Origin of the sequence: Leptospira wolffii serovar Khorat str. Khorat-H2 (assembly GCF_000306115.2) — a bacterium.
In the GTDB taxonomy this organism is placed as follows: Bacteria; Spirochaetota; Leptospiria; order Leptospirales; family Leptospiraceae; genus Leptospira_B; species Leptospira_B wolffii.
Map to the genome: position 1 here is coordinate 518,586 of NZ_AKWX02000020.1, position 56,926 is coordinate 575,511.

At 45.0% G+C, this 56,926-nt stretch carries 54 protein-coding genes and 1 tRNA gene (2 of these 55 only partly in view); 28 read left to right on the plus strand and 27 right to left on the minus strand.

Translation table 11 applies throughout. The features are described from left to right. From LEP1GSC061_RS15665 to LEP1GSC061_RS15675, 3 genes are all read right to left on the minus strand, one after another. Positions 1-230 carry the 5' portion of an SIMPL domain-containing protein gene (locus LEP1GSC061_RS15665; protein ID WP_016546329.1) on the minus strand. It extends 448 nt beyond the left edge of the window, so 230 of the gene's 678 nt are visible here — the first part of the coding sequence; it begins with the start codon at positions 228-230; its stop codon lies beyond the left edge, outside the window. A gap of 105 nt (positions 231-335) precedes the next feature. After that, entirely contained in the window at positions 336-1,220 is an 885-nt protein-coding gene (locus LEP1GSC061_RS15670) for a M48 family metallopeptidase (protein ID WP_016546072.1), read from the minus strand. Continuing rightward, positions 1,210-4,182: a DUF2339 domain-containing protein gene (locus LEP1GSC061_RS15675; protein WP_016546088.1), complete on the minus strand. Its 2,973-nt coding sequence runs from the start codon at positions 4,180-4,182 to the stop codon at positions 1,210-1,212. The genes LEP1GSC061_RS15670 and LEP1GSC061_RS15675 overlap by 11 nt, the downstream gene beginning before the upstream one ends. 283 nt (positions 4,183-4,465) lie before the next feature. Between LEP1GSC061_RS15675 and LEP1GSC061_RS15680 the strand changes: the two genes are divergently transcribed. Further along, the gene (locus LEP1GSC061_RS15680) at positions 4,466-8,386 is read left to right on the plus strand and encodes a PAS domain S-box protein (RefSeq protein WP_040508980.1); all 3,921 of its coding nucleotides are present in this window, start codon (positions 4,466-4,468) and stop codon (positions 8,384-8,386) included. Here LEP1GSC061_RS15680 and LEP1GSC061_RS15685 read toward each other — a convergent pair. Beyond that, a complete protein-coding gene (locus LEP1GSC061_RS15685) occupies positions 8,383-10,185 on the minus strand; it encodes a methyl-accepting chemotaxis protein (RefSeq protein WP_016546820.1) in 1,803 nt (600 codons plus the stop codon). The two genes, LEP1GSC061_RS15680 and LEP1GSC061_RS15685, sit on opposite strands and share 4 nt — an antisense overlap. Positions 10,186-10,244: 59 nt before the next feature. Here LEP1GSC061_RS15685 and LEP1GSC061_RS15690 point away from each other — a divergent pair, with 59 nt between their 5' ends. Both LEP1GSC061_RS15690 and LEP1GSC061_RS15695 read left to right on the plus strand, forming a co-directional pair. After that, positions 10,245-11,606: an alkaline phosphatase D family protein gene (locus LEP1GSC061_RS15690; protein WP_040508982.1), complete on the plus strand. Its 1,362-nt coding sequence runs from the start codon at positions 10,245-10,247 to the stop codon at positions 11,604-11,606. Next, complete coding sequence (locus LEP1GSC061_RS15695) at positions 11,603-12,463, plus strand: alpha/beta hydrolase (protein ID WP_016546617.1); 861 nt, start codon at positions 11,603-11,605, stop codon at positions 12,461-12,463. Before LEP1GSC061_RS15690 ends, LEP1GSC061_RS15695 begins: the two co-directional genes overlap by 4 nt. Here the strand turns inward: LEP1GSC061_RS15695 and mtnP are convergent. The 4 genes from mtnP to acs all read right to left on the minus strand — a co-directional run bounded on the left by mtnP (position 12,454) and on the right by acs (position 18,409). Next, a complete protein-coding gene (gene mtnP / locus LEP1GSC061_RS15700) occupies positions 12,454-13,317 on the minus strand; it encodes an S-methyl-5'-thioadenosine phosphorylase (RefSeq protein ID WP_016546573.1) in 864 nt (287 codons plus the stop codon). The genes LEP1GSC061_RS15695 and mtnP overlap by 10 nt on opposite strands. Before the next feature lie 77 nt (positions 13,318-13,394). After that, a complete protein-coding gene (locus LEP1GSC061_RS15705) occupies positions 13,395-14,996 on the minus strand; it encodes a methyl-accepting chemotaxis protein (RefSeq protein WP_016546284.1) in 1,602 nt (533 codons plus the stop codon). A gap of 648 nt (positions 14,997-15,644) precedes the next feature. Beyond that, a complete protein-coding gene (locus LEP1GSC061_RS15710; protein ID WP_016545984.1) occupies positions 15,645-16,445 on the minus strand; it encodes a cobalamin-binding protein in 801 nt (266 codons plus the stop codon). Continuing rightward, positions 16,442-18,409 carry an acetate--CoA ligase gene (gene acs, locus LEP1GSC061_RS15715; RefSeq protein WP_016546336.1) on the minus strand — a complete coding sequence of 656 codons (1,968 nt, stop codon included), beginning with the start codon at positions 18,407-18,409 and terminating at the stop codon, positions 16,442-16,444. Before acs ends, LEP1GSC061_RS15710 begins: the two co-directional genes overlap by 4 nt. Before the next feature lie 237 nt (positions 18,410-18,646). Here acs and LEP1GSC061_RS15720 point away from each other — a divergent pair, with 237 nt between their 5' ends. Beyond that, on the plus strand, positions 18,647-19,348 hold the full coding sequence (locus LEP1GSC061_RS15720; protein ID WP_016546659.1) for a lysophospholipid acyltransferase family protein: 702 nt from the start codon (positions 18,647-18,649) through the stop codon (positions 19,346-19,348). 3 nt (positions 19,349-19,351) lie between these two features. Here the strand turns inward: LEP1GSC061_RS15720 and folE are convergent, their stop codons facing one another. Next, complete coding sequence (folE, locus tag LEP1GSC061_RS15725) at positions 19,352-19,903, minus strand: GTP cyclohydrolase I FolE (protein ID WP_016546129.1); 552 nt, start codon at positions 19,901-19,903, stop codon at positions 19,352-19,354. A gap of 149 nt (positions 19,904-20,052) precedes the next feature. On the opposite strand from folE, the gene LEP1GSC061_RS15730 reads away from it, so the two are divergent. Next, positions 20,053-21,174: a glycosyltransferase family 4 protein gene (locus tag LEP1GSC061_RS15730; protein WP_040509279.1), complete on the plus strand. Its 1,122-nt coding sequence runs from the start codon at positions 20,053-20,055 to the stop codon at positions 21,172-21,174. Positions 21,175-21,181: 7 nt separating this feature from the next. Here LEP1GSC061_RS15730 and LEP1GSC061_RS15735 read toward each other — a convergent pair whose 3' ends face one another. The 4 genes from LEP1GSC061_RS15735 to rocD all read right to left on the minus strand — a co-directional run bounded on the left by LEP1GSC061_RS15735 (position 21,182) and on the right by rocD (position 24,943). Continuing rightward, positions 21,182-21,370, minus strand: a complete 189-nt coding sequence (locus LEP1GSC061_RS15735; protein WP_040508985.1) for a DUF1289 domain-containing protein — start codon at positions 21,368-21,370, stop codon at positions 21,182-21,184. Positions 21,371-21,379: 9 nt separating this feature from the next. Further along, positions 21,380-23,155, minus strand: coding sequence for a cation:proton antiporter (locus LEP1GSC061_RS15740; RefSeq protein WP_040509282.1), 1,776 nt, complete (start codon positions 23,153-23,155; stop codon positions 21,380-21,382). 192 nt (positions 23,156-23,347) lie between these two features. Next, a complete protein-coding gene (locus LEP1GSC061_RS15745; protein ID WP_016546272.1) occupies positions 23,348-23,677 on the minus strand; it encodes a hypothetical protein in 330 nt (109 codons plus the stop codon). A 21-nt stretch (positions 23,678-23,698) separates the two neighbouring features. Continuing rightward, on the minus strand, positions 23,699-24,943 hold the full coding sequence (rocD, locus tag LEP1GSC061_RS15750; RefSeq protein WP_016546592.1) for an ornithine--oxo-acid transaminase: 1,245 nt from the start codon (positions 24,941-24,943) through the stop codon (positions 23,699-23,701). Positions 24,944-25,088: 145 nt separating this feature from the next. On the opposite strand from rocD, the gene LEP1GSC061_RS15755 reads away from it, so the two are divergent. The 4 genes from LEP1GSC061_RS15755 (at position 25,089) to LEP1GSC061_RS15770 (ending at position 27,317) form a co-directional block, all read left to right on the plus strand. Beyond that, positions 25,089-25,415: a TRL domain-containing protein gene (locus LEP1GSC061_RS15755; RefSeq protein ID WP_100758273.1), complete on the plus strand. Its 327-nt coding sequence runs from the start codon at positions 25,089-25,091 to the stop codon at positions 25,413-25,415. Then, positions 25,415-26,008: a hypothetical protein gene (locus LEP1GSC061_RS15760; RefSeq protein WP_016546488.1), complete on the plus strand. Its 594-nt coding sequence runs from the start codon at positions 25,415-25,417 to the stop codon at positions 26,006-26,008. The genes LEP1GSC061_RS15755 and LEP1GSC061_RS15760 overlap by 1 nt, the downstream gene beginning before the upstream one ends. After that, positions 25,989-26,378, plus strand: a complete 390-nt coding sequence (locus LEP1GSC061_RS15765) for a DUF423 domain-containing protein (RefSeq protein WP_016546407.1) — start codon at positions 25,989-25,991, stop codon at positions 26,376-26,378. The genes LEP1GSC061_RS15760 and LEP1GSC061_RS15765 overlap by 20 nt, the downstream gene beginning before the upstream one ends. Before the next feature lie 123 nt (positions 26,379-26,501). Further along, a complete protein-coding gene (locus LEP1GSC061_RS15770) occupies positions 26,502-27,317 on the plus strand; it encodes a PhzF family phenazine biosynthesis protein (protein WP_016546294.1) in 816 nt (271 codons plus the stop codon). A 3-nt stretch (positions 27,318-27,320) separates the two neighbouring features. Here LEP1GSC061_RS15770 and LEP1GSC061_RS15775 read toward each other — a convergent pair whose 3' ends face one another. Beyond that, on the minus strand, positions 27,321-27,971 hold the full coding sequence (locus LEP1GSC061_RS15775) for a TetR/AcrR family transcriptional regulator (protein WP_016546402.1): 651 nt from the start codon (positions 27,969-27,971) through the stop codon (positions 27,321-27,323). 117 nt (positions 27,972-28,088) lie between these two features. Here LEP1GSC061_RS15775 and LEP1GSC061_RS15780 point away from each other — a divergent pair, with 117 nt between their 5' ends. The 4 genes from LEP1GSC061_RS15780 (at position 28,089) to LEP1GSC061_RS15795 (ending at position 30,244) form a co-directional block, all read left to right on the plus strand. Then, positions 28,089-28,514 (plus strand): ABA4-like family protein, encoded by a 426-nt coding sequence (locus LEP1GSC061_RS15780; RefSeq protein ID WP_040509284.1) that lies wholly within the window; start codon positions 28,089-28,091, stop codon positions 28,512-28,514. Continuing rightward, a complete protein-coding gene (locus LEP1GSC061_RS15785; protein ID WP_016546450.1) occupies positions 28,501-29,310 on the plus strand; it encodes a hypothetical protein in 810 nt (269 codons plus the stop codon). Before LEP1GSC061_RS15780 ends, LEP1GSC061_RS15785 begins: the two co-directional genes overlap by 14 nt. 122 nt (positions 29,311-29,432) lie before the next feature. Next, positions 29,433-29,918 carry a DUF1801 domain-containing protein gene (locus LEP1GSC061_RS15790; protein WP_016546799.1) on the plus strand — a complete coding sequence of 162 codons (486 nt, stop codon included), beginning with the start codon at positions 29,433-29,435 and terminating at the stop codon, positions 29,916-29,918. Further along, complete coding sequence (locus tag LEP1GSC061_RS15795) at positions 29,918-30,244, plus strand: YnfA family protein (protein ID WP_016546653.1); 327 nt, start codon at positions 29,918-29,920, stop codon at positions 30,242-30,244. Before LEP1GSC061_RS15790 ends, LEP1GSC061_RS15795 begins: the two co-directional genes overlap by 1 nt. 4 nt (positions 30,245-30,248) lie before the next feature. On the opposite strand, the gene LEP1GSC061_RS15800 is transcribed toward LEP1GSC061_RS15795, so the two are convergent. Together LEP1GSC061_RS15800 and LEP1GSC061_RS15805 are read right to left on the minus strand one after the other, a co-directional pair. Then, complete coding sequence (locus tag LEP1GSC061_RS15800; protein ID WP_016546366.1) at positions 30,249-30,587, minus strand: hypothetical protein; 339 nt, start codon at positions 30,585-30,587, stop codon at positions 30,249-30,251. Then, the gene (locus tag LEP1GSC061_RS15805) at positions 30,584-32,113 is read right to left on the minus strand and encodes a carboxypeptidase M32 (protein ID WP_016546351.1); all 1,530 of its coding nucleotides are present in this window, start codon (positions 32,111-32,113) and stop codon (positions 30,584-30,586) included. The genes LEP1GSC061_RS15800 and LEP1GSC061_RS15805 overlap by 4 nt, the downstream gene beginning before the upstream one ends. A 62-nt stretch (positions 32,114-32,175) precedes the next feature. Here LEP1GSC061_RS15805 and LEP1GSC061_RS15810 point away from each other — a divergent pair. Next, a tRNA-Gly gene (locus LEP1GSC061_RS15810) sits at positions 32,176-32,247 on the plus strand. Between the two features lie 110 nt (positions 32,248-32,357). Here LEP1GSC061_RS15810 and LEP1GSC061_RS15815 read toward each other — a convergent pair. From LEP1GSC061_RS15815 to LEP1GSC061_RS21950, 4 genes are all read right to left on the minus strand, one after another. Continuing rightward, on the minus strand, positions 32,358-32,627 hold the full coding sequence (locus tag LEP1GSC061_RS15815; protein WP_040508991.1) for a hypothetical protein: 270 nt from the start codon (positions 32,625-32,627) through the stop codon (positions 32,358-32,360). A 123-nt stretch (positions 32,628-32,750) separates the two neighbouring features. Next, entirely contained in the window at positions 32,751-33,395 is a 645-nt protein-coding gene (locus LEP1GSC061_RS15820) for a hypothetical protein (protein ID WP_016546582.1), read from the minus strand. A gap of 714 nt (positions 33,396-34,109) precedes the next feature. Next, positions 34,110-34,868 (minus strand): SH3 domain-containing protein, encoded by a 759-nt coding sequence (locus LEP1GSC061_RS15830; RefSeq protein WP_016546074.1) that lies wholly within the window; start codon positions 34,866-34,868, stop codon positions 34,110-34,112. A gap of 23 nt (positions 34,869-34,891) precedes the next feature. Then, a complete protein-coding gene (locus tag LEP1GSC061_RS21950; RefSeq protein ID WP_040509286.1) occupies positions 34,892-35,671 on the minus strand; it encodes a ZIP family metal transporter in 780 nt (259 codons plus the stop codon). A 268-nt stretch (positions 35,672-35,939) separates the two neighbouring features. On the opposite strand from LEP1GSC061_RS21950, the gene LEP1GSC061_RS15840 reads away from it, so the two are divergent. Further along, positions 35,940-36,560 (plus strand): DUF6935 domain-containing protein, encoded by a 621-nt coding sequence (locus LEP1GSC061_RS15840; protein WP_016546208.1) that lies wholly within the window; start codon positions 35,940-35,942, stop codon positions 36,558-36,560. 45 nt (positions 36,561-36,605) lie between these two features. Here the strand turns inward: LEP1GSC061_RS15840 and LEP1GSC061_RS15845 are convergent, their stop codons facing one another. Continuing rightward, positions 36,606-38,399 (minus strand): monovalent cation:proton antiporter-2 (CPA2) family protein, encoded by a 1,794-nt coding sequence (locus tag LEP1GSC061_RS15845; protein ID WP_016546577.1) that lies wholly within the window; start codon positions 38,397-38,399, stop codon positions 36,606-36,608. A gap of 233 nt (positions 38,400-38,632) precedes the next feature. Between LEP1GSC061_RS15845 and LEP1GSC061_RS15855 the strand changes: the two genes are divergently transcribed. Next, positions 38,633-39,910 carry a porin gene (locus tag LEP1GSC061_RS15855; RefSeq protein WP_016546712.1) on the plus strand — a complete coding sequence of 426 codons (1,278 nt, stop codon included), beginning with the start codon at positions 38,633-38,635 and terminating at the stop codon, positions 39,908-39,910. Here LEP1GSC061_RS15855 and LEP1GSC061_RS15860 read toward each other — a convergent pair. Further along, on the minus strand, positions 39,893-40,246 hold the full coding sequence (locus LEP1GSC061_RS15860; protein ID WP_016546811.1) for a hypothetical protein: 354 nt from the start codon (positions 40,244-40,246) through the stop codon (positions 39,893-39,895). The two genes, LEP1GSC061_RS15855 and LEP1GSC061_RS15860, sit on opposite strands and share 18 nt — an antisense overlap. A 188-nt stretch (positions 40,247-40,434) precedes the next feature. On the opposite strand from LEP1GSC061_RS15860, the gene LEP1GSC061_RS15865 reads away from it, so the two are divergent. The 3 genes from LEP1GSC061_RS15865 to LEP1GSC061_RS15875 all read left to right on the plus strand — a co-directional run bounded on the left by LEP1GSC061_RS15865 (position 40,435) and on the right by LEP1GSC061_RS15875 (position 41,795). Further along, on the plus strand, positions 40,435-40,920 hold the full coding sequence (locus tag LEP1GSC061_RS15865; RefSeq protein WP_016546007.1) for a glutathione peroxidase: 486 nt from the start codon (positions 40,435-40,437) through the stop codon (positions 40,918-40,920). Next, complete coding sequence (locus tag LEP1GSC061_RS15870; RefSeq protein ID WP_016546259.1) at positions 40,917-41,366, plus strand: MarR family winged helix-turn-helix transcriptional regulator; 450 nt, start codon at positions 40,917-40,919, stop codon at positions 41,364-41,366. The genes LEP1GSC061_RS15865 and LEP1GSC061_RS15870 overlap by 4 nt, the downstream gene beginning before the upstream one ends. Before the next feature lie 66 nt (positions 41,367-41,432). Next, entirely contained in the window at positions 41,433-41,795 is a 363-nt protein-coding gene (locus tag LEP1GSC061_RS15875) for an LIC13410 family lipoprotein (protein WP_016546346.1), read from the plus strand. A 59-nt stretch (positions 41,796-41,854) separates the two neighbouring features. On the opposite strand, the gene LEP1GSC061_RS15880 is transcribed toward LEP1GSC061_RS15875, so the two are convergent. Then, positions 41,855-42,649 carry an LIC13411 family adhesin gene (locus tag LEP1GSC061_RS15880; RefSeq protein WP_415751837.1) on the minus strand — a complete coding sequence of 265 codons (795 nt, stop codon included), beginning with the start codon at positions 42,647-42,649 and terminating at the stop codon, positions 41,855-41,857. Positions 42,650-42,901: 252 nt separating this feature from the next. Here LEP1GSC061_RS15880 and LEP1GSC061_RS15885 point away from each other — a divergent pair, with 252 nt between their 5' ends. Further along, positions 42,902-45,322 carry a 1-acyl-sn-glycerol-3-phosphate acyltransferase gene (locus LEP1GSC061_RS15885; protein ID WP_016546302.1) on the plus strand — a complete coding sequence of 807 codons (2,421 nt, stop codon included), beginning with the start codon at positions 42,902-42,904 and terminating at the stop codon, positions 45,320-45,322. 23 nt (positions 45,323-45,345) lie between these two features. Here the strand turns inward: LEP1GSC061_RS15885 and purT are convergent, their stop codons facing one another. Together purT and LEP1GSC061_RS15895 are read right to left on the minus strand one after the other, a co-directional pair. Then, the gene (gene purT, locus LEP1GSC061_RS15890) at positions 45,346-46,509 is read right to left on the minus strand and encodes a formate-dependent phosphoribosylglycinamide formyltransferase (RefSeq protein ID WP_040509288.1); all 1,164 of its coding nucleotides are present in this window, start codon (positions 46,507-46,509) and stop codon (positions 45,346-45,348) included. 103 nt (positions 46,510-46,612) lie between these two features. Beyond that, entirely contained in the window at positions 46,613-47,596 is a 984-nt protein-coding gene (locus LEP1GSC061_RS15895; protein WP_016545974.1) for a glycosyl hydrolase family 18 protein, read from the minus strand. Between the two features lie 67 nt (positions 47,597-47,663). Between LEP1GSC061_RS15895 and LEP1GSC061_RS15900 the strand changes: the two genes are divergently transcribed. The 6 genes from LEP1GSC061_RS15900 to LEP1GSC061_RS15925 all read left to right on the plus strand — a co-directional run bounded on the left by LEP1GSC061_RS15900 (position 47,664) and on the right by LEP1GSC061_RS15925 (position 53,028). After that, positions 47,664-48,560, plus strand: coding sequence for a fructosamine kinase family protein (locus LEP1GSC061_RS15900; protein ID WP_016546092.1), 897 nt, complete (start codon positions 47,664-47,666; stop codon positions 48,558-48,560). A 67-nt stretch (positions 48,561-48,627) separates the two neighbouring features. After that, the gene (locus LEP1GSC061_RS15905) at positions 48,628-49,317 is read left to right on the plus strand and encodes a TetR/AcrR family transcriptional regulator (protein ID WP_016546413.1); all 690 of its coding nucleotides are present in this window, start codon (positions 48,628-48,630) and stop codon (positions 49,315-49,317) included. Next, positions 49,314-49,976 carry a rhomboid family intramembrane serine protease gene (locus LEP1GSC061_RS15910; protein WP_016546371.1) on the plus strand — a complete coding sequence of 221 codons (663 nt, stop codon included), beginning with the start codon at positions 49,314-49,316 and terminating at the stop codon, positions 49,974-49,976. Before LEP1GSC061_RS15905 ends, LEP1GSC061_RS15910 begins: the two co-directional genes overlap by 4 nt. Before the next feature lie 6 nt (positions 49,977-49,982). Further along, positions 49,983-51,503: an MDR/zinc-dependent alcohol dehydrogenase-like family protein gene (locus LEP1GSC061_RS15915; RefSeq protein ID WP_016546042.1), complete on the plus strand. Its 1,521-nt coding sequence runs from the start codon at positions 49,983-49,985 to the stop codon at positions 51,501-51,503. Between the two features lie 32 nt (positions 51,504-51,535). Beyond that, complete coding sequence (locus LEP1GSC061_RS15920) at positions 51,536-52,003, plus strand: NUDIX domain-containing protein (RefSeq protein WP_016546156.1); 468 nt, start codon at positions 51,536-51,538, stop codon at positions 52,001-52,003. After that, the gene (locus tag LEP1GSC061_RS15925; RefSeq protein WP_016546194.1) at positions 52,000-53,028 is read left to right on the plus strand and encodes a carbon-nitrogen hydrolase family protein; all 1,029 of its coding nucleotides are present in this window, start codon (positions 52,000-52,002) and stop codon (positions 53,026-53,028) included. The genes LEP1GSC061_RS15920 and LEP1GSC061_RS15925 overlap by 4 nt, the downstream gene beginning before the upstream one ends. Before the next feature lie 6 nt (positions 53,029-53,034). Here the strand turns inward: LEP1GSC061_RS15925 and LEP1GSC061_RS15930 are convergent, their stop codons facing one another. Beyond that, positions 53,035-54,180, minus strand: coding sequence for a hypothetical protein (locus LEP1GSC061_RS15930; protein WP_016546081.1), 1,146 nt, complete (start codon positions 54,178-54,180; stop codon positions 53,035-53,037). Then, the gene (locus LEP1GSC061_RS15935; protein WP_016546784.1) at positions 54,159-54,782 is read right to left on the minus strand and encodes a hypothetical protein; all 624 of its coding nucleotides are present in this window, start codon (positions 54,780-54,782) and stop codon (positions 54,159-54,161) included. The genes LEP1GSC061_RS15930 and LEP1GSC061_RS15935 overlap by 22 nt, the downstream gene beginning before the upstream one ends. Positions 54,783-54,822: 40 nt before the next feature. On the opposite strand from LEP1GSC061_RS15935, the gene prfA reads away from it, so the two are divergent. Continuing rightward, complete coding sequence (prfA, locus tag LEP1GSC061_RS15940) at positions 54,823-55,887, plus strand: peptide chain release factor 1 (protein ID WP_016546770.1); 1,065 nt, start codon at positions 54,823-54,825, stop codon at positions 55,885-55,887. Between the two features lie 60 nt (positions 55,888-55,947). Next, positions 55,948-56,926, plus strand: the 5' portion of a protein-coding gene (locus tag LEP1GSC061_RS15945) for a PLP-dependent transferase (RefSeq protein ID WP_016546184.1). The gene runs 530 nt beyond the window's last position; the window shows 979 of its 1,509 coding nt (coding positions 1-979); its start codon is at positions 55,948-55,950; its stop codon lies off the right edge, out of view.

Genomic DNA, 56,926 nt, shown 5'->3' on the forward strand with positions numbered 1-56,926 from the left:
AGATTCTGGGTTTTTAGAAATTTCACTAAGCTTGCGGTTTTCTTAGCTGTCTTTTCATAAGCTTCGGAAGCGGTATTCGCTTCGGTATCCACTCTTAACTTAAGTTCCACCAATTCGGCCGGAATCTCCACTCTGGAACTACCGCTTACGATTAAAGTTTTTTCGTTCTCGGGAAATAGAGGAGAAATTGTTAAGAGAAGTGTTAAACAAAAGAGCAGTATCTTATTCATATTCTTTCCAACAATTTGGACCCTTTTGTTTCGCGGAAAATTCCGACAGGAGGAGGAAATATGAGGATTCTATTTCGCCCTCCTAGAGCCTTCAAGAGTTTGCGATTATTTTAGAACGAATTCGTCGTCGTATTCCGTGTCGTAACGCGAAGAATATTCCTTCAAATTCTTCACACCTACGTAATAATACCCCGATTCGATTTTCTTAGCCTTCTCCGCGAATTTTTCGGAGCGATGGCTCAAATAAGGATGAGTCATGAAATATTCTTCGATCGGAGAACCTGCGGTTTCTTTTCCCCCGATGGATTCTTTCAGTCTGGAAAATGTCAGGCTCATCGCCAGAGGATCGTAGCCTTCTCGGATCATCAATTCGTAACCGTATTGGTCCGCCTCATCCTCCTGGTTCTTGCTGAAAGAAGGACGGATCAAAAGACCTACGGCGAGATCGGCCAATTCTCCCAAAGTTGCCGAACCGAATTTGCGGGCTAATAATTCTCCTCTTACTCCGTCCATACAATGGGATAATTCCACATGGCCGATCTCATGTCCTAGTATCGCTACGAGCTCCGCCTCGGAATGGACGGTGTCCAAAAGCCCCTGGGTCACGAATAAGACTCCTCCGGGCATAGCGAATGCATTGGGAGAAGAAGTGGGCATGACTAGGATTCTATATTCGAAATTCTTGGAATTGTATTTCGTTAACTTAGAGATCAGGCTTTTTAGATAAGAATGTACTTTGCCTCCCTTCTCCCCGTAGGATTCATATCTGAGAGCGATGGAATCGCCTAGACGTTTCTCGTCCAGATCGTTAATGGGCAAAAGCTTCGTAAGAGAGCGATCCACTGTTTTAATCGGCTTACCCAAAAGTTGAAAAGCGGGAGAGAGGGTAGCGGGTAACTGCACAGTGACCTTGCTCTTAAGAGCGAAATAGGAAAGTGCGAAACCCGATATTACGATGGCGATTAAGAATAGGGTTCGCTTACTGAACATTCTCTTTCTCCTTACTTCTATATTTTCCGTAAATAGTATTCATCAAAATCAGAATTCCACCCACTCCTAAAAATACGAGTGCTCTCGTAATCGTGGAAGATTGCGCGAGATCCCAAAAAATCAGACGACCCAGACAAATTACCATCGCCCCCAAGGAAACGTAACGGAAATGACTCTCTTTTAACGCGAGTCCGATCAGGAATACGAAGAAGATTTCGATCATCCAGAGCAATGTAAGAAGAGAAGAATCGAAACTCCAAAATAAAAAGAATGCGACCGCTGCGAATAACGGATAGAAAATTGCGGTATTAAAATGATTCTCCATCTTTTTCGCAAGCTCCACTACCGATAGGGGAAAACCTTCCGATTCTCCTCCTTGGTGAGGAGGTAGAAAATAGGCGCGGAATAGATAAGCCGTCTGTAATACTATGGAAACGAGACCTCCCAACCATTCCTGGTCTTTCCAGAGGACGGATGGTGAGATTGTGGAGCTGGATACGAACGCCACATAGATACAGGAATACCAGAAGAAGAGTAGCGAGTAGAATCTAAATCTGGAAATTATATTCTGATATTTTAAACCGATTGTATCCAATAAGAAAGCCCAAAGAATCCAGGAAACCGCCAGCCAATTGTTCGGAACTTCCAAGGCGATGATGATCGTAATGAAGATAACGATTAATTCCCAAAAGAGGGGCAGAATTTTTCTCCAAAGAGAATTCTCTTCCGAAGGAACCGCTTTGTTGGTCGCCCAATAAAGAAAACAAGCGACCGCGAATATCTGGATCAAGAATCGAATCTTGAAGAAACCGAAGGAAGATTCGGATTGCAGATGCACTAAGAAATGCGCTCCCAAGAAGAATCCTACGAATCCGAGAGAGAATAAGTAGAATACTCCTTGTGAGGGGATCAGAAATTGCTTCCAGTTCAGAGCCCATTCTTCCTTTTTTTCTCCGGTAAGGGTGACTAGTTCCAAATAAAAGAGGGAAAGCATCAACCAGATGATTCCCGGTAGAAAGGGAGAAAAAGAATTCGTTACCCAGTAGGCGAGAACTAGCAAATGCAAAGAAAATAACGCGGATCCGGGCCAGGAGTAAAATGCCGTTTTTCCGGAATCGGTTTTGAATTTAGAAAAGAAAGAGGAGAAGAAGCAGAACCCAAGAAGAGGCAAATCCCTTCCCAGCACTTCCAATGCCTCTAGATTTTGGATCCGACCGATTATGCATAAATGGATCGAAAGAACAAAGGGTAGAATTCCGATACCCAGTCCGTTCCAGTTTCTATTTTGGCGAATATAGAGTAGGCCGATTCCGTAAAGTGGCAGGAAGATTTCGGAATATTTCCATTCTAGGGTCTGGAAGCAAAAGGCTGAAGAAAATAATCCGATAAAAATTCCCGCCGGAGAGACGCGAAATTCTCCCGTAAGACCATAGATATCGTCGCAGGCTTGCTTCTCGTTTCTATGCCGCAGAGAATCGTAGATTTGAGCGGCGAAAGCCATTACGACCATGCCCAAGGTTTCGATCGTTCTGGAGACTTCTCCCAGATTATCTCCTTGTACTTTTCTGAAGAAGAGCAGAATCAAATATGAAAACCAGGAGAGATGTAGAAACGCCGCTCCGCAATTTTTGAGCGCTGTTTCCTTTTCTTCTACGCTTATGATAAAGAAGATTAGGAATAATATACTAGTTAAGATTGAGATGGAATAAGAGTCGAATTCCCAGCGTCCTAATAAAAGGATTCCCGTAAACGCTATGCCGAGGGACACCAAAGTATCCGTCAGATAAAGCCAACGGATTCCTTTTTGGCGGGCAGTTCTCGCTATAAAATAAACCGCGATCGAGCTCAAGAGTAGAATGGGCGGATTCCATTTGGATCCTGTGGCATATAAAGCCAGGCCCAATGCCGTACTTCCCCAGGAAACTAAATGGGTAATGAAAGGTAGTCCTTCCAATTTTTCAGAGCCATAGATCTTTCTGTAGTGAACGAGTAATGCGGTGATTCCTATCGTAACCGTGGAAAATACGCCGATCCATCTGGATTGTCCCATTCCAACTTCGAGATCGCTCTGGGAAAAATGCCCTTTGTAGAGAAGATTGAAGATTAGGAAAGACAGAACGGAAACCAAAAGATGGTATTCCCATTTTGCTTTATAAGAAAGAATTAAACTGAATACTGTGATTGCAACTGCAAGTCCGAAGATCAAAGAGGACAAGGGAAGAATTCCCAATGCGATCAAACTAAGAACGATATGCAGACTTGCGAATCTTTGGAGGGAAGCGAACCAAGCTAACGAAAGATTTATCGAGATTCCGAAAAGAATAATCGATAAGCCCAGCCACTCGTTCTCTATCCATTTCATTCCCGGAATCGCAATTGATCCTACGCATGCGAACAATATTACCGCACCGGAGCCGCTTCTGACCCAATATCCTATCTGCTTCCAGAAATCTTTTCGGACGAGAAGAATAGAAGCTGCGAATAACGCGGCGCCGATTCCCAACACAAGAAGGAACCGGAAGAATGCAGACATCTTTAAGGCGGCATAGATACCTAGAAATCCCACCCCCATCGTTAAGATCACGGTTCCCAGAATTCCCGTCCAATTGTCGGCGATCTGCCTTTCCCATTTTTCCCAAACGGGAGATCTTTGGATTACAGGAGTAGGCTGAGGGACCGGAGCGGGAGAGGAAACTTTCGGAACCGTGGGGGACTTCGGCGCGTCTTTGCTCGGTTTAGGAAGTTCTTCCTTAATCTGTATCGGTTTTTCGGGAATCTTCGGAGCTGGGCTTTGGGGAGAAGACGATTTGGAGACCGCCTTCGAATCTTGCCCTCGCTCTTCCAATTTTTTTTCTAGTTCCCTGACTCTTTCGGACAGCTCCGCAATTCTGGAATTAAGAATGAACGGAAATACCAGATAGAAAATCAGAAATAATACACCAATAACGGCCAATAATACCATAGGGCTTATGAGTTCAGCAGGACCCGAATCCTATGTAAATTTCTTTTTAGTCGGATTTTACGGGAGGGGTGACCGTTTTTGAGCGACGCATAACGGGGGATTTGGGCCGGGAATCTAATCCCTCCGCTATAGAATCCGTATCGAAATTAGAGAAATAAGAGTTCTCGCGGCGAAGTTTTTCGGATAAAGGAAAAAAAGATCGGCCTTTGAAAAATACTTTCTACGGTTCTTGAGTCGATTAGTATTTGAGAAGTTCCTCCTTAGGATCGTTTGGAAAATCGCCTTGGAATCCCCGGTTTCATATATAAATTCTCTGCGACAGTTCTTCGAACGATTAGGGGATGGCATTTTGGTTTTTGACCAGAGCGGCAAGATCCTGGATGCGAATCCGGCCGGGACTCGCTTTCTGGGATATTCTCTTAACGAGCTCTTGGAGGCGGATTTTTCTTCCGTCTCCGAGATGCATAATAGCCTCCAACAGAAATTGTTGATCCAGGAACAGACGGATTGGTTCGTCAGCTCCTTCCATTCTAAAGACGGAAACTCCATTTCCTGTCTTTGCAGGGGATATCGGGTCACTACGGAAGCCGAGCCTGGAATCAGTTATTGGGTCCAGATGAGGGAATTTGTCTCATCGGAGGAGGAGAATTTCTCTGCTTCGAATCCAGCCTGGAAGGTTCTCGAAAAATTCTTCGATATGAATCCCTTACCTATGGCGATCACCGAAATAGAGACCGGTAAGTATATCAAAGTCAATAAGCAATTCGCCATCCAAGTAAAGTATAAAGAATCCGAGATCTTAGGAAAAACCAGCGAGGAACTGGGCTTTTGGTCTTTGGTGGGTCCCCGTGCTAAGATCGTAGATGCCATAAAGAAACAAGGATTCGTTAGAAATCTAGAATTACGTTTTAAGAATAAACTAGGAGACGAATTCTGGGGACTTTTTTCGGCTCACCCCATCGAATTCGGCGGATCCCTAAAATTACTCACCATTACCGTTCCGATCACGGACAGAGTAGAAGAAGAAATCGAAAAGCAGAGAATCCTGGACGAGCTGAAGGAAAACCAGGAGATTTTGGACCAGATCGTCAGATTGAATCCGAGTGCGATTACTCTTTCTCGTCCGGACGGCACGTATTTGGATGCGAACGAAATATTCCAAAAATTCGTCGGCAAGACGAGAGACGAGATCTTAGGTAAATCTCCGATCGATTTGGGAGTATATTACGATGTTTCGGATCGGGAAATCGTTCGTGGACTTTTGCAGGAAAAAGGTTCCGTCGAAAATTTAGAAATTAAGATGAGAACCGCGGACGGTAAATTGCGCTCTATGCTATTCTCCGCTCGGGTACTGGAAGCCGGGGGAGAAAAAAAGATCCTCGCGATCGGACACGATATTACCCATATTAAGGAAGTTCAGGACGATCTAAAAAAACTCGCAACGGCTTTGGAAAGAAGCAACGAACTCTTCCAAAGACTTTTCCAATTGATTCCCTCGGCAGTCGTGCTTACGGATTGGGAAAGCAAGAAGATCATGGATGTGAACGAAAAATTCCTCGAATACGTGAAGTTAAACAGGGGAGAAGTGATCGGTAGATTGACTCCCGACATTCGTATTTGGGAATTCGAGCCCGGCAAAAGAGGAGAGATCTACGAATTACTGCGAACTAAGGATGAGGTGAATAATATACTAACCACCTTTAGAGCTTCGGACGGCTCCAAGATTCCGGTTTTGTATTCAGGCCGAATCGTAGAATTAGGCGGTAGGAAGCACGTGATCTCTCTTGCTACCGATATCTCGGATCGCATCAAGGCTGAGGAGGAAACGGCTAGGTTGAACGAAGAGGTCCGCTATAATAAGGAACTCTTCGAGAAGATTTTCCAAATGAACCCTGCCGCAGTTTCCTTGTCGGATTTGGAAACAGGCACTTATCGAGAAATCAACCAAGCATACTGCGATCTTATCGGGTATACCAGAGAACAGATCGTAGGGAAAACTTCGATAGAATTGGGGATCTGGAAAACGAAATTCGATCGGGCCAGAATCAAGAAGGAACTGGAAGAGCTCGGTTGGTCCAAAAATGTGGAAGCGACCATCAACCATTCCGACGGATCGGAAAGACATGTCATTTCCGGAAACAGGGTCTTCAAAATGGGAGACCGAATGATGCTGTTGGCATTATTAATCGATATCACGGATAAGAAGAATGTGGAGTCCCAGCGTGACGAGTATTTAGATCGATTGGAAGAGAGTAAAAATCTCTTTGAAAAGGTCTTCGATATGAATCCGGATACCGTTTCGATTTCGGATTTGGAAACTGGAAGATATATAAACGTAAACAGTATGTTCCAGGAACTTTTGCAATTTTCGAAAACGGAAGTGATAGGTAGAACTGCGACGGAACTTAAGATCTGGAAAGATGCGGAAACGAGAGGCAAGTTGATCGATCAATTGCAGACGACGGGAATTCTTCGCGATCTAGAGTTACAATTCAAAAGAAAAGACGGGACCATCGTCGATACACTATTCTCCGGAAGAATCGTGAATTTGTTAGGTCGTCCGGCCTTGGTGGCCATCACAAGAAACAATACCTCAGCAAAGGCCGCGGCTCGCGAAAAAGAAGAAGATTCCAGAAGATTATCCGGACAGGCGAATGCGCTCTTGGAAATAGCGACCGATCCGGATTTTGCCTCCGGAAATCTGAAGGCGGGATTGGAAAATATCGTTCGCATGTGCACCCGTACTTTGGATTGCGATCGAGCTTCCGTTTGGCTTTTCGAGGACGAGGCCAAACAGGAATGGAGTTTGGTGGCCGGCTGGGACAGAAGGTCCGACAAGAGCATGGAAAAGCTGACGATGAATCTAGCGGATCATCCGAATTATTTCAAATCCATACAGACGGAACGTTTCGTGGACGCTATGGATGTAGTGCATGACCCGAGGACCAGCGAATTCGCGGAGTCGTATAGTATTCCTCTCGGAATCCAATCGCTTCTCGACTCTCCTATCTTTTTAAGAGGAGGGATCCATGGAGTAATCTGTCTGGAGCATAGAGGTTATCTCAGGAGATGGAAGGGTTACGAACAACAGTTCGCCGTTACCGTAGCCGAGCAGGTCACTCAATTGATTCTGAATTCGGAGAGAAGGGAAGCCAAAGAAGAATTGGAAAATGCGGTAAGAGTCCGCACTTCGGAACTTGCGTCGGCCTTGGACAATCTTCGTAAAACCCAAGACCAACTTATTCTTTCTGAAAAAATGGCCGCCCTAGGCCAATTGGTAGCGGGGATAGCGCATGAGATCAATAATCCTTTAGGCGCTATCTCTGCATTGAGCGGAGAGTTAAGGGCGTATCTGGAAGCTTCTCCCGAAAGATTAGAAAGATTGGGGCCTTATTTTTCGAGTGCCGATCCGGTCTATATTCGAAGACTTTCCGAATTTATAGCGAAAGGAATTTCGAATAAGGAACTCTCCATTTCGAGAGAGGAAAGAAGATCAGTATTGAAACAGCTAAAAACGAAATTAAGCGCTTGGGGTTACGAGAACTCATTCGATTTAGCGGATCGTCTGACCGATGTGGGAATGCATTTTTATTTGGAAGAATTTTCGGACGTTTTCCTTGCCAATTCGAATGCGCCTCTATTGGATTTTGCGATAGAGGAAATCCAAACGTATAAGAATGCGCTCTCCATTCGCTTGGCTGTGGATCGTACTTCCAAAATCGTATACGCTCTTAAAAGTTTCGCTCATATCGATTCCGGAGGCGGTAAGATCGAAACCGATTTGGCGGAAAACATAGAGACAGTACTTACGATCTACCATAACCAGATCAAGAACGGCGTAGAGGTTCAATTGGATTTCCAATCCAGGCCGATCGTTCCCGCTTATCCGGACGATCTGATCCAGGTTTGGACCAATCTCATTTATAATTCGCTGCAAGCCATGCAGTTTAAAGGAAAAATCAAAATCACGATCAAGGATTCCAATTCCGATGTTTCCGTTTCCATAATGGACAATGGGCCCGGAATACCCGAGGAAATCCGTGCCAAAATATTCGATCCATTCTATACAACCAAGGCTCCTGGAGAAGGGAGCGGATTGGGCTTGGATATTTCCCGAAGGATCGTTTTAAAGCACGGAGGAAGGATAGAATTCGAATCCAAGCCCGGTAGAACCGTTTTTAAAGTCATTCTTCCTAAGAGTTAGGTCTTAAAGAATTCCATTTCCTTTTTGAGAGAGTCGGCCTGGGTTGCCAATTTCTCGGCTAAAACGTCTATATCGTTTACGATTCCGTTTAGAAATTCCGTAGATTCGGCGATGATTCCGATGGTTTTCGTAAATTCCGCGGAGGTTTGGGACTGCTCCTTAGTATGATTGCGGATTTCATCCGCGGATCGGATCAATTCTCCGAAAGCGTCCTTGACCTTGGCACTTGCCGTAAGTTGAGAATCGGACAAGACGGAGACATTATGGATTCTTTGAGAAGTATTCAAGGCGGTATCTCCTATTCTCTTGAAAACGTTTTCCGTATTTTGGATCACTTCTCGTCCTCTGCTCGTAGCTTGCACCGCTTCGGTCAAAGTGGAGCGGATCCTTTTTGCATTCTCCTGCGTCTGCTCCCCTAATTTGGAAATTTCCTGGGCTACGACCGCGAAGCCTTTGCCGGCTTCTCCCGCTCTTGCCGCTTCTATGGCCGCATTCAGAGAGAGTAGCCCGATCCTATCCGTGATCTCATAAATCACATTAACGCTGGATTCCATTTTTGCAGTGCTGGACTCTATTTCGGACATAGCGTTTCTAGTACTACGTAAAGCAGCTTCTCCGTCCGAAGTTTCGATTTTCATTCTATCGGAATCGCTTTTTGTTTCTATCAAGGAAGCGTGAACGTTTCGGATTCTTTCCTCCAGTTCCACTAAGGATTCCGTCGCCTTCTCCACCGTGACGGACTGCCCTTCGGCTCGTAAGGAAGTGGAATGGACGGAGGCCGCTATTTCCTCCACCCCGGCGCTCATTTGCTCCGCGGATGCGGCTTGTTCCTGCATTTTTACGGAAAGATCTTTCGTTCTTTGTTCTAGCGTTTTCGAACTTTGCGCAAGTTTTTCCGATTCGCGGTTCACGGTCTTAACCACGATCCTAAGACGTTTCACGAAATCGTTCAACATTCTCGTGCTTCTTCCTAATTCGTCCGTGGAGGCCATGGGAAGAAGAAACTGCAATTCTCCTTCGGACATTCCCTGGAACGCTTCGGTCATATTGTCCGTATTGCTTTTTACGCTTTTAGTGAGCAGAGAAGACGCGACCGAAACTGTGATCAGCATGAAAAGCAAGGTTAAGCAGAGAGTCAGGGTCAGATCACCTAGTTTGATCCATCCGGATGTCTCCGCGACTAGAAGGTATCCGAAGATGATCACCGGCAAAGATGCGATGGATACGATTGTGAAAATGATCCGGATGAACATGGAAATTTTGAAGATCGATCTCTCTTCCACCGCAAGGCCGTTCAATTTATCGGAACCTAAAACTTCGGAAAGAACGGATTCGGTCCAAAAGAAATGAGAGACTCCTAGGATAGGATAGATGATAAAAGGGAGAAATAGAAAAGGTATGGATTCGGAGGCAGTGGGAAGGAAGCTTATATGCATCATAGTCCATGCGGCTGGGATTCCGTAGCTCCATTGCACGATATAGAAAGCGCTATTCCATACCGGAAAATTGAGTAGCTTCTTCTTCACTCCCGACTTTCCTTTGGAGTTTAATTTTTCCCATTTCGCCGGATTTAGTTTTCCTAGGAGTCGTCCCAAATACAGGAATCGGATCGTAGGAAAAACGAAAGAGGAGAATAAGGCGGCAGTGGAAGCTAAAATCAAGGCTAGGGACTTCTGAAAATCGTAACCGCCTGCGACGATTATGAACAGAACCGCTAACGGGACCGCCACGACCGAAGTTAATAGCTCCAGGCCTAGAGTGAGCCTCCATCTGATTTTTCTAGATTCCCCGTTCGTCATTTCTAACTTTTCCTTTTTTTATTTGAAAGCTGCCGCAGGTTCCGACAAGTTATTGATCAATGAGACGCAAACGGTTTTTATCTTCCACACATTTGCTTTTTTCGTTCCATGCTTTGTTGTTTCTACACTTGGCTGTCTATGGAAAAAGTGGTAATTCCGACACAGCTTCGCCTTCACTCATCCTCTCCGGTCCGATGTTGGGGTATTCGACTCATAAGGAAGTGAAGATATGGGTACAAACCAGAACACCTTCCAGAGTGCAGGTCGAATACTTTTCGGAAGAAGATCCTAATAAGAAATATCAAAGTCAAGAAGTAGTTTCCAAACATAAAGAGGGTAACGTAGCCCATCTTATCGCCGACCAATTGGAACCGGGAAAGGTTTACGAATACAGGATCTATGTGAACGGAAAATTTCAGGAACCGAAATCGGCTCAAAAATTCAAGGTCCAGGCGATTTGGATCGGTAAGACTTCCGGGGCGCCCGATCTAAAATTTGCATTGGGGAGTTGCGCTTTCGTAAATGATCCGAAATACGATACCCAACCCAAACCTTACGGCGGAGACTATTCCATCTATACTTCGATCCATTCTCTCCGTCCGGACTTCATGCTTTGGTTAGGAGATAATATATATCTGAGAGAACCGGATTGGGAATCCAGGACCGGATTCTTATATAGATATACGAAACAAAGATCTTTAGAGGAATTGCAGCCTCTTTTGGCGGATGTACATCAGTATGCGATTTGGGACGATCACGATTGGGGACCTAACGACGGAGACGCCTCTTTTTGGATGAGAGATACCGCCGAAGAGATGTTCAAGCTTTTCTGGGCGAATCCGAATTATGCTAAAGACGGAATTTACGGCTCCTTTACTTGGGGTGATGCACAATTCTTTTTAATGGACGATCGTAGCTTTCGTACTGCGAACGATAATAAAACCGGAGAAAGGGAATTCTTCGGAAAGAAGCAACTGGATTGGTTGATCAACGGATTGGCGTTCTCGAAGGCGAAATTCAAATTCGTGGCGGTAGGAGGACAGGTCTTGAATCCTCTCTCGGTATTCGAGAATTACGCTACCTATCCCGAGGAAAGGGAGAAACTTCTATCTGCGATCCGTAAAATGAAGATCAAGAACGTTATCTTTCTTACGGGCGACAGGCATTTTACGGAGCTTTCCTTCTTGGAGGAAAACGGGGAGGAGCCTCTGTACGATTTCACTGTGTCTCCGCTCACTTCTTCTACGCACGCTCCGATAACGGAAAAAAATCCTCTTCGTGTGGAAGGTACATTAATAGACGACAAGCGAAACTTCGGTTTAATAGAGATTACCGGTCCCCCCAAACGTAGGCTTCTTAAAATGAGCGTATTTGATGCGGAAGGAAGGACTCTTTGGTCCAGGGAAATCTCGCCCAGATGAAGGCGAGAAGAAATATGATCTATCTCTTGGCGATTGTCCTTCTTTTTCTGATCGGTCTTATCGGATTACTGTATAAGAATCAGGACAAGCTGATCTTCTTTCCGGAAATTTTACCGGAAGATTATACATTCGCTTTTCCTTATCCATTCGAGGAGGTCTCTTTGGAAGTCGAGGGCGGAGATAAAGTTTACGGACTATTCTTCCCTGCGATCGGCCCTTCTAAGGGGACCGTCTTGTATTTTCACGGAAATGCGGGAAGCCTCAGAACCTGGGGAGGGGTCTCTCAGGATTTCGTTCTTAGAGGATGGGATCTCCTCATGACGGATTATAGAGGATACGGAAAAAGCGAGGCCCGTCTATCCGAGAAAGGGATGTACGAGGATGCGGAGTCCTGGTTCGACTTTTTAGAGAATAGAAAAGGCAAGAGATCGGAAGAGATCCTGGTTTATGGTCGATCCATAGGAACCGGAGTCGCTTTGGAGTTGGGACTCAGAAGAAAACCGCGGCATATCATATTAGAAACCCCTTATACTTCTATGGCGGATTTGGCTCGGGAGTTTTATCCTTTTGTACCCGGTTGGTTTTTATCCTACTCGCTTAGATCGGAAGATAAGATCGGAAAAGTTTCCTGCCCCGTTTCCATATTTCACGGAAACGAGGATGAGATCGTTCCTTTCCGTCAAGGAGCAAAGCTTTATGAAATCGGCAAATTGTCCGGAACTACCGATATAGAATTAATAGAAATAGAAGGAGGAAATCATAATAATCTCTCCTTCTTTCCCAAATACCAGAAGGAATTATCCGCGATACTGGATCGTATTCATTCCCGACGCAGAGTCTCAGGAAATCAGAAATAATCCGGAAACAAGACCTTAAGTTTAGCGACCGCATCCGGGTTTCTTCTTTCGGGAGCGGTGATAATGGAATACTTGGTGCTATTTTTCAAACTGAGATCGTCTCCGTTTCCTAAGTCCGGAATCAATGCGGAGAGAAGTTTTTTTGCGGTTTCCGCATTTTTCCCTAAATTGGCGATCACCATCTCGGCCGTAACCGCTTCCTCGTTTTCTCTCCAGCAATCGTAGTCAGTAGACATGCAGACCATTTGGTAAGCGATCTCGGCTTCTCTGGCTAGCTTCGCTTCGGGCACCACGCTCATGTTGATGATATCGGCTCCCCAAGAACGATACATATGTGACTCGGCTCGTGTGGAGAATAAAGGTCCTTCCATACAAACTAACGTTTTGTTCTCGTGAATTCCTATATTGATCTTAGCCGCCGCTTTTTTGATTCGATCGGTAAGACTTTGTGAGAACGGGTCGGCGAAGGGCGCATGCGCCACGACTCCCTTTCCGAAGAAAGTGGATTCTCTTCCCATCGTCCTATCTATGATCTGAGAAGGCAGGACGAAGTCGAGAGGCTTGATTTCCTCGCGAAGGCTTCCTACGGAACTGAAGGCTACGATCTCCTCTACTCCCAGAATTTTCAAAGCGCATATATTGGCTTTGACCGGAACTTCGTTAGGAAGAATGAAATGTCCGACTCCGTGTCTGGGCAGGAAAGCGATGAGCTTTCCTTGGATCTTACCGATCTTGATCGTGTCGGAAGGTTTTCCCCAAGGAGTCTCGGGAGAAACTTCCTCTACTAGCTCCATTCCGTCTAGGCTATAAAGACCGGTCCCACCGATAATCGCTGCTTTTACCTTGGTTCCCATTCTTTACTCCTCCAATCGATCGGGATTTTCTAATCCATAGAAGGAAATGCCCGTTTGCTTGTAAAGAATAAGGAAACTTATTCGGAATTGCGACTGAGAACCCTAAGTTCGGAAGCCTTATCTTTGATGCTTTGAATTTCGGTACTCAGGTTTCCGGAGTCCTGATTGATTTCGTTGATGTCTCTCTCTAATTGGGACATGGTCTTGATCATCTCCTGCTGACCTACGAGTTGTTCCTTTGCCGATTCTTGTATTTCATGTGAGACGGAACGGATGCTGTTCAATTCTTCCAGGAATCTACGGATGATGTTTCTTTGCTCCAGATAGAGATCGTTCATTTTCAAAATTCTGTCCGAAGTCTCCAGAATTTTAAACTTTTGCTTTTCCGTGAGATCTCCCGTTTCTGCGGATGCGGTCTTGGCTTCGTTGATGAAGGTTTGGGATTGGTGGACAATACTCGAAATGGATTTCGCGTTTTCCGACGTGAAGTCGGCAAGTTTGCTCACTTCGTTTGCGACTACCGCAAATCCTCTCCCTGCCGTTCCGGCTCTTGCCGCTTCTATGGATGCGTTGAGCGCTAAAAGATTGGTCTTATCCGCGATCTCTCCCATGATCTGATTGATCTCGTCCACTCGATTGAAGGAACTCGCGATATCCGCGAGATAAGATTTGGTTTTCTCCGCGGCGATGGTAACATTCTCCATATCCGCCTTATTGTCTTCCGCGAAGCTGGAAAGCGCTCCGCTGTATTCGGTGATAGCGGAAATTATGCCCTCGAGTTTTTGAGAACTGCCCACCAATTCCCCCAGACTTTTGTTCTGTGTTTCTATGGAATGGGAGGTGTTATTGGATGCCGCAGAAAGCTCTTCCAATACCGCATTGACTTGTTCCAGAGACGCCGCCTGAGATTCCATCTTCTCGCCCGTTCGATTGATGAACTGCGCGAATTTCAGGAGAGAATTTTCCAGACTCTCCGCGGATCCGTTGATAATGATTTGGTTTCCCTTCAGTTTCTCTAAGAATGAGGTGGAATCCAGATAGAGCCGATTCCCTTCTTCCGTAAGTTTTAAGAATAGCCGCATTAGTTGCGCTAGGATCACACCTGCGGTAAATATGAAAGCCAACTTGATGATTTCCGTGGAGGCGCTTAGATTCGTGTTGATTTTTACGAGCTCCGGATCGTCTACGAAACCCACTCCGTGGCTGATAGCCGTGACCAATGCGAGTGCGGCTCCGATCGTTGAATAGGTTCCTACGATTAGTACGAAATTCTTCTCTCCTAATAGGCAGGAATAGATCATTATATAAAAATAAATGAAGAATAAGACGACGTTCTTCAAGGAGCTTGCTGCTACCTCAGGACTTACGAAGCCATCCAAAATCAAGGTCGCACTCATGACGGTAACATCGCATAAAACCAAGAGTTTATGAAATCCCACAGGCATCTTACCTTTGCGATTCAGTATAAAATCTATGATGCAATAGATACCCATCACGAGAGTGCCGATTGCATGAACGGCGAATTGTAATGGTTGAAAACTCTTATAAGCTCCTGCAAGGGAGACGACGAATAATAAAACCAATCCGAATCGAATCCGATTTATTACGATGGCACCGTTTTTCCAAATTTGAAGGATCGTAGAGTCCAAAGAAACGGATTTGTTAATGGAGAGCTCCATTCATTTACTCCTGCACTAAAGGATATCGGGAAAGGGACTTAATTTTATATGGAATGTCCCTTGGGAAGTTTCCCGTAAGTATCATTCCAAATAGACGCAAAATTTCCAGTATATAAACGGAATACGTTAGAGGTTATTTATCTCCCACCTGGTCGCTAAGAATTCTAAGTTCGGAAGCCTGGTCTTTGATGGGATCGATTTCGGAATTGAGGCTGGAGGATTCGTCGGTAATTTCGTTTATGTCTTTTTCCAATTCTCCTATGGTTTTGATAACCTCTCCCTGCCCGAGAGTCTGCTCTTTGGTGGATTCCAGAATGTCTTTGGAGGCGGCCTTTATTTGATCCAGTTCGCTTAAGAATCCTCCTAAAATACTCTTTTGCTCCTTATGGATTTCGCGTTTTCCGTTAGTATCAGTCCGTTTTTTTAGCCTACGTATAAGGATACGGAAACTTCGATCACCGTAAGCAATCCTATTAACAGAACGAAATTTTTTCTCCCAAAAGAGAGGAATAGATCATTATAAAAAAATAAATGAAGAAAAGAATCGTGTTCACAAGAGTATCCCTTGCGAAGACCGCATTGATCGTACAATCCGCGGCCATGATTGCGGAAAGAACGATAGTATCCAAATGATTAAGGTTTTTTGGATTACTTCGCTGCCGAAGATCTGACCCGATCTAGGATACCTTCCAATACCAGGACACCTTCTTCGAATAAAGCCGGGCCTGGTTGGAGAATTATCGCAGGGTCCATTTCGAAAATATGATCTTGTGTCAAGGCTCTGGATTGTTTCCACTCTTCTCTGGAACGGACCCATTCGAAATCCATGGGCTTGCCGCACCAAGATCCGATTATGGCGTCGGGTTTAGATTCTCCGACTTCATGGAGGCTTACGATTCTATCTTTGGCCAGGGACTTGTCCTTTAAATGAGAGAACGTATCCACGGCGCCAACGATTTCCAATAACTCGGATACCCAGCGGATTCCGGTTATGATCGGTTGGTCCCATTCTTGAAAAAATACGCGAACCCTACGTTTGGTTTTGGATCTTTCTCGGATTTCCTCCAAACGATTCTTGTATTTCTCTACGAGAAGAAGGACTTCTTCCGATTTTCCCACCAATCCTCCCAGCATCAGAATGGTTTGGAAGATTTCGGTTAAACTTCTTTGGTTGGTAATGAGAACGTTTAAGCCTTCCTTCACAAGATCGTGGGCGAGTTGGGCTTGGATATCGGAGAAACCGACCACAAGATCCGGATTCAAATCTTTGATTCGTTTGATGTTTCCGTTGATAAATGCGGAGACCTTCGGTTTTTCTTCTTTGGCTTGCGGAGGGCGGACCGTATAAGCGGAAATGCCCACGATCCGGTCCTCCTCTCCCAACAAATAGAGAAGCTCTGTAGTTTCTTCGGTCAAACAAACGATTCTTTGTGGTCCGATGCGGTTCAACTATGGTATTTCTTTTTGTCCTCGATCAGTTTTTCTACGACGCTAGGATCGGCCAGGGTCGAGATATCGCCCAGTCCTTCGAATTCTCCCCCGGCGATTTTGCGGAGAATTCTGCGCATGATCTTTCCGGACCTGGTCTTAGGAAGTCCGGGGGCCCAGTGGATGACATCGGGTCTTGCGATCTTACCGATCACCTTTTCTACCGTTGCGATCAATTCCTTTTTTAAAGAATCGTTCGTAGTGACTCCTTGTTTCACTGTCACATACGCGTAGATTCCTTGTCCTTTGATATCGTGAGGGAAACCTACGACCGCCGCTTCTGCCACCGAGATGTTTTCCACCAGAGCGCTCTCCACTTCCGCGGAACCGATTCTATGTCCGGATACATTGATTACGTCGTCTACTCGACCCGTAATCCAATAATAACCGTCCTTGTCCCTTCTCGCTCCGTCTCCAGTGAAATAATATCCTTTATAAATGGAGAAGTAAGTATCGTAAAATCTTTTCGCATCTCCGAATACACCTCTCATCATGGAAGGCCAAGGAAATTTGATGGAAAGATTTCCGGAGATTTCTCCCTTAGCCTCGATTTCCTTACCGTTTTCGTCCAATAAGACCGGCTGTACTCCGAAGAACGGTAGAGTCGCCGAACCGGGTTTCTGAGCGATCGCACCGGGAATCGGAGAGATCATGATACCGCCTGTTTCCGTTTGCCACCAAGTATCCACGATAGGACATTTGGATTTTCCTATATTCTTAAAATACCATTCCCAAGCTTCCGGGTTGATCGGTTCTCCCACGGAACCCAATAGGCGAAGAGTCTTGAGGCTTCTTTTCTGGATCAGTTCCACACCTTCCCTCATCAGGGAACGAATTGCGGTCGGTGCGGTGTAGAATACGGTTACTCCGTGTTTGTCGATCACATCCCAAAATCTTCCGGCATCAGGATAAGTAGGAACTCCTTCGAACATGAGTGAAGTCGCTCCGTTGGAAAGAGGACCATATACTAGATAACTGTGTCCTGTCACCCAGCCTATATCGGCGGTACACCAATAAGTGTCCGTAGGCTTAATGTCGAAAACGTAATGGAAGGTCATATTTACGCCGAGAAGATAGCCGCCGGTAGTATGCAATACTCCTTTCGGTTTTCCCGTAGAACCGGAAGTGTAAAGAATGAAAAGAGGATCCTCCGCATCCATATGCTCCGGTTTGCAATAGGAGGGGAGTTCCGGATCATTCACTAGAAAATGCCACCAATGATCTCGGCCTTCTTTCCAGTTGATATTCACATCCTGTTCGGTTCGTTTCACTACGATCAGGTCTTTGACTTTTTGTGAGGAAAGATCCAGAGCGGTGTCGACCGCCCGTTTCAGATCTAGACTCTTGCCTCCTCTATATCCTCCGTCCGAGGTTATGATGAGTTTGGGTTTGCAATCCTCTATTCTACTCTGCAAAGCTTCAGGAGAAAATCCGCCGAACACCACCGTATGGATCGCCCCGATTCTGGTGCAGGCAAGGATGGTGATCGCTAGTTCCGGAATCATCGGAAGATAAACGAGAACCACGTCTCCTTTCTTTACGCCTAATTTTTTGAGAACGTTCGCGACCTTATTCACTTCCCTGTAAAGATCGTGATAGGTGTATACCTTGGATTCGTTGGGATTGTCTCCTTCCCAGATGATTGCGGCCTTGTTCTTTAAGGGGGAATCCAGGTGCCGATCCAGGCAATTGTAGGAGACGTTTAACTTTCCACCCTTGAACCATTGTACTTTCGCGTTTTTGAAATCATGGGAAAGAACGTTGTCCCATTTCTTGAACCAGGAAAGTCTTTCCGTGGCTTGCTTAGCCCAGAACTTCTTGGGGTTTTCGATAGATTCCTTGTATAAGGTCTTATATTCTTTAAGCGTAATATTTGCCGTTTTTTTGAAATGAGGAAAAGGTTGAACGATTCGTTCCTTCGCCATTGGGTCCACCTCTGCAATCGAATAGAATGCGAACCAAAATATAAACTGTCCAGTATTTCTCGAATCGAATTCCGTTGCTTCTGAAAAAGGAATCCTTGAAAGTGTTCCAAATTTGAACGTTTGTTTTGGATTCGATCTTAGAGGAAAGAAGATCTGCCTCTAAAGAATCAAACGAAATCGATTCTCAGACCTAAAAAAGAAGTGCCTCTCGACCGTATTATAATATGTTCGCCATCAATGTCGGATTCGTCGATCCCGGAAAGCCGGGACAGTTTTAAGAGAAAGTTCCTCGTATGGTTCGTGCCAACAGTCGTAGTATTTTTACAAAGATTGATCGGTTTGAGTTCCCGAAAAGTGGAGTTGGGGCGGGAGCATTTCGACGCCTTGTTCGGCAATAAGAAGCCGTTCATTCTTTCCATCTGGCATACTAACGTATTGTATTCACCTTATCTGAATCGAAACCGTAAGGTCGCGGTTTTGATTTCCGAATCCAAGGACGGGGATTTTATTACCGGAGTGGTTCATCGTTTCGGAAACGGAAGTATTCGGGGGAGTTCCTCTAAAGGAGGTTCCCGAGCCTTAAAGGCGATGATCGTACACTTAAGAAAGAATTTGCCGGCGGCTTTCACACCCGACGGACCGCGGGGACCGGCTTGGATCGTACAACCGGGATTGATCGCGGCGGCTCAGGTTTCTCAGGTTCCTATTCTGCCTTTCCATTATGAATGCACCCGGCAATGGATCGCGGAGAAATCTTGGGACAAGCATAGGATTCCGAAACCTTTTACTACTTTTGTGATATCTTACGGAGAACCCATCCTCATTCCAAGAGACTTGGACGAGGAAGGATTCGAAAAACAGCGCCTTAGGGTAGAGCATGCAATGCTGGAAAACAAAGCCAGAGCCGAAAAGAAAGCCGAAGAATTAAGATCCAAATAAGGATCAGGTGGATCCGGTTCGGATCAGATCCAGGAATTCGCTTCTAGTCACCATATTGGTTTTGAATTCTCCCAACATGCAGGAGGTGAATAGTTCCGAGTTCTGTTTTTCCACACCTCTCATCATCATGCAGAGATGCTTGGCCTTGATGACCACAGCGACTCCGAGCGGATCCAATACTTCCATAAGCGCGTTCGCGATCTGCTCGGTCATTCTTTCCTGAACCTGTAATCTTCTGGCAAAGACGTCTACAATCCTGGGAATCTTGGAAATGCCGATGATTTTCTTGTTCGGAATATAACCGACGTGAGCCTTTCCGAAAAAAGGAAGAAGGTGATGTTCACAAAGAGAATACATTTCTATGTCCCGAACGAGTACCATACCTTCACTATCTTCCTCGAAGATAGCTCCGTTGACTATGGTATCGATATTGGCTCTGTATCCTGAGGTGAGGAATTCGTAGGCTTTTTTAACCCGTTTAGGAGTGTTTAAGAGTCCTTCCCTTTTAGGATCTTCTCCTATCTCCTTCAGTATGTTCGTTACTTCCTGTTCCAATGTTTCCCTTCTTCCTTTCGAGAATCGCGATTCTGTATTTAGACGATTCTCTGGCCTAATCTTAGATTTTTGATCTACTTTTCAAGGGGAAAAGCGATCGGAACCGCTTGCCTTCCCGACTTCCGTCCGGAGGATGGACTCGGAATCTCATGATAAGAAGAATGTACAAAATCGGCTTCGATGCGAGAATGATCGCGCATTCGGGGATAGGATCCAGGATCAAAGGAATCCTCGGCGAGCTTGCCGGACCCGCCTCAAAAAAAGGAATACGAATCACTCTTCTTGGAAACGAAAAGGTTCTGAAAGAGAATCTTTCTTCGAAAATTTTAAAAGAATACGAATACCTTCCTTACGACGCCGGAATCTATTCGATCCGGGAGCTTATCGGAATTCCCGAAATGAAGAGCTTCGATTTGTTGGATATCCCTCATTTTAACGTGCCTCTAAGATATCTGGATCGATCCATAGTAACGATTCACGATATCATTCCCTTCCGGATGAGGCAGTTCCATTCTTCTTTTCTGAAACAAACGTATCTAGGTTTCATTCTCGCAAGGATCCGAAAGAAGGCGAGAAGTGTGATCACAGTATCCGATTTTACCGCAAAGGATTTGAATGAGGTATTTTCCTTTCCGTTCGAAAAGATGCATACGATTTATAATGGAATAGACTCTCATGTCTTTCGTCCTAGAACTTCTTCCGAAGTAAAGAAGTTGGAAAGAAAATACTCCATTCCATCCGGATATATGCTCAGCGTGGGTATCGGTAAGGAGCATAAAAATCTAGGCTTTGTTTTGGAGTCTTTCGCTAAGCTTTGGTCCGAAGGGAAACTGAGTAAAACTTGGGTGATCGCTGGCGCCTCCGGAAAGCTGCCGGATTACCTGAAAGAGAAAGTTAGAGGATGGGAAGATAAAATCAAAGTGCTTCCGCATCTCACAATCGACGAGCTTGCCGTTCTCTATTCCGGCGCGGGGATGCTAGTGTATCCTTCTCTCTATGAAGGTTTCGGATTTCCTCCTGTCGAAGCCGAGGCCTGTGCTTGTCCGGTTCTCTCTTCCGATACCAGTGTGCTTCCGGAAATTTTAGGGGATAGCGCCTTCTATTTCAATCCTTACGATCACGCGTCCTTCGAGAAGGAACTGATGGGTTTACATTCTTCTCCGAAGCGTATGAGTTCTAAGAAAAATCTCGGATTGAAAAACGCAAAACGATTCAATTGGAAAAAATCCGCGGATCGAATCGTAGAGGAATATTTGCGCGCCTTAGTTTAACACGCTTTTAGGTAGGAGTTAACCCGTTTTTCAGGGAAATCTTACGTGCCTCTATTCGGATGCGGATTTCCTTTCTTTGTTCTTCGGTATACATAGTCCATCTTCCGATTTCGTCCAGAGTACGAAAACATCCTTCGCATAGACCCGTTTCCGGGTCCATTTGACAGATCTTGATGCAAGGAGAGCGAACAATCATCCCAAGAACTTACTTAGCCGATTTGGCTTTCTTCTTATTGGACGTCGATTTTTTGGGTTTTGCCGATTTCGTTTTGGTAGGATTCTTGGGAATCGTTTCCTCCACCATGCCTCTAAGTTCGGAGAATAAGGATAGACCGGAGAGTTTACCGGGAACAATCACATGAGTTGCTCCGTTGTTTCTCAATACTTCGGCTTCCTTAGGATCGTCCGTAGTAAGAATGATTTTAGGTTGGTGGTGGCGACAGATGCTCTTTAGGGATTCCAAGAGTCTACGGTTAGTGGTTCCTTTCAGAATCATATCCGAAACCGTACATACTACATATCTTGCTTCTTCGATTCCTAAATGGTGTAGGCTTTCCGGATTCGCCAGATCTCCATAGGCCCAACGAATTCCTTTGGACTCCAGAGTTTGTCTGTAGATAGGATTGAAATCCACGACCAGGATACGCTTTAACCAGGAAGGCCTGTCTTCTTCTATTCCGTCTATTAATCCCTGAGCAATTCGAAAATAACCGAGAACTACGATATCTCTTTTGGTCTCTCCGGTGATTTGGGATTCCAAAGGTTCTCTTTTTTCTCGGATTCCGAAAACGGAAAGAATGGAGAGAATCCCGCGAGCGATCGTATCGTTAAATAGGATCACGTAGGTGGAAATAATGGAAGCGATGATCATGGAAGTGAGAACGATCGCCTGTAATTCCTTACCGATATGAGCTTTTTGCACCCCTAATGCCAGAATTACTAAAGAGAACTCGGAGATCTGAGCCAAGTTCAAACCTGCGATGATCCCCGCTCTTAGTCCTTTACCGGAGAAGAATACGGTAGGAGCCACGATCAGGACCCGGCTTGCGAGAACGAATCCCACCGCCAAGAATGCGATTCCCAAATCGTTGGGAGAAGGAGCCTGGATCTTCATGCCCAACGCTACAAAGAATAGAGTGATGAAGAAGTCGCGGATTCCGGAGAGTTTGCTGATCACGTCCGCACCGTAGGGGAAAGCGGCGATACTAACTCCTGCGATGAGAGCTCCCATTTCTTTGGAGAGTTCCGCCTTCTCCGCTACGCCGCAGAGGAAGAAACACCAAGCGATGGAAGTGATAAGCACGAGTTCCGGTTTTGCCGCCGCAAATAAGAAAAGTCTGGAGAGAAGGAAACGGCTTATGAGGAATGCGATCGCTACTAATGCAAGACCCTTTCCCAAGGAGCCTAAAACGTTCCAGATCTGAGGATCCTGTAAGTCGGGTTGGATCCCCATAAATAGAATGGCCCAGATATCCTGTAATACGAGTACTCCGATCGTCAATCGCCCCGAGACAGTACTGATCTCGAATTTATCGTGAAGAACTTTTACCACGATCATAGTGGAACTCAAGGAGAGAGCGATCGCGAAATAGAGAAGGTCGAAGTTTCCAGGAACCGGAGGAAAGAAACCTCGGAATGCGAACCAGGCCATCCCCACGCCCACGAAGAATTGGATGACTCCCAAGGCGAACATGGAACTACCCATACGAGCCAGTTCCTTTAGATCGATTTCCAAACCGATGATGAATAGAAGAAGGATTAAACCGATCTCGGAAATCAATTCGATGCTGTCTTCGCTATGGACGTAACCAATATGCAGTTTGGAGTCGATGAAAGGTCCGAATAGCGGTCCGATAAAAAGTCCCGCGACTACATAGCCCAGAACCAAGGGCTGCTTCATCGCTTTCGCGATATGGGAAAAGAGAGTCGCAAATATGATGCTTAATGCGATGTCGGTTAATAGGCTGAGGGAATGTTCCATCTTTGCGTTAGGTCTCTCCGTTCGATAATAATTGAAATTGGAACGATAAAACAAAAAGAATAGGAGGAAGAAAGGAAGTCGATCATTTCTCCCGTTTTTGCATCATCGAATCGTCGCCAAACGATCGCCTACAGGCTTTTTATCTGGAACTTTCTAGCCGGAAATGGTTTAAAAATTCAAGATATTCTATTTTTATTCTTGGGTCTTGAATAAATCCTTAACCGCATCCTTTGCCTTGGACTGATTATAGTCCTCTCGGTCGATCAGGACGAAATCCAAATTCTCTTTTTCGATTCTCGCGAGTATCTTAGCGATATCGGCCGGAGATTTCAGATTCGTGGCCAAATATTTGAATTTCGTACCACATTCGGGGCAGGATTTATCCTTTGTGTAATTCAATCCGAGGTGCTTACATTTTCCGCAGGTGCCGTAGAGATCGTCGATGATCATCAATTGGGAAGTGATCTCGCTAACGCTTAATTTTTCCCATACGCGGATGTATTTTTTATCCTCGACTTGCATGTGTTCAAATGAGGGTTTTTCTTAGGATTCGTCAAGGGTTTTACGGATCGCCTGGGATATAGTGTCCGAAGCTTCCATCATTTGCGCTTTAGTGATGCACAATGGAGGAGCGAATCGGATCGTATGGTCATGAGTCTGTTTCGCAAGTACCCCATCTTCCATAAGACGATAGCAGATTTTTTTCGCGATAGGATTTCCCTGCTTATTGGGGAAAAATTCCACTGCGTTTAACAATCCCTTACCTCGGACTTCCTTTATTTTGTCCGGAAAGGATTCTCTCAACAGTTGCATGGATTCTCTGAACTCGATTCCCCGGGCTTCCGCATTTTCGGAAAGTTTCTCTTCTAAAAGCACTTGGACAGCCGTTTTTGCGACGGCCGCTCCTAAGGGATTTCCCCCGAAGGTGGAACCGTGAGTGCCGGGCTTTAAAGTAAGAATGATCTCATCCGAGGCCAGGGTAGCGGAGACGGGCATTGTTCCTCCGGAAAGGGCCTTGCCTAAAACTAAAATATCCGGCTTTACGTTTTCGTGATCCGAGGCCAGGAGTTTCCCGGTTCTTCCGAGTCCCGTCTGGATTTCGTCCAATATGAGCAGAATTTTTTTCTCGGAGCAGATCCTTCTGATTTCCCGTAAATATCCGGAGTCGGGGAGAAGAACTCCCGCTTCTCCTTGGATAGGTTCGACCATGAATGCGCAAACATTCGGATTTTCTAATTCTTTTTCCAGGGCTTTAGTATCGTTGAACGGAATCGTTTCGAAGCCGGGAACGAAGGGGCCGAAATCGTTTCGACTCAAAGGATCCGTAGAGGCGGAGATGGCTCCGAGACTCCTTCCCCAAAAATTTCCGGAAGCGAATACTATTTTTGCCTTTTCGTCCGGAATTCCTTTTACCTGGTATCCCCATCTTCTCGCGAGTTTTACGGAAGTCTCGGCGGCTTCCACTCCGGTGTTCATCGGAATCATACGATCGAATCCGAAGGTTTCGCAGAGAAACTTCTCCATTTGACCTAACTGATCGTTGTAAAAGGCTCTGGAAGTAAGAGTGAGTCTTTCCGCCTGGGCTTTAAGAGTGTCTATGATTTTGGGATGACAATGTCCTTGGTTCACCGCGCTGTATGCGGACAAGAAATCGAAATATTTTTTTCCTTCGGTATCCCAAAGAAAGATTCCCTTACCGGTCTCCAAGACTACGGGTAAAGGTTCATAATTGAACGCGCCGTATTCTTTTTCCAAATCCAGATAAAATTGAGAGACCTGCGTGTGCATCGTTACTTGATTCTCTTTCGAATGAAGAGCTACAAGGAGATTTCATTATTTTACCTTGACTTTTATGTTTCAACTTGTTGAAAATTAGCGCATGAAGAACTTCTCGGTCCGTAATACAGGACTTTTTCTCCCGATTTTAGCAATTATGTTCCTTTCAAATTGCTTATATACGAACATAAAATCTCCGGGTTGGTATTATTCCCAGAGCTATTCCGATGTTCGGGGTATGGAGCCGGTAGGAAAATTAGAGGGAAGTTCCTGCGGAACCAGCTGGCTCTGGGCGGTTTATACCGGAGACGAGAGTTACGAGGCGGCAGTTCAGAACGCGGTTAAGGACAAAGCGGATCTTCTTTTCGACGTACAGACTGACTATAGTTATAAATCATTCGTCTTCGGATTGTATTTCGAGAAGTGTACCCGCGTATCCGGTATAGGGGTGAAACTTCCCCAAAGGTTGTTAAAGAAAGAATAATGTTTTCTTTTCAATGGAAAATTTTCCTTCTATCCGTTCTCGGTCTTATAGGATCCGCTGCCTTTTCTTGTGTTTCTCTAGGAGGAACCAGAGCCTTGGTACATAGAAATCCGGAACCTTACCCTACTGGTCTCGGCTTTCCTCCCGAAAACGATGTGAGTATCAACGGAGTGCATTTTAGGGATCCGTCCATCCATTTCGGATCCGCCTCCACCAAATTAAGAACCGGGGCCTTTGACGGTTTGATCCGCAGCATTAGTTCTCTCCCGCATAAGGATATGTTTCACGTTTCTTTGGACGGTTGGGACTGGTCCCGACATAGGATCGTGAAATTTTCCGGCGAAAGCAAGGGTTGTCAGATGGGCATGAGATTGTTCCTACCTATTAAACGAGGGTCTAATGAGGCTTTCATTCCCATCCATTTCGTGTTCGGGCAAAAAAGTTTTTACGAAGAATTGCAAGCTCAGATGGAATCCAACGGAATCGAAGCATTATTCGATAGTCGCCTGGACGTGGAAAATACCTCGTATATATTCGGTTTATTCAGACGGAAATGTCTCAGGTTTCAAAGTTATGCCATCCAAAAATTCTAATTTTCTTCCCTTATTGATTTCGGGGATCCTCGGGTTCTTAGGAGTCGCACTCGGCGCGTTCGGCGCCCACGGATTGAAATCCATCGTAACACCGGACCTTCTTCTCATTTATGAAACCGGATCCCGTTATCATCTGATTCATTCCGTGGTTTTATTCGTAATCGCACTCAGTGACAAATGGGGCGAATCCAAATCCTTAAGAGTCGGTTTCTGGGGAATCTTTATCGGAATCCTGATTTTCTCCGGATCCTTATACGGACTAACGATAACAGGATTGAGAATTTTAGGAGCTGTTACGCCGATTGGAGGAGTGTCCTTCTTGGTAGGTTGGCTTGCGATTTCTTATTCGGCTTTTTCTTTTAGAAAATAATAAGTCGTTTTTCGGAATCTAAGGAACGATAAGGCAAATTCGCTTTCTCGTTCTGTATCGTAAAAAAGAAGGAGAACTGTAGGTTTACTAAGAATAAATCGGACAGTATCTTAAGGATATCTTATGAAAGAAGAATATGATATCTACCAAATCGATGCATTCACCGATTCGTTATTCGCAGGGAATCCGGCCGCAGTCGTCTCTTTAAAAGGAGAATGGTTGCCGGATTCTGTTCTTTTGAATATCGCAGCGGAAAACAATCTATCTGAGACCGCTTTCTTTCGTTCCCGAAACGAACCGGGAGAATATGATCTGCGTTGGTTCACTCCCGGGGTGGAAGTGGATCTTTGCGGACATGCGACTCTCGCTACCGCTTTTGCAATCTACGAACTTTCTGCGGGTGGAAAATGCGATACCGACTCGGTTCGCTTTCATACCGCTAGCGGGGTCTTGGAAGTATTCCGAGATAAAGATACCTATTTTTTGGATTTTCCTTCTCGAGCTCCTAAGGTATCGAAACATGCCTTGGATCTTTCCGCTTATTTCAATATCCGACCGTCCTTTGTGGAAGAGGCTCGGGATATACTATTCGTCTTCGAAAAAGAATCGGACATCAGGAATCTGATTCCGAATCATGATGCGATCCGAACCTTACCGTTTTTCGCCGCGATCGTAACGGCTCCTGCGGATCCGGATAAACCTTATGATTTCGTTTCCAGATTTTTCGCTCCCGCAAAAGGAGTGCCCGAGGATCCGGTTACCGGCTCCGCTCATTGCACTTTGATTCCTTATTGGGCTTCTCGTTTGCAAAAGAAAAATCTAGTCGCTTACCAAGCCTCGCAAAGAGGGGGAGTTTTACTCTGCGAGGATCGCGGAGAAAGAGTAAGAATCGGAGGAAAGGCAAGACTCTTCCTTGAGGGAAAAATTAGATTAGAATAATTTCTAACCGCGATTTCTTCCTTTCAATCCGTGGAGTAGAATGTTGAGAATTTTCTCCGCAGCCTCCATCGCATTATTCTTGTCGATTTGTAATACGGGATTATTCAGTTGATACTCGTTCATCAATACTGAGAAGCCGTGCACAATGGACCAACTCGCGGTCGCCATATCCCTGGGATCGAAATTGGATCCATTATCCGCCTTACAGGCGAGAATGGTTTCCCAGAGTTTCAAAAAGGATTGTTTTCCGGCTTCCTGAAGTTCGATTAATTCTCCTATAGGCCCTAAATCCGTATGCCACATAGCTCGGTAATATCCTGGATTTCGAATGCAGAATTCTATATAGGCCATACCGATCTTATGTAGACGATCGAAAGGATCGTCTTTGGAAGCTGCCTTCTCCGCTTCCGTAAAAGCTTCGGTAATTTTAATAAACCCTTCCTTGCAAATCTCGGCGAGTAAGTCTCTGTGAGAGGGAAAATGTCTATAAGCGGCGGCATGACTGACTCCCGCTTCTCTTGCGATTTCTCTGATGGTAAAAGCGGAATCTTTGCTTTCTTCCAATCGATTTAAGGCCAAGGATTTTAAGGTTTCCGCTAGATTTCCATGGTGGTAGGAGCCTTCCGGTTTCTTTATTTTCTTTTTTGCAGGCATAAAAATTTCCAAAAAATGTTGACATTGGTAACATACGGTGTTACCAATAGTAACATTAAGACGTCTTTCCATTTTAGCAAGCATTCCTTTTTAAAAAGAAAAGAATTCGAGGTACTTATGACTCCTGAACTGGTGTTTATGATCGCAAGCTGTTTCGCGCTTGTAGGTTGGCTTTTGTTGATCCTGATTCCTTGTACTAAGGTAACGGGTCTTTTAGTGAAGAGCGGACTTTGGTCTGCAATTCTCTCTCTTGGTTATCTGATCATTCTGAGTTTGAATTTCGGACAAGAAGGAGGTTTTCAATCTTTAGCAGCAGTCGCACAGCTATTTTCGAATCCCTGGGTACTTCTCGCCGGTTGGATTCATTATCTGGCTTTCGATTTGTTTCTAGGAGTATGGGAAGTCAAGGAGGCGGATGCGCTTGGAATCAGAAGATGGATCCTAGTTCCTTGCCTTCTTCTGACTTTCCTATTCGGGCCGGTGGGATACTTGATTTTTCAAGTGATTCGGATTGCAAAGGGAGGAAATCGTGCAAGTATCTAATGTTCTTTCTTCCGGAAAATCCAATTCGATAAACGTTCTTACATTATTGAAGGATTTGAACCCTAGGATGTTTTACGTGGGTGTGATCTCTTTCTTAACGGTTCCTCTGTTCATTCTACTTTCCGTAATCGATATTAGGGAAGTCGTCGGTGTGAACACCTGGATCAAACCGATCAAGTTCGCGATTTCGATCGGAATCTTTCTTTGGAGCATGGCATGGTATCTGGATCAATTGAAGGAATTTCCCAAGTTTAAAGAAAGGATCGAGAAATATTTTCTTATCTCCTTAAGTGTGGAACTGATTCTGATTACGATCCAATCCGCCAGGGGAGTACAATCCCATTTCAATCAATCCTCCCCTTTGGACGGAGCGATTTACAGCATAATGGGGATGTTCATCTTTCCCATGATACCGGTCGCTATATGGATGGACCATAAATTCGCTCGAATGAAATCCGATTTGGATCCTAGGATAAAAGTGGGGATTCGGTTTTCCTTATGGATCTTCGCGATTGCATCCGTGGTAGGGGTATTCATGTCGGCGAGGCTCGCACATTCCGTAGGGGTTCCGGACGGAGGACCCGGTTTACCTTTGGTAAATTGGAGTCGGAACGGAGGAGATATACGGATTGCGCATTTTTTAGGAATTCATTCTTTGCAAGTTCTTCCTCTAATCTCCTATATCGCCATCCGTAAGAATTGGAAAACGGCGACCGTTGGAATTTTGTCCTTAGGATTCGGACTTTCCGTTCTTGCAGTCTTCCTACATGCGATGATGGGAAGACCATTGCTTTAATCCGGATTGTCGAAACCTGTCATCAAATCCCGAGCGAATCTAAGAATTCGTTCGGGATTTTTATTTTTCTTAGGATAAAAGAAGGATCGATCGGATATCTGTCGGATCGGAACCTCGGAAGAATGGGAAATTTACAGAGTCCGAAATCCGGTAAAAGATCCGAGGCCGAAAATCTCAAAATCATCGAGGAAATTCTAAAACCCCATCCTGGAAACATTCTGAAGATAGTCGGCGAACTTAGGAAAAAGATCTCTTCTTTCTTTCCGGAATGGGAGGAGAGAGGATATCCTGTCTGGAAGGCGATAGGATTCCGGGACCCGAAACAAGGATATGTCTGCGGGATTTTTCCTTTTTCGGAAAGAGTGCAATTGATTTTCGAATGGGGAGTCTTATTTACGGACCCTAAAAAGAAATTGAAGGGAGAGACCAAACAGATTCGATATCTGGAATATTCTTCTTTGAATGAAATAGATTCGGAGTTGATTTTGTATTATTTGAGACAGTCTTTGGAACTTCCTCCGGGAAAGAAGGAGAAAGAATTCATTATCTCGGATCGCATTTCCAAGTCTCGCCCACCGAGTAAAAAGAAATCTAAAAGGAAAACGTAATGGAATATCTGCAATCGATCGCCATTTTTATTTTAGCCGGGTTCTGCGAGATCGGGGGAGGATATTTGGTCTGGTTATGGTATCGGGAAGGTAAACCGTTATATTATATGATCCTGGGGGGAATCGTACTTGCTGCTTACGGATTAGTGGCCGCTTTGCAAACTTCCTCCTTCGGAAGAGTCTACGCCACTTATGGAGGATTTTTCATCCTTATGTCTTTGGTCTGGGCATGGAAGGTAGACGGATTTCAACCGGACCGTTACGATATCATCGGATCCTTTGTCGCCTTATTGGGCGTCGGGATCATCTATTATGCTCCCCGTTAGGAATTTAACCTCTTTCCGTTCCGTAATAGAATTTTCCCTGTTTACGTATTAGATTTCGAGTGATCAAACCTTCTGCGATGATAAGTAATCCCTGTGCGGCCGCTTTCTTTTTCTCTTCCGGAATATCGTTTTGTTTCGCCATCAATTCATGAACGAAGGCTCTTCGTTTCGGTTCCATAACTCCTAACATAGAGCCGCAGACTTTTTTATCTCCGATTAGGAAAGCGAGAGCCAGAGTTTGGGGAGGGGTCTCGTTGCAAAGATAGTATAAGGCCAGGTTATCGAAGAAGGACAATTCTTCGAAGGACTTCAGGGTTAATTCTTCCTTTTCTTCTCCGCTCATTCGTATTGCTCCTCGATTTTTCTTCCTAAATATTCTACCAGATATTTGGAGTTCGGATCCTCTCCGGTGGCTTCCCGTATCAGGTCCTTGGCATCCAGACTTCTGCCCTTGCTATGTACGTTTTTTCTAAGCCAATCCAAGAGGGAAGAAGTTTCCATTTTCTTAAGCTTAGATAGGAAATCGGGATTTTGTTTGAGGAAGGCGGAATATAACTGGGCCGCATAAATGTTTCCTAGTGAGTAGGTGGGAAAATAACCGAAGGCTCCCCCGCTCCAATGCACATCTTGTAGGAAGCCTTGGGAATCGTCGGGAACGGATACGCCGAGCAATTCCTTCATACCTTCTTTCCAGGCGTTTGAAATCCCGGAGACCGGCAGTTCTTTTTTAAAAACGGCCCTTTCGATCTGGAAGCGGAGGATCACATGAAGGTTATAGGTGATTTGATCCGCCTCCACGCGAATCAGGGAAGGCTTGGATTGGTTCACATAAGAATATAATTTAGAAAAAGGTAAAGAAGACTCCGATAGTTTCAGCTTTTCGAGAAGAATGGGATAGAGTCCTTCCCAAAACTCCTTCGATCTTCCCACCTGGTTTTCCCAGAGGCGACTTTGGGATTCATGGAGACCTAAAGAGGCGGAATCTTTTAAAGGAGAAGGTCCTCCGGAGATTAAGGAAATTCCGGCTTCATAGAGTGCATGTCCCGTTTCGTGAAGAACGGAATATACCGAGGAGAGAGGGTCCGATTCTTCGTAGCGCGTAGTGATTCTCTTATCGTAGGAACCTAGAGAAGTAGAGAACGGATGAGCGCTAGGATCCAAACGAAAATCGGATTCGGGAAGTCCTAGAAGAACGGGAAGCCCCTGATTGAAAAGTTCTTGGGAGGAAACCGGAAAAGTTCCTACAAAGGGAGATGGAGCGTCCTTGGCCTTGGCGAGGAGTGGAACCAAGGATTTACGTAGATCCCGGAAGAGCGTTTCTAATTCCGAGGCCCGAGCGCCGGGTTCGTATTCTTCTAAGAGTGCGTCGTAAGCTTCCGTATCATAACCGAAGAAATCCGATTTTTGAAAAACCAAATCGATGATTTTAGATAAAACGGGGAGAAAAGAAGCCGCATCGTTTTTCTTTCTGGCTTCGGCCCAAACGGAATGTGCTTGGCTGGTCGTTTTGGAAAATTCCTCCACCCAGGAAAGAGGCAGACAGGCGGAGCGATCTAAATCTTTGAATAGAAGTTGCAATTCCCTTTCTCTCAGGGGTTTGCCGGGAAGAGATTTGCGTTCGTTTTCTTCTTTGGCTTTTTCCGCCAAACCTCTAAAAGAATCCGAAACGAACATTTGGTGAGCCATACCGGACAAGAGACTCAACTGGTCTCCTCTTTCGGCCTGGGCGTTTTTAGGAATGGCGACTTCCATATCCCAATGAAGAACGCTTACGGCGTTTCTCAGGTGGTAGATTTTTTTGAATTCTTCACGGTAAGCAAAAAAAGCCGGAAGTTCCTTTTCCCATAAATTCAGCTCGGATTCCCACATACAAAAATCACTCTTTTCGATTGACATCTCGCCCACCAGCCAAAAACTGACTGTATCCTATCGCGGGCATGGTGTAATGGCTAGCACCGTAGCCTTCCAAGCTTCTAGTGAGGGTTCGAGTCCCTCTGCCCGCAAAAATTTCCCTTACAACTCAATCAAATTTATAACCTTGTTCATATCTTGAGGGCTCGAACGGTTTCGGTAGAAAGCCTTCATAGTGATCCGTAGAGAGCGTCAATGAACGCTACCTGAGGCCGCCCCCATTAGGCGCAGCTGACGAACCGGTTAGCTCCATCAATTCAATTACTGCGAGAAGAGCGAGACCAATCGCGGCAAGAACTGCAACTATTTCGCTAAATATTACAAAGGTGATTCCAACAGTCATATTGAATATCTCTTCTATAATCGTAGACATCGCTATGTCACCTCCTAAGACTTCCGCCATCGCCTCTAATTCAATTGCAGCCGGAATCCCTGCAAATAAGGCGTATGATGCAGTTATGGCAGTAAACATTTCCTATCCTATATACAAATATTCTCGGTTTCGAGTGATAGCTTTTCCAAAATCACTTCTTTGGATAATCCACATCCTTGTACCATGATTTCTTGAATACGTTGCACCGCTTGAGTATTTCCCTTACTTTTCATTCCTCTTATATTCTAATTCTTGTTCAAAACCAACTGGACCATATAGCATCAAGAACAATGGTAATAAAGGGCCGCTTGTCCAAAGAGCCAGTGTATTTGAACCAGATACCTTATGATCACTGACCTTAAAAGAGAGGGTAGTAGAGCCTTTTTCAATTATCATTTTCGGACATATAAGTCGAAATCTCTGTATTCGATCCAGTCCGCATTTCGAATCCGTATACTCTTTGAAAACCTCCCTCCCCCCTACAATTTCCACGGAATATCCAAAAAATATAGTTAAGTAAGCAGAATTATAATTCCAAAATGCAAGACTAGTAGACTCTAAACTTAACATGCCGAAGAATTCTCCCGTTGGCATTCCATCGAATTGCACGGTATTCGAGCTGGTTATACCGTAGATTTTGGTAAAATATCCTAAGCAATTGTTAGGGTTTACACAATGAGGCACATCCTTAAAGATTTTAAATATGTATTTTATATTTTCTGTGGAATTATCAAATCGAATATAGAACTTACTTTTTTGCGCTACGTTGTAGTCAGATTTATACTTATCGGTTATATCGACATTAACCGCTGATGCACAACCCATCAAAAAGAAGGTAAAAGTTAGGATTGAAATATTGATATTCATTAGATTGTTCTTAGGATTAATTCCTTTAACGTTATGCAGTCGTGCCTCTTAATCCGATGGAAGCGATATTGCATAAAAACGTCAAATTTTCAAAAGCTTCATTCTTGAAAAGATATGCTAATGAGAAATATACGAGCCATATCAAACTTCCAATTCCAAAGTTAGGCTTTCTATATTTCCGTTTATCATTATTTTTTTTTAAAATTCTCCTGAAAGAATTTCAAGACTCAAAAAATAATCGCGAACAAGAGAATTAAAAAACCTAACTTTAGCATAAAATCGAATCTTAATTAATCAAGGAAAATAACTTAATTCAGCATTCCCAGGGTGACCGGATAAAGTTGATATTAAAAGTATACCAATAATAATTAAGAGTTTAATTATCAGCTACTTGGCCCCATTCCTCCGCCAGTACCCCCAAACATTCCGCCGGAAGACCAACCAGCCCAGCCCGTCGCTTTGCTTAATTCCAAAACAGCCATTAAGGCCAGTCCTATTCCACCAACGACCATTAGTGCTTCGCCTAAAGCAGTTCCTCCGATGAATTCTCCCACAGATTGAAGAATTTTTAAAGGTAGAGGTTTATATGGTACCCATGCTCCGAAAAGTCCCCATTGCGGAAGTAATACCCCAGATAAGAAAAGGGCATCCCCGCCTAAAGTAAAACGTAACTAGGTTATAAGATCTAAATTCTCTTCATCGCCCCTTGCCAAACTATTTCAAGAAACCATAAAGCCAAGTTTTTACATTAGAATGGCAAACAAAGTCGCCGTTTTCGACCGGCGCGTAAGTATATGAAAGGTGCTTTGGAAGCTTTTTGTTTTTTTCGGAAACCCAGCGTAAATTTCTTTTCCCGGGATCGATTTTCAATTCTATCATGCCTGTTCCGTCCATTAGGGATTCAAAGTGAATTATGTAAGACTCCTTTTCTTTTCGGACATCGGTGATTCTATAAACATATCCTTCATATTTGGATCCGAATTCGAAGGTGTCTATCAAGGTCTTGAAGTTCAGCGACATGTGCTCCTTCCAAGTCACATTTTCATCGCCGGCTACGAAGCTTTCCTTGGATCGTAAGTCAATTTGGCAATGCCCAGGATCAAAATTTCGGAATAGACTTTGCAGGTCCGCGTAAAGTTGTCTTCGAATATCCGGATTTCCAACGAATAAGGAGTTCTTAGAATCATAAAAACTCTCGTCGATTTTTCCGGCGTAACCGCTAAAGATCCATCCCGATTGCCCCTTAAAGTTCACAAACCACCAAGCGGCTTCTTGCCCATCTATATTATTCCTAACTCCGCTACTTAAGAATTCGAAGATCTCATTTTTAGGAATTAAGGTGATTTTTGTCCCCGACTTTGTGGGGTCTTTTCGAAGTATAAGACCGCTGTCCGTCCATACGAATCCTCTTTCTTTCGCTTCGCCGTAAACGAAGGAGAATGTTAAGAAGAATAGGATCCAGATTAGAATCATTCTGCTCATTACTTTCCTTTTTCCTAACTAAAAATCGTATCCAAGTACATCATGAAAACGAATCCGAAGATCAAAGTCAAAGCGGAGAAATCGTGGAATCCTCTTTTATGAGTCTCCGGAATAATTTCTCCTACAATGATAAACAACATGGCTCCTGCGGCAAACCCCATGGTCCAAGGCATGATCGGTCCGGCCATCGATACTGCCAGGCTTCCTAAAAGTCCTCCGATCGGTTCCACTAGGCCCGTAAGGAATGCGATCCAAAAGGATTTCCATTTGGAATATTTTATGGAAAGAAGGGAGACTGCGACCGCCAATCCTTCCGGTATGTTTTGGATACCGATTCCCGTCGCAAGAGAGATTCCGCCGGCCAGATCGTCTCCCGCGAAACCTACTCCTACCGCCATGCCTTCCGGAAAATTGTGGAGCGTGATTGCGATTACGAATAACCAGATTCTGCTTAGAGCTTTGCTATCCGGACCTTCCTTTCCGGAAATGAAATGCTCATGGGGAGCATATTTGTGAATGCAGAAAAGAGTTCCTACACCGAAGAGTAGACCGAAGATTACGATCCCCGCGATCGAGTTCTTGTTTTTGAAGTATTTCTCTCCTATTTGTAATGCAGGTAAAAGAAGAGAGAAGAAGGATGCGGCAAGCATGATGCCCGCAGCGAAACTCAATAATCCGTCTTCCAATCGAGTGGATAATTTACGAATCAGGAAAACTCCCAGAGCACCAAATCCGGTCAATAAACCGGCCCCCAAACTGGAGAGGAATCCGACTAGAACGATATTATGAGTCATAGACCGATTTCGATTCGGAAAAGGAATTTGAACCAGTAAAAAATTCCGCGGCAGGGATGCGAAAGGCGATAGTTCCGAGCGAATCGCTAGTAAGTATCCTAGAATTTTTCCGTTGCGAGGAATGAGCGTTAGCGAACCTGTAGCAGCCCGGTTCTTGCAAACGCAAGAAGCCGCCCAATAAAAAATTTCCAAATTGATTTAAGGTTTCTTCTGGACTTGTCTTCGTTTGGGTCTTTACTTTGGTCTCTATTCTTACTGCAGGTAACGTATGAAACTCCTTCCTAGATTGATTTCCGTTTTCTCGATTGTATTCTTAACGGGTGCCTTGTCCGCCCAAAACGAAACTTTGCCGGTCACGGTAAATTCTTGGCCCTCCGATTTCGCTTCTTTCGAATCCTTTAGGGATGCGAATGCAGGATCCCCCCAAGGAGCCGTTGTGGTTTTGATCGCCGCATTATCCGTATATTCCAAAAATGCGGAAGAGGGACGGAAGGCGCTGATCATCAGCTTGGATAGCAATTCCTTGGTTCAGGATACTTCTCCGAACGGTTACAAGGGATTTAACGTGAATCGAAATACGATCGATTTGGTTAGAAGGCAATTGGAGCAGCATCCGTATTTGATCGGATCCTATCTGCCTGGTTCCTCTTTCGGAAACGGCTATAAACCCGGAACTTCCCCTTATACTTTTAACTTAACTTCGAATAAATTCAGCGGCACCGAAGAATCGGGGCAAAGAAAATTATTCATTCCTTCTTCCGGCGCGGATACTCCTCGTCCGGTTACGGTAAAGAAGAATTCGAAAGGAGTTTGGAAGGCTTCCGAATTTTCCAGCTTACTTGTAGGAATCAAAAAGCCTACTACCTCGAATCCTGCGGACGATCTTTGATCTAAAAGGAATGCTCCCTGAGAAAGGGAGCATTCGGGAAGAAAATTAGGAAGCCTCTTTCTGGACCATATCTCTCGCGAACGCTTCTTCTAATTGGCGAATGGCGTTTTTGGAGAATGCGATCATTTCCTTTTCACTGTGACGTATCTTGTACTGTTCTAAGATCATCGCTTCATCGTAATTGCGGAACTTTTGGGTAAAGTATTCCACTTCCGAAGGCAGAAATCCTAAATCGACCAGAGTTTCCTGAGCGATCTCCAAAGAAGAAGCGAAAGTATCCCTTCGAATCGTTTCGATTCCTACTTCCAAAAGATCGAAGTAATGCGATCTATTTCTAGCTCTAGCGATGATTTTTAAGTTGGGAAAATGTTCCTTGGCAATCGTTGCGATTTTTACGGATAATTCCGCATCCTGAACCGCTAAAACAAGTATATCCGCTTGCGCCGCTCCCGCTGCGACGAGCAAATCCAAACGACTCGCATCCCCGTAATAAATCTTGTGGCCGAATTTTCTAGCGGAGTTCACTTGATCCGCGTTATGCTCCAACGCCGTGAATCCTACTTTATGTAAATAAAGCATCCTGGCTACGATCTGACCCACCCGTCCGAATCCTGCGATGATCACTCTATTTCTTTCATGAATAGGATCCGCCGGTCTTTCTTCCTGGACGTTCGTATAAGGATCGATCCATTTATCCTTGAATATGCCTACGAAAGGAGTGAGTAGCATGGAGACGGTTACGATTACGATCGAATAGTCCGCGATATTTTTTTCCAAGATGGATAATTGCACTGCTACGTTCAGGATTACGAATGCGAATTCCCCTCCCTGGGAGATGGTCACTGCAAGATTCGAAGAGGAGTCCGAATTCAATTTGCTCGCTCTTCCTATGAGGAATAACACGATTCCTTTTATAGAAAGAAGTCCGAATGCAAGTGCGAGTATTAGAAGCGGATTAGAGATGAGAATTTCCAGATTCATGGACATCCCCACCGCCAAGAAGAATAGTCCTAAAAGCAGACCCTTAAACGGTTCTAGGTTCGCTTCCAGTTCATGTCTATACTCCGAATCGGCGAGTAAAACTCCCCCTAAGAAGGAACCTAAGGCCATGGAGAGTCCGACTTTTTCCATCGCCAAAGAGACTCCGAGCACGAGAAGAAGGGAAAGCGCCACGAATATCTCATGGTTTCCGGAAGCGGCGATCATCCGGAATAGGGGCCTCATCAGAAAACGGCCGCTTAAGATGACTAGTATGATAGCAAGTAAAGCAGTTCCTAATTTATAAAGATCCAAGGACTCGTTTCCCGAACTATTCGAATTCATCGCTGCCAAAGGAAGAATCGCCATAATTGGAATCACCGCCAAATCTTGGAAGAGTAGAATGGCGAATGCGGATCGACCATGATTCGTTTTTAGTTGGTTCTTTTCCGCGAGAGATTGCAAAGCGAATGCGGTGGAGGATAGGGATAAGCTAAGTCCTAAAATGACCGAAGAAACCAGGTTCAGTTGGAATAGATAAGAAATACTCGCGGCAAGAATTAATGAGGTAAGAAGTACTTGGCTGATTCCCATCCCGAAAACCGGTTTTCTTAAGACCCATAAAGTTTGGGGTCTCAGTTCCAAGCCGATGAGAAAGAGCAGAAGCACCACCCCGAATTCCGCAAAATGCATGATCTCGGTGCCTCCGGTGACCAATCGGATTCCGTGAGGTCCGATCAATATTCCTCCGGCAACGTATCCTATAATGGATCCAATGCCGAATTTTTTAAAGATCGGAACGCAAAGAACGGCTGTTGTGAGTAGGATGATTGCGGTGACGATTAAACTTTTTTCTTCCATCAATTCGTTTCCTTTGGTTTTTCGTTCGGTTTACATTAGACTTTTTTCGACCGTAAATCTATTAGTCTTTCCTCTGCGATCGAGGCTAATCGTTCAAGAATTAAGTTCCATTCTTATTTTCTTTCGAATCCGAATAAATAAACCGGGAATTTAAGCCTCCGGGGTTTGAAAGAAAAGCTTGCGGGATGAGGGCGCAAAGATTCAATAACGAAGCCTTCCTTAGGCGTCCGTCGATGAGAGTTCGGTTTTTGAAATTCATTTGCATCTTTTGCTTTTCTTTCGCTCTGGTCGGATTGGAAGCGCAGGAGAAAAAGTCTCCCGAAACTCAGAAAATTCAGGAAAAGGAAATCTCCACTTCCGCAAAGTCGGTAGAGCCGCCGACCGAGGAAAAAAAAGAAGACGCTTATATTAAAGAAGAAGAATTGAAGCCCGCTTCGAACCAGAAAAAAGATCCCGTTGTGTTCGGATTCTTAGTGGACGGATACTATAACGCTAGTTTGAACCGGCCAGATTCCAAGGAATTACAGTATACTACTCAGGCGACTCGCACCAACGAATACAATATCAACCTCGCTTACGTAGACGCCAAGGTGGAGACGGATAAATACAGAGGTAGACTTGCTCTTCAATTCGGTACTTCCGTCGTCGCCAATTATGGAGGAGAAGGAACCACGGGTAAGACTTCCAACGAAACTTCGATTCGCAATATGCAGGAAGCTTACGGAGGGTTTCGGCTGGGAAAATCCACCTGGTTGGATGCGGGGATTTATTTCGGGCATCTGGGATACGAATCCTGGATATCCCACGAAAACTTCGTTTATACGAGAGCATTCTCCCTCGACTACGTTCCTTATTACGTTTCCGGAGTACGCCTAAGCGGAAAGATTACGGAAAAATTATCCTACCAATTGCATCTAAATAACGGTTACCAAGTCGTGACCGACAATAACAAGGATATCTCCGGCGGATTCAGATTAGAATGGAATCCCATAGGAAATCTAATGTTTCGATGGAACACATTTGCGGGAAACGAACAACCGACTGCGACTCCCAAGGAAATGAGATACTATAATAATTTCATCGCAGAATGGAAGCCTCTCGAGCATCTCACTTTGGCTTCTTCTTTCGATGTGGGATACCAAGAAAGGGCGAGTAGAGAGGACCTGGTTTATACGGATAACGGTCCTTTATACGTTCGTAGAGATAGTAACGCTTTTAGGCAGATTTATGTGGGAAATATCTGGTTTGCGTACCGGTTCCTTCCGGAATGGAGGATCGGAACCCGTTTGGAAAGGTATTTGGATCGGGAGCAAATGATTATCGTCACGAATAGCAAGGACGGTTTCCAAACAAGCGGAGCTACCGCTACTCTCGATTATATTCCGGATCCCGCGGTTTTAGTCAGATTCACCTACCAATACAGACGTTCTATGGACTCCATCTATCCGCATGAAACTCATACTTCCAAATTGGATAGAATGTTCATCTTCTCCTTATCCATTAAGATTTGATAAATTCCTCCAAATTTTCCTACCCGAAGTTCCCGGCGGAACAAGAAGTATCTTTCTTCCTAAGGGGGATTGCAAACTGGAAGCGATCGCGATCCTGTCTCTCTCACATACGTCCAGACAAGAAACTTCCACTACACGGACGGATTCGATTCCTTCCGATCTAAGAGCAGCTTTAATTTCTCCCTTTAATCTTGTCTTGCCGAAGGAAACTTCTCCTCGGATTTTAGAGGCGCATTTCGTGCAGATCAAGATCGCCTCTTCCCAATTCGCTTCCGTGTTTTCTAATGCTTCGCCTTCGGTCTCGTTCTTCGGATCGAATAAGGTTCTAAATTTCATTCTTTCTTCCCTTACAATTTAGTTGTTTCTCCTGCCGGATTCTTGGAATTAATTCGGGATCTATGAGAATTTTATATCCAGTCTCGACCGAGGTTTAGGCTCAAAAAAAGAAATGTACGAAATTGAAAAAAGATTGAACAAAATTAAATTGTATACAATCTAAATGGGAAACACCACGAGGTAGGGAAATGGCCCAGAATTTATACGAACTTACGGCTACTTTAAATAATGGAAAAGAAAAGAAGCTGGAAGATTACAAAGGAAAAGTACTCTTGATCGTGAATACCGCTAGTCAATGCGGATTTACCCCCCAGTACAAGGGACTACAGGAAATGTACGACAAGTACAAAGGAAACGGTCTGGAGATCCTGGGATTTCCATGCGACCAATTCGGTCACCAGGAGCCTGGGACGGATGCAGAGATCCAAAGTTTCTGCGAAGTCAATTTCGGAGTAAACTTTCCTCTCTTCAAAAAGATCGAAGTAAACGGAGAAGGAACTCATCCGATATACACCTTCCTGAAACAAAAGGCCCCGGGACTTTTGGGACAATCCATAAAATGGAATTTCACTAAGTTCCTAGTGGATAAGCAAGGAAACGTCATCAAGAGATTCGCTCCGATGACTCCTCCCGAGAAAATAGACAGCCAGATCAAGGAACTTCTTTCCAAGTGAATTACGAATCCTTAAAGCTGGAGAATCAGATCTGCTTTCCGCTTTATGCTTCTTCCAGGGCGGTGACGGCGTTATACCGCCCGCTTCTGGAGGAGTTGGATATCACATATCCTCAGTATCTAGTATTATTAGTTCTTTGGGAGAAGGATGGCATCACTCTTAAGGAAATAGGCGACCGGCTATTTTTGGATTCCGGTACCCTGACCCCTCTTTTGAAAAAGATGGAAACTCTAGGTCTCTTGACTCGAGAAAGATCCGAAAACGACGAACGTTCTCTTGTGGTTCGTCTCAGCCAGAAGGCTCGCAATCTCAAGAAAAAAGCGGTATGTATACCGGAACGCCTGATGGAAGCCTCGGGTCTAAGCCAGGAGAGAGTGACTCGATTAAAAAAGGATATAGACGAACTGCTACATCTGGTGGAGGAAAAAGTCCGAAATTCGGCGTGACAAATCCTTTTTCCCGGAAAGTATTGAGCCCTCTTTTAATTCGCGCGCAGCGCCTAGGAGTTTAGAATGAAACAATTACTTTCCGCGTTCTTATTCATCGCGGTTCTTTTCGTGGGAGCTTGCTCTTCCGAGCAAAAAAAATCGGAGCCGGCTTATCAGCCCAATTCCGATCTTCGCACTTTTGAAGCAAAAATGATCAAAGAAGGCGATAAGAGAATTAAAGCCGAAGCCGTACTCGGAACTCCGACCGTAGAGGAAAATACCCAAGACGGTTCCCTTCTGGAATGGTATCTAGAGTCCACTACCTACCAAAAGAATTCCTATAAGACTCTCGCCGAAAAACCCTCCAGAGTGGACGACAGCACTAAATTTATTCGCGTGATCGTGGACAAAAAGGGAGTCATCAAAAAATACGAATACAAACTGTGATTCGAACGGTTTTTGTCCGTAAGAGAGGGGTCGCTTTTGCGGCCCTTTTTATTTTAAACTTATTGGATATCGTCGTCCAGAATATCCAGACCTACGAACCCGAGTAGGAAATCCAAGAATTCTCCCGCATTAAAACCCAGTCTTATTCCGTATCGGACTGCAATATAGAATTCCACTTCGAAAAGAAAAGCGGAAGGGTAGTCGTCCTTATTCTTTGGATTCTGAGATAGAAAAGTCTGTATTTCTTCGTTCTTTTTCTCGGGGTCCAAGCCTTCCAAAAACTTCCGATAGAAAGCCTCCTTTTTGGCCTTTCTTCTCTCCGCTACCGGATTATGATAAAAACGTAAATATCTAATATTGTAGCTTTTAGCGTTTTGTCTCTCGCTGGAAAGCTCGGGAGTGCTTGCGTCGGATTCCGGTTCGGTCCCAGTATCAGGAAATAGAAAGTCGGAAGAATTTGCTTCGGCGGAGGCAGGTTCCTTCTCACCGGTCGCTTGCGGTTTAACTTCGGCATTCGGAAGCGCATGGTATTTTTCCGAACCCAGTATTCCGAAGATCAATTGTTGGGATCGATAGTTTCCGAAACTGCCTCCGCGTAATCCGTATCCGGTCCCGAGGTCCCTTTTGCCGGGAGCAGTTTCTCCCCCTTGGAATACGAATCCGGTAGCAAGAGGTCCGATCCTCATTCCTAGCCCGTATCCTGGACTCTCCACTCCTGCAGTAAATACGTCGGAGAGATCGTTTCTTCTATGCGCCCAATAGGTGGAGCAGTCCAGAAGCAAAAGATGGATCGATAGGATAAGAATGGAACAGAACATTCTTTTGTACGAAGTGAAAGAATTAAAAATGAACAAAGCGTTCACGATTTTCGGTTTTGAAAAAGAAATCGAGGGATGAATGGATGAGAAGGTTTTCACGAATAAAAGCGATCCGATGCATGATTCTTTACAGTTATGTAAAAAATACTCCTACAACCGATTCTCCAACAAATCTGCGTATATATTCGAGAAACGCAATCGCAAAAGTTTTAGAATTTTATTGGTTTCCCTCATTTTCTCAAATGAGAAACTATCCAGATCATAAATAGAAGAAACGGAAACGACGAGATGAACGAAACGGACGAGACTCAGATTCGCTATAAGAAGATCGCCATATTCGGAGGCGGTCCGATGGGCGTTTTCCTTTCCGGTTATCTATCGGAAAAGGCGGATCAAGTCTTCCTTTGGTATTTCGATAAAAAGAAAGCGGATCGAATGCAAAAGGATCGCTCGGCGGAACTCTTGGACGAAATCGTTCCCCTCGCCGAGAATATAAACATCGTCAGCGATTTCGATTTCTTATCGGAAGGTTCTTGGGTGATCGTTATTGCGGTTCCTTCCCGCCAGATGGAAAGCGCAATCGATAGAATATCCTCACTTCTATCCCCCAAAGAAGAACACACGATTCTTTCTTTTACCAAGGGACTGGTTTCCACTTCTACCCGTAGGAAAACCGGCGCCATCACATTTTCGGACTACGTTTTAAACGTTCTTAAGACTAAGGGAAATCTGGACCTGGAATACGTTTCCATAGCCGGTCCGAATCTTCTTTCCGAGATGGTTAAGGGCCAACATAGTTTTTTCTCTATCGCTTCCACGGGAGAAAGGGCTTCGGGTATCGTAGAAGGTCTTTTTTCCGGCCCTCGAAATCATATCAAATCCTTCGAAGCGATTCGTTCTCTCGAATTAACGGGCGTAATGAAAAATCCGATCGCAATCGCCTGCGGAATCGTAAGCGGTATTCCGGAATGCGGGACAAATTTCGAGGGAGAATTGGTCAGTATAGGGTTTTCGGAAATATTAGATCTTTTGAAAGCGTTGGAACTTCCCATCAAACCTGCTCTGGAATTCGGATTGGCGGATCTGATTACCACAACTACGTCTCGTGCCAGCCGAAATCGTGCCTATGGGCAAAGGTTCATTCGAAAATTGATCTCGGGTGAGGACACTCCCAATCTATTGGAAAGAATCGAATTATTCTTTAATCCTAAGGAATTTATACAAAAGGAAATCGATCAAAGCGAGAGCCATGTGGAAGGAGCCTACGCTCTTTCCACCATTCTGGATCTTGCCGAAGAACATAAGGTGGAGCTTCCGGTGTTCACCACGCTTTTCGAGGTGCTGACTCGCAAGGTTTCTCCCACGGAAATCATCCGATTCGTATCCAAATCTACCAGCGACGAAATTAAAACCATCTCTAGGACCGCAAGAAAACGCGCAGGTCTATCCTTGGCTTCCGGAAAAGAGTTCCAACAAGCGTTACGTAGAAGGGTGCTTCGACATATCCATTCCCAACCAGGTATGACGGATCGAATCCTAAAGCAATCCGGTCTGCAGATCAAATCTCTGGAAAAAAGATATACCGAGGCGATCGAAACCCAATCCGAAACGGATTTATTTTTGCTCCCTAAAGAGATCCAACTTTGGCAAGAGGCGGAAGAGGCTTACGAATCCGGAAAGAGTCGTAACCTAGAGCGTATCGTAGAATTCTACGTTTCCGAAATCGCGGACGAGTACAGCCCTTTTTTAAGGGAATCTTTGATTCATTTGGTGGCTCCCGCTCGGTTTGCGATCGGTGGTTTTAAATCGGGAGGCGGTCTTCCGAAAATCGGAGGGCAGGTAAAGGAAATCAAAGCTCTGGCTTCCAGATACGATATTCTTTATACTCCGACTCACAGATCTCATTTGGACTCTATCGAAGTCGCTTTCGGTTTGCGCTGGTTGGGATTACCTGTACCTAGATACGCGGCGGATAAGAAAGTAATGGGGACTCCGGGGCTCGCTCGAGTTTTGAAATCCTTGGGCGCGTATATGGTGGATAGAAAAAGGAATCGAAATCTGCTCTATTTGGAATGTTTGACCCAATATTCCACCATGATGTTGGAGGCGGGAATTCCTACCTTGGTTTATCCGGAAGGAACCCGCTCCAGAACAGGCGGTATCATTCCGATCAAAACCGGAATTCTTTCCACTTCGGTGGATGCATTCAAACATACGGGTAGCGAGGTCCTAGTCGTTCCCATCGTTTTGTCTTACGAGAATGTTCCGGAAGATGTGGAGTTTACCGGTAAGGACACTCATCTTTCCTTTAAGGACTTTTTGTTTAAGAGAACGGAAGTGTATATGGATCTTTGCGAACCGATTCCTGTTTCTAGATACATTCATGAGGATGATCCGACTCTTTCCATTTCCGCGGAAATTTCCAAGTCTTGGCAGGCCCATCATCGCATTCTTCCCAACCAATTATTGGCTAAGTTGATTCTGGAAGCGGGAGGGGATGTTAAGATCGCCGACCTCCGTTACATGGTGACGGAAAGGGTGCTCGCATTTAAGGGAAATTATCTTACCAAAGATACCGAAGAAATCCTGAACAAAGGAATAAAGGTCCTATTAGCTCGCAAGTTCATCCAAAAAGACGGCGAGTTGATCCGTGTTTTGGATAAGGATCTTTTACAATATTACGGAAATATGGTGCCGGACCGAACTTAAAGTTCGGCCGACATTCTATTATTCTAATCTATCTTTATCTTGGATGCGATCAATACGGCTCTTTTCCGGAGCATGGATATGGACTCGTCCTTATTGGTATAAGTCAGAGCGACCCCCATTCTCCTGTATTTTTTGGTGACCGGTTTTCCGAAGATGCGAAGATCCGATTCTGGCATTTCCGCAGCCTTATCCAATCCTTGGATATTCGGAATATTTCCTTCCGTTTCCGCGAGAATGACAGCGCTCGCACCTTTACGAACCAAAAGAATTTCCGGAATCGGAAGTCCCAAGACCGCACGCAGATGCAGTTCGAATTCGTTGAAAGTTTGGGTGCCGGCTAGAGTGACCATTCCGGTATCATGGGGGCGAGGAGATAATTCGGAAAAATACACCTCGTCCTTGGTTAGAAAAAATTCTACACCCCAGATTCCCGAGCCGCCTAATTCTCTAGTTACCTTATCCGCCATGGACTCTGCCGCTTTTAATTGTCCGTTGGAGATTTCCGCAGGTTGCCAACTTTCCTGGTAATCGCCTCTTTCCTGTCTATGGCCGATGGGAGGGCAGAATAGAGTGCGTCCGGTCTTTTGGGTTACGGTTAAGAGCGTGATTTCGGATTCGAAAGGAATGAATTCTTCGATGATGATCTCGGAGGCACCCGTTCTTCCCTTGGTTTGGGAGGCGATCCAAGCAGGCTCTATTTCTTCCTCTTTTCGGATTACGGATTGTCCTTTTCCGGAAGAAGACATGAGAGGTTTGATCACGCAGGGAATCCCTATCTCTAGGATCGCTCCTTTAAGTTCTTCCAAGCTCGTAGCGTATTTATATTTCGCGGTTTTTAAACCTAAAGTCTTTGCGGCAAGATCCCGGATAGATTTACGATTCATCGTAAAATTTGCGGCCTTGGCGCTGGGAACTACATGGTATCCTTGCTTTTCGTATTCGTAGAATCTTTCTGTTCGGATGGCTTCGATTTCCGGAACGATCAGATCCGGCTGATGCTTAGCTACGACTTTGTCCAAAAGATCCCCGTCCAGCATATCGATGACTTCGTTTTCATGCGCCACTTGCATGGCGGGGGCGCCGTCATAACTGTCTACAGCGATCACATATTGGCCCAGCCTTTGGGCTGCGATTACGAATTCTTTGCCCAGTTCTCCCGAGCCTAAAAGAAGGATTTTCTTTCTCATATTCTTATGGGTGAATTTCCGACGGGGAATCGTTATGGGAAGGAAAAAAAAGCCACGAAGGAATCCCATTATTGTTAAGAATTTCGGACGACTTTCGATGAGATTAGAATCCCAGCCTCCAGTAAGCGAGCCCCCTAAGTTTTAGGTTTTTGGCATATTCTTTCCAGCGCGTATTGTCTAGGATCAGGCTACCTTCTCCTCTACCGGTACGGATCATCCGTATACCGTCGGATTCTTTACCGTACTGTACGGCAAAGTCCTTATCTTTTCCGATTGTGAGAAGTCTGGGAGGTCGGCGTCCATTTTCCCAATAATACCCGTAAAGAGGAAGGCCCAACCAAACCTGGTTCGGTTTGTAAAATTGTAATAGAAGATCGATGTTCTTTTCCGCCCAGGAAAATTTAGTAACCGGTCCCGCAACGGTTTTGGGAGAATGTAGATCGTAAGCCATGAGGACCACCTCGTCCGCGAGGTTTTGTCTGAACACGGAAGAATGGAAGGCGGCTAGAGATTTGGAGAATTCTTCCTGAGGAAATAAGGCTAAGGATAATACTTTGCCGGATTCTCGAAAAACGGGTCGGATTTCGATGAGTAATTCTTTGTAATCCCCTCGGTAAGAAGGATTCAGGCCCTCGAAGTCCAAGTGTACCCCCGCATAATCGTTGTTTTCCGATAAGAATATTTCTAAATTCTTGCGAAGTTTTGCCCTTAGGGCCTCCGATCCCAATACCGTTTCTCCGACGGCTATATTCTGAAAGGTAATCAAAGGGATCCAGCGTATCTGTTTATTGCGGCCTAGGATTAAAACCGACCTAGGCGGAGGAGTATGTTGGATTTCGGCGGATTTAGAGATGAAAGCTCCTGTAAAACATAAAGTTACACCCGATTGTAGTTCCTTCTCCCAATAAGACTCCGGCTTTTCTTTTAGATCCTGATGGACCGCATACTTCCATATCTCCGTTTCCTGGGCCGATAAGGGACATAGAGAAAGCGATACCAAGAACGTTATTTGTCGTAAAAATCGAGAAATGCCTCTCATTTCTTCGTCCTGTAATAATAAGGGAACCGATCTTTGATTTTTCTTCAATCCGGGAGATCCGAACTCCGATTTTTAAAGAGTAACCCGGGTCGAAGAATTGGAAAGGATGCGAATGATGGCAACCACAAATACAGGCATAGGAGAGTTGATCCGAGATGGATTGGATCGGCTAGGCATACTTTCTCCTTCTAAGAAAGCCGAGATACGGTACCATTCTTCTAGTCTATTCGAACTCTATCAGGTTAAAGCGGAAGACGGTTCTCGTTTTGCCGTTAAGATCATTCCTAAAAAAGAGATGGCCGAGGCCGAAGCCGAAGGCTTGGAACATCTTTGCAGACTGGGAGTTAGGGTCCCGGAATGTTTCGGAACTGTCCACTTAGGTAAGACCTCTCTTCTCGCCATGGAATTCGTGGAGACTGGTTCCTCCGCCGGGTTTCGAGATGATCTAATCGCAAGTCTTAAGAATCTATATCGATCCGAATTCGGTTCCTGGGGCTGGAAAAGGGATAATTTCATCGGCTCTCTGGGGCAGCCTAACGGTTGGTATTCCACTTTCCGGGAGTTCTTCTGGGAGAAGAGATTGAAGCCGCAGATCGAATTGGCACAAGCTCACAAATTATTAAACGACCGCGATTTGGAGATTATAAAAAGACTATTCGAAAGATTCTCCGAAGATTGGAATTTGGATAAAATCCAACCCCGTTTGATACACGGAGATTTATGGTCGGGTAACGTATTGCAGGGCAAGAACGGATTCGCATATCTGATCGATCCTTCGGTTTCCTATTCTCATCCGGAACAAGACTTGGCTATGCTGCAACTTTTCGGTAGTCCTTTGAATTTGGAAGAGATGCAGAATATTCTCTCCGTCTCTGGCGTGGAAGATCCCGCTAACTTCAAGGATAGAATCCAATTCTGGGAATTATATCCTATTCTAGTTCATATCAATTTGTTCGGCGCTTCTTACTTAACCAGTCTTAGGCATATTCTTCGCTATTACGGTGTGAAATAGTTTTCTTGAAGGAAACTAACCTGCATGTTCTTTAGTAAGAATCGAATCATTCCCGGAGAATATCCGTTTGTCCAAAGCCGCGAAAAAAAGAAGCTCCTCCGCTTCTCAACCTAACGAAAAAAGTTCCGAACTGAATCTAAGAAAATCGCCTTCCCAGAAGCGCGCGATCGAAAGGGTTCAGTACATCTTGGACGTAGTCGCGGATTTATTGGACGAAGTGGGAACGGAAGGGATCAATACCAATCTGATCGCTCAAAGGGCCGAGGTTCCGATCGGGTCACTTTACCAGTATTTTCCCAATAAGCACGCGATTCTGAAGGCGGTAGGACAAAGGCATTTGGAAAGAGTCAATGCCATGATTCTGGAATTCATCAAGGACAAGCCCGATATCTCTCATTGGGAAGAATTGACCGACATGATCATAGACGCGTTCGCTCAACTTTACAAATCCGAGCCCGGATTTATTCCTTTGTGGTCGAACAAGAATCTGGACCCCGAATTGGTTAAGATAGATCGCGCGAATAATAGGATGATAGCAGATTTCGTTTCCGATCTTTTTTTCGGAGTGATTCCCTGGATGAAGGAAAAGGAAGAAATGACGGTGATGTCCAGAATCATCGTCGAGGTTACGGATTCCGTCTTAAGTCGCTGGCTTCGAGAGAGTGAGGATCAGATTTTAGCGGACGGGATATTGCAGGAATTAAAGGTTATCCTCAAGGCTTATATGAAACATTATATCGTTCAGGGAAAGAGATGAGGGCCTTCCTATTCGAATTCCCTCTTACTGCTTTTTTTGTAGGACTGATTACGGTATCCCAGATCGTTTTATCCACGGTAGTACCGCCGGAAGTGTTGGACTCGTTCTTTATCAGCAGGCCGGGAGAATTCTATCCTTGGAAATGGGTGGGAATGACTCTGCTTCATGCGGACATGACCCATCTTTTTTGGAATATGCTCTTTCTATTTTTCTTGGGAAGAATCGTGGAATACAAGGTGGGTCCGAGCAAGTGGTTGCTTTTCTTTTTTATGGGCGCCATCGTTTCCGGAGGTTTGGATTCCTTCGTTCGGGGAATTCTATTAGGAGAAAGGGAACCTGCCATCGGAGCTTCGGGGGCCGTGTCCGGTCTAGCAGCGGTCGCCGCTCTTCTATCTCCGTTTTCGATTCGCATTCGAAAGAGGAATCTTCCTTTTCCCGTTTTTGCAGTAGCCTGGTTGATGGTGTATTCGGATATCACGAATCTTTTCGCCAAGGACCAGGTCGCCCATTGGGCTCATCTGGGCGGTTTTTTATCCGTGGTATTCGCCGCCTATTTTCTGAATAATAAGGTCAGAAGAGAATTGCACATGGGGTTCGTACTCAATCTGGTCTTCGTCGTGTTGCTTCTCATTCTAGGATTTTTCGTGGGAGCCCGGTGACGGCAAATGCAATCGGTACGATTTATCGCCTTCGATTATCATTCCGACGATTCTTTTTCCAAAGCGACTTACGAAATGAAAGGTTCGGAAGAAGGCGGTTGGAAAATCACCCGAAATTCGGACCCGTATCTGGAACTTGGGAAAGGGTATCGTCTTTTGAAGACAGAACTCTGCGGGATATGCTCCACCGATCTGGACCGTAGATTTCTACCATTTGCTTTGCCTCAAGTGATAGGGCATGAGGTCCTCGCCTCAGATAGACTTACCGGAAAAAAATACGTATTAGAAATCAATGATACTGCTATTTCCCGAGGAGAAGAAGGGGATGCTTTTTGTCGCCGTGGAATTCCTACTCATAGCCCGACTCGGCTAGTACTCGGAATCGATCGTTTGCCCGGGGGATTCGGTCCTTATATTCTTGCGCCTGTAGGAACTCTCGTCGAGACCGGGGAGCTATTGGATAAGGAAGCAGTTTTACTGGAACCTTTTGCAGCATCGCTGCATGGCGTGGAAGTCTCACTTCAAAGAGGGGGAGGCGAACTCCCTAAGAAAATCGCAGTCTTGGGACCTAGAAGATTGGGTTCTCTCGTAATTGCAGCATTGGATTTATATAGAAAGAAGAATGGTTTCTCCTTTGAGATCGTATCCGTCGTTCGGCGCAGAGATTTGGCGGATCTATCCTTGTCGGTCGGTGCGGACGCTTCTCTCTTCTTTCCGGGATTAGGTTCGGAAGAAAATCCTTCCGGTCTTCTAATTCGTTCCGAAGATTCGAAAATTGAGATGAGTTGGGATTCTTGTAGGAACTACTTCGATTTGGTTTTCGATACGAGCGGCTCCATTGCCGGATTGGAAGAATCTATCCATTTGACGGAAAAAGAAATCCATAGAAAGACCACGAATGGCCAGCCGGCTCTCAGCGTGAAGAATCTGACAGAAATGGTGGTGGATGAAATCTCGATTTGCGGACTTCAAAAGAATTTTCCGGATCTTACTTGGGGGATTCTTCCTTCTTCTCGTACCTGGGTGTTTGTCTCTAGTTCGGCTAAGCTTTCTGAGGAAGAACAATCTTGGCTCCAAAGCCTCTCGGACGCGAAGTTCCATTTCTTTTACGGAACGATAGACGAAGCGGTTGATTTTTTACGATCTTCTGAATTTACGGGAGAACTTCCTCATTTCGATTTTGCGATCGTTTCCACTTCGGAGGAGATCGATCGAGTCTTAAGGCCGAACGGAAAGGACAAACCTAGCTTGGTAAGGCCTAGAGGATTCATTTTGATTCCTTCGATCGGAAATCGGGACTCGAATCCTCTTATTCGCTGGCTTGCGTCCGGCGGTGTTCTGAGCTCAAGCCGATGCGGAGATTTTAGAAAGACTCGTTCTCTTGTAGAATCCCAACCGGGTTTTATGTATAAAATTGCGGACGCATTGATTCGTTCGGAATTTGATTCGAATCGTTTGCCCGAAGCCTATCTTGCGGCAAGGGAACCGCAGAATATAAAAGTGATTGTCAGGCATTCCGCATCCTGACCGAGTATTAGGAACCGGTACGGAGTCTTCCCTTGAGTAAACACGGATTCTTTCAAATCACCCAAAAAGTATTCCTAAGAAAAGGAAGCGAGCTTCTGATCCTAAGAGACAGAAAATCCGGGTTCGGTGATCTTCCGGGCGGTCGTATGAACGAGGACGAGTTTTACGGAGATTGGTTGGAAAGTCTTGCCCGAGAATTGAAGGAAGAAATGGGAGAGGATTGTAAGATTAAAATTCACCCTAAGCCCATTCTTATTCATAAACATCGCGTGAACGACGGAAACCATCCTTGTGTGATCGTCGCTTATCACGGAGAATTTCTTTCCGGAGAAATCAAATTGTCCGACGAACACGATTATATCGCTTGGGTGGACGCAATTTCCTATGACCCTAGTCAGTTATTTTTCGAATATATGTTGGATGCGATCCGTTTGTATCAAAAGGAATACGCTCCTAAAATCTCCGCAGGAAAATTGGATTCCATAGGTTGGTTGGGATGAGCCCGTTCGCTAGAAACGCAATCGCTTCCTTAATACTCGTTCCTTTATTCGCCTTTATCGGTTGGATTCTCTCGGGAGTTCCTTTAAGCGACGAAGATTTTCAGAGAGGAACGCCTAAGAAAGAAGTCAAAAACGTTTCCCTAGGTTGGGATAGAAGGTCCGGAAATTTACTGATCCTACAATTGGATTTTAAACCGGAGTATTTTACGCGAGAGGATCGTCTCCGAGCCTGGCTAGAAGAGCCCTTAGCCTTTGCGAACGAAAAAGGATGGCTCCAAAAATCCACTTTGGTCGTTTATCCTCCCGAAATTGGAAATTATCTTTTTCTAATGGGTTCCCGTAAGGAAATCCTGAACCAGGCAACCGAGTCTTCGGCTTGGAGCCGAAATCTTTTCTTCCAAAGGTTTCTTTTCAAGAACTTGAAGGGACTTCATTGGAGCGAGGATTCTATTTCTTATTCCTCCGCGGAAGAATCTAAAGAGAGATACCAAAGAATCTTCTCCTCTTTAGCGAAAATTTACGGAGTGGATATCCTTGCTGGTTCTATCCGCTTGCCTTCTCCGTCCGCAAAGGAAGGCGTTCTATCCATTCAACCAGGAAATTGGGAAGAACGATCTTATATCTTTAATTCCGAAGGAAATTTGATCGAAGGCTCCTTATTGAAGAACGGTTCTAGAATTTTCGGCCCCGAGTCGAAAGGAAACGTTTCCAATGTTTGGGTGGCCAATGTAGGTTTCGGTAGAATAGGGATCTCTTTTACGGAAGATCTGAAAAATCCGGATTTCGAAGAAGCCTCTAAGAAGACTTATGTAAGTCGATGGATCGGTTTAGGTTCGGTCGAAGACGAAGGAAAATTCAAAGACTGGATTAAGAATTCTTCCTTCGAAACGAGCGGCCTGATCCAATTCTCAGGTAAGGCTTGGGATTACGAATTTCCGGGAAAGAGTTTCGCTAAGACTAGGTACGGAACTCCCGAACCTTCGGATGCTCAGAAGGGAACCATTCTCATCAATATATATCTGTAAGATTACTTATTTGTCTCTGGCTTCTTCGTACATTTTGAGAAGAGTCCAGTCTTCCTGAGGAAAATCCAAATGAGTCAGATACAATTCGCCCAATTCGTTCTCGCATAACAATTTGTTCTGATCCACCAACCAAATTCTCTCGCATAGAACCGGCAACACCTGGCTTTTACGCAAAGGTCCCCATAGATGTACCTTACCGGAATAATTGGATATGAATTCGTTCTTCGTAGGCAATTTCCAAGGGTTGATTTCTTTACGGCTTACCGTGAATAATTTCGATACGCTAGGCTTTCCTTTTCCGAATTGGATTCTTCTCAGGTGCAATCTGCCGATGGTTCCGCCCAAATAATACGCAGCATCTCCGGTTCCGTAATAAATCAGAGGACTGATGATTTCTTGGTCCAGTTTTTCGACGGATTTCTTTTCCGGTTGGAAGTAATAGAGAGTATAGGATCCCGCGTTTCCGGAGAAGAGTAGGAAGTCCTTACCGATCGGAAAGAGAAAGAATTTCGCTTTCAAGTTCGGGAATGGAGGAGCGATCTTTTCCTTGGAAACGATCAACTTGGGTGTGCGAGGCTCGACCGTTTTTTCTTCATAGAGCTGATTATCCACGAAATAGTAAATCTTGGAACCGTCGTCGGAGATACCTCCTCGATTTCTGCAAGAGATCTGTGCTCCGGATTCGTAATGAAGATCGTTGTTCTTTAAGGAAATTGCAAATAATCTACAACCGTTTGTCATAGGATATTCCGCGAGCGCGAAATTGGCATTCAAAGAAACGGATAAGGAAGCGGGAACCTCGTCTAGACTTTTGGTTTCCTTGCTACCGTCGCCCATATCCCTCCAAGTTAGCCTGCTATCTTCGAGATAAACCAGTCGTTTACGATCGTAGGACAATTCCACAATTCTAGGAGTTTCCGGTTTATCCAAGGATAGGACTTCGTCGTCCGATTTGGGTTTTACGAGATAATTCTTGAGTAGCTTAGCGGCCTTTTCGAAATTCTCCTCTTCGAACAGCTCTTGGATCTCCTCGATGAGGCTTTCCTGCTTGCTTTTACAGTTCGCGATAATTCCGAAGAGGAGGAGGAAAAGAAATATTTTAACCGGCGTTTTCAATGAGAAGAAGGAGTTCAGGCGGATTCCTCTGCCCAAGGCTCGTCGGATCTGACGCTGATAATATCTTTGGAAAACAAATCCTTGGTTCTATACGCGATTTTTTTGGTATCGGTGTAGGAAAGTCCGCCGGAGAGTAGCGAGCCTAAAATAGGAATCCAGAGTTTTCTTTTAGGGGCCTCGACTTTCTTTCCCTTATGGAAACTTTGTGCAATTTGAAAGGCCAGTTGTCTTAAAAGATTCCAGGTAACGGGCCGGACCAAAATTCTTGCTCCCGCTTCCTTCAGAAAATTCCGAAAAAAGGAACTCCTCTCTTGAAAAAGACAATAGGCCATCAATTCCGGAGTGACCTGTTGCTCCTTTCCATATAAGGCAGCGATGTCCTTCACCAATTTTCCTTGGATTCTCAGGATTAGTACTAACTCCGGCGCAAGCGTAGCCGCACCTAAGCGCCCCGAGGGCAGGGAGAGCAGGGCGCTCGCTCCCGCCGTTTGCAGGGAGGCTTTTTGAGTAAGCTCGTGAATGAAATCGGAGGGCTCTCCGATCGTTTTGGCGTAAGGGCTTCTGTAAGAGTGCAAACCGGAAAGCAGGTCTAGAACCTGATCAGAAACAGCGGAGAGGATCGAATTGTAGTTTTCCATGGAAAGGAGTAGGGTACCAAGGCAATGGGATACTGTTTCTATGTTAGACAGACTAGAAAAAATACAACAAAAATACCTCAAAATATCGGATGAACTTACGACAGCTTCGAATCCGGACGATTTAAAGAAGCTCTATAAGGAACGTTCCCGACTGACGCCTTTATTCGAAAAAATCACGGAATATAAAAAACTTCTGCAGGATAGAAAGGATGCGGAAGAACTTCTCAAAACGGAAAAGGACGGCGATATGCGGTCCATGTACGAAGAGGAGAAAAAAGTCGCCACCGAGCGAATCGAATCTCTGGAAAAAGAACTGGAGATCCTACTCTTGCCTCCGGATCCGAATTCCGGGAAAAATATCCTGATAGAAATCCGCGCCGGAACCGGAGGAGAAGAGGCCGGTCTCTTCGTTGCGGATTTATTCCGGATGTACACAAAATACTCCGATAAACAGGGGATCCGGCACGAGGTAATAGATTCTTCTCCTACAGGGATCGGAGGTCTAAAGGAGATCATTTTTGCTCTCGAAAACGAAAGAGCTTACGATCTTTTTAAGTTCGAGGCGGGAACTCATAGAGTACAGAGAATTCCGGCCACCGAATCCGGAGGCCGTATTCATACGAGCGCTGTCACCGTGGCCGTTTTACCGGAAGCGGAGGAATCCGAAATCGATATCAATGAAAACGATTTGAGAATCGACGTATACCGTTCTTCCGGGTCGGGCGGGCAGCACGTAAACACCACCGACTCCGCGGTTCGGATCACCCATATTCCGACCGGAGTTGTGGTCGCATGTCAGGACGAAAAATCCCAACACAAGAACAAAGCCAAGGCTCTGAGAATTCTAAGCGCAAGAATTTTGGAAAAACAAGCCGAAGAGAAAAAGGCCGTCGCAGACGCCATGAAAAAGCAGATGGTTGGATCCGGAGACAGATCGGAGAGAATTCGAACTTATAATTTTCCCCAAGGAAGATGTACGGATCATCGGATAGGCTTTACCAGTCATAATCTTTCGGCTATAATGGAAGGGGACTTGGACGATCTAATCAACGCTCTCACGGAAGAGGATCGTATAAAACGTCTAGCCAGCGCCCAAAATGCCTGAGGATTTTTCACTCTTTAGAGTTGATGTTTGTGAGTCAGATTTTGCGATGGTAATCATACCATGATCCAGGAAATACACGAACCTCACCGGAGAGTTTGCGGGGAAAGAATTCCCTTTGAGAATATTCACGCCGTATCCATGAGTCTACCGGAAGTAGCCGACGTAATCGGTTACGAGGAAAAGCGGGTCGAGACCTTATCCAGGTTGAAAGCCGGATATCCCAGGTTCGTCGCCCACGCTTATATCGAAAAAATCCTGGATTTAAACCGCGAATCTAAAGGTATCGAAGGTCCCGAATTCGTAATCAACTCCAGAAAAGTCGCAGAGCATATCATTTCCTTGTTCGATATCGAAGGTGCCGTCATATTTGAGGATGCTGGCATCGTAACTTTAACGATTCCTCCCGATAAGGATAAGGAAGCGAAGGTTCTTTCGTTTATCCAACATACTGGTTGTCTCGTTTCCTCTCGAAAGGCGGAGGATTATCTCTATAAAAAAGGCGTTTTGGATTCCGTATTTGCGGAAGAATCCATAAAAGACCAACCTTACCGAAAGATCGTAGACACACTCTCTTCCTTTTATTCCGGAAAAAAGATGGAAGTGCTTTTGTCCACCTCCGGGATGAATGCGATCTATTCCGCGTTCAAAGTATTGGATCGATTGAGAGCCAAAGAGGGCAAGGACATATGGCTGCGTCTTGGCTGGCTCTACGTAGATAATATTCGTATATTAGAAAAATATTCTAGAGGTTCCCAGATTTTCCACGAAGTCGTGGATTTGAAGGAATTGGAACAGTTCCTGGAAAAAGAGGGTCACCGTGTGGCCGCGATTCTCACAGAGTCTCCTACAAATCCGCTCATCCAGGTTCCGGATTATCCGGAACTGAAACGACTCCTCGAAAAATACGGAATTCCTTTGGTGGCCGATATCTCCGTCGCGGGATCCGCAGTGGTGGACCTTTCCCCTTACGCTGACATCATCGTGGAAAGCCTGACTAAATTCGCGTCCGGGAACGCCGACGTTATGATGGGCGCCCTTA

Bases quoted from the DNA above. Each gene is read 5' to 3' on its own strand.
- mtnP (WP_016546573.1), bottom strand. From the start codon at position 13,317: ATGGGAACCAAGGTAAAAGCAGCGATTATCGGTGGGACCGGTCTTTAT.
- LEP1GSC061_RS15925 (WP_016546194.1), top strand. From the start codon at position 52,000: ATGAGCCCGTTCGCTAGAAACGCAATCGCTTCCTTAATACTCGTTCCT.
- LEP1GSC061_RS15780 (WP_040509284.1), top strand. From the start codon at position 28,089: ATGACTCCTGAACTGGTGTTTATGATCGCAAGCTGTTTCGCGCTTGTA.
- LEP1GSC061_RS15745 (WP_016546272.1), bottom strand. From the start codon at position 23,677: ATGCAAGTCGAGGATAAAAAATACATCCGCGTATGGGAAAAATTAAGC.
- LEP1GSC061_RS15915 (WP_016546042.1), top strand. From the start codon at position 49,983: ATGCAATCGGTACGATTTATCGCCTTCGATTATCATTCCGACGATTCT.
- LEP1GSC061_RS15805 (WP_016546351.1), bottom strand. From the start codon at position 32,113: ATGTGGGAATCCGAGCTGAATTTATGGGAAAAGGAACTTCCGGCTTTT.
- LEP1GSC061_RS15755 (WP_100758273.1), top strand. From the start codon at position 25,089: ATGTTCCTTTCAAATTGCTTATATACGAACATAAAATCTCCGGGTTGG.
- acs (WP_016546336.1), bottom strand. From the start codon at position 18,409: ATGGCGAAGGAACGAATCGTTCAACCTTTTCCTCATTTCAAAAAAACG.
- LEP1GSC061_RS15845 (WP_016546577.1), bottom strand. From the start codon at position 38,399: ATGGAAGAAAAAAGTTTAATCGTCACCGCAATCATCCTACTCACAACA.
- LEP1GSC061_RS15830 (WP_016546074.1), bottom strand. From the start codon at position 34,868: ATGATTCTAATCTGGATCCTATTCTTCTTAACATTCTCCTTCGTTTAC.
- LEP1GSC061_RS15840 (WP_016546208.1), top strand. From the start codon at position 35,940: ATGAAACTCCTTCCTAGATTGATTTCCGTTTTCTCGATTGTATTCTTA.
- LEP1GSC061_RS15765 (WP_016546407.1), top strand. From the start codon at position 25,989: ATGCCATCCAAAAATTCTAATTTTCTTCCCTTATTGATTTCGGGGATC.
- LEP1GSC061_RS15685 (WP_016546820.1), bottom strand. From the start codon at position 10,185: ATGACGAACGGGGAATCTAGAAAAATCAGATGGAGGCTCACTCTAGGC.
- LEP1GSC061_RS15760 (WP_016546488.1), top strand. From the start codon at position 25,415: ATGTTTTCTTTTCAATGGAAAATTTTCCTTCTATCCGTTCTCGGTCTT.
- LEP1GSC061_RS15690 (WP_040508982.1), top strand. From the start codon at position 10,245: ATGAGACGCAAACGGTTTTTATCTTCCACACATTTGCTTTTTTCGTTC.
- LEP1GSC061_RS15670 (WP_016546072.1), bottom strand. From the start codon at position 1,220: ATGTTCAGTAAGCGAACCCTATTCTTAATCGCCATCGTAATATCGGGT.
- prfA (WP_016546770.1), top strand. From the start codon at position 54,823: ATGTTAGACAGACTAGAAAAAATACAACAAAAATACCTCAAAATATCG.
- rocD (WP_016546592.1), bottom strand. From the start codon at position 24,943: ATGCACACGCAGGTCTCTCAATTTTATCTGGATTTGGAAAAAGAATAC.
- LEP1GSC061_RS15815 (WP_040508991.1), bottom strand. From the start codon at position 32,627: ATGTTTACTGCCATAACTGCATCATACGCCTTATTTGCAGGGATTCCG.
- LEP1GSC061_RS15855 (WP_016546712.1), top strand. From the start codon at position 38,633: ATGAGAGTTCGGTTTTTGAAATTCATTTGCATCTTTTGCTTTTCTTTC.
- LEP1GSC061_RS15720 (WP_016546659.1), top strand. From the start codon at position 18,647: ATGTCGGATTCGTCGATCCCGGAAAGCCGGGACAGTTTTAAGAGAAAG.
- LEP1GSC061_RS15675 (WP_016546088.1), bottom strand. From the start codon at position 4,182: ATGGTATTATTGGCCGTTATTGGTGTATTATTTCTGATTTTCTATCTG.
- LEP1GSC061_RS15820 (WP_016546582.1), bottom strand. From the start codon at position 33,395: ATGAATATCAATATTTCAATCCTAACTTTTACCTTCTTTTTGATGGGT.
- LEP1GSC061_RS15775 (WP_016546402.1), bottom strand. From the start codon at position 27,971: ATGCCTGCAAAAAAGAAAATAAAGAAACCGGAAGGCTCCTACCACCAT.
- LEP1GSC061_RS15865 (WP_016546007.1), top strand. From the start codon at position 40,435: ATGGCCCAGAATTTATACGAACTTACGGCTACTTTAAATAATGGAAAA.
- LEP1GSC061_RS21950 (WP_040509286.1), bottom strand. From the start codon at position 35,671: ATGACTCATAATATCGTTCTAGTCGGATTCCTCTCCAGTTTGGGGGCC.
- LEP1GSC061_RS15910 (WP_016546371.1), top strand. From the start codon at position 49,314: ATGAGGGCCTTCCTATTCGAATTCCCTCTTACTGCTTTTTTTGTAGGA.
- LEP1GSC061_RS15695 (WP_016546617.1), top strand. From the start codon at position 11,603: ATGAAGGCGAGAAGAAATATGATCTATCTCTTGGCGATTGTCCTTCTT.
- LEP1GSC061_RS15730 (WP_040509279.1), top strand. From the start codon at position 20,053: ATGATAAGAAGAATGTACAAAATCGGCTTCGATGCGAGAATGATCGCG.
- LEP1GSC061_RS15875 (WP_016546346.1), top strand. From the start codon at position 41,433: ATGAAACAATTACTTTCCGCGTTCTTATTCATCGCGGTTCTTTTCGTG.
- LEP1GSC061_RS15705 (WP_016546284.1), bottom strand. From the start codon at position 14,996: ATGGAGCTCTCCATTAACAAATCCGTTTCTTTGGACTCTACGATCCTT.
- LEP1GSC061_RS15860 (WP_016546811.1), bottom strand. From the start codon at position 40,246: ATGAAATTTAGAACCTTATTCGATCCGAAGAACGAGACCGAAGGCGAA.
- LEP1GSC061_RS15885 (WP_016546302.1), top strand. From the start codon at position 42,902: ATGAACGAAACGGACGAGACTCAGATTCGCTATAAGAAGATCGCCATA.
- LEP1GSC061_RS15770 (WP_016546294.1), top strand. From the start codon at position 26,502: ATGAAAGAAGAATATGATATCTACCAAATCGATGCATTCACCGATTCG.
- LEP1GSC061_RS15740 (WP_040509282.1), bottom strand. From the start codon at position 23,155: ATGGAACATTCCCTCAGCCTATTAACCGACATCGCATTAAGCATCATA.
- LEP1GSC061_RS15900 (WP_016546092.1), top strand. From the start codon at position 47,664: ATGGCAACCACAAATACAGGCATAGGAGAGTTGATCCGAGATGGATTG.
- LEP1GSC061_RS15795 (WP_016546653.1), top strand. From the start codon at position 29,918: ATGGAATATCTGCAATCGATCGCCATTTTTATTTTAGCCGGGTTCTGC.
- LEP1GSC061_RS15790 (WP_016546799.1), top strand. From the start codon at position 29,433: ATGGGAAATTTACAGAGTCCGAAATCCGGTAAAAGATCCGAGGCCGAA.
- LEP1GSC061_RS15735 (WP_040508985.1), bottom strand. From the start codon at position 21,370: ATGATTGTTCGCTCTCCTTGCATCAAGATCTGTCAAATGGACCCGGAA.
- LEP1GSC061_RS15935 (WP_016546784.1), bottom strand. From the start codon at position 54,782: ATGGAAAACTACAATTCGATCCTCTCCGCTGTTTCTGATCAGGTTCTA.
- LEP1GSC061_RS15800 (WP_016546366.1), bottom strand. From the start codon at position 30,587: ATGAGCGGAGAAGAAAAGGAAGAATTAACCCTGAAGTCCTTCGAAGAA.
- purT (WP_040509288.1), bottom strand. From the start codon at position 46,509: ATGAGAAAGAAAATCCTTCTTTTAGGCTCGGGAGAACTGGGCAAAGAA.